Genomic DNA, 57,671 nt, shown 5'->3' with positions numbered 1-57,671 from the left:
AGCAGGTTTATTCAGCACCCATGGAAAAAAGGAGAACGACTTTATCGTACAGGAGACCTAGCTCGATACCGTGGAGATGGAACGATTGAGTTTATCGGTAGAAAGGATTTTCAAGTGAAAATACGGGGTTACCGAATTGAACTCGAAGAGATTGAACGTATTATCCAAGAACTAAGGGGTATTGAAGACGCTGTTGTTCACTGTTGGGGAGAGCGAGAGGAAAAGCAGTTGGTGGCCTATGTCGTAGGGGGATTAGAAGAAGGATGGATTCAGCGGATACGGACAAGCCTTGAGAAAAGGCTACCATCTTATATGGTTCCAAATCGCTTTATCCAGATGGAACAGCTGCCACTTACTTTAAACGGAAAAGTAGACCGGAAGGCTCTACCAGAACCAAGTATGGATAGGCCGGAACTGGTCAATTATGTTGCCCCAAGTACGGATTTAGAGATTCGGATGGCTAAGATTTGGTCCGATATACTGGGAATCGAACGAGTTGGCATTCACGATAACTTCTTTGATTTAGGTGGACATTCGTTAATAGCGACTCAGATAGTAGCGCATATTTTCAATCATTTTCAAATTGAACTGCCCCTGAGGGAAATATTTGAATATCAAACAATTTATGAGTTAGTTGGTCGTATTCAACATAAGGAGCGACTTGAAATTAAGAAAATCACTCCGATGCCAGTGAGGGGACAAGAGCAAGACATTCCGCTTTCCTTCGCTCAACAACGGATGTGGCTACTTCATCGCTTAGACCCAGATAGTGTAGCTTATCATATATGTGGAGCTATCCAACTCAACGGAGCATTAGATCGGGAAGCATTGAAAAAAGGGTTACATTCGATTGTTGAGCGGCATAGTGTTCTACGAACACGTTTCATGTACTCAAATGAAAAGGGGATGCCAGTTCAAGTAATTGATTCTATAAATGGCTTTACGGTAAACGCACTCGAGTTGGAAGAGGAAGAGGTGCAAGCTTTTATCTCAGAAGAGATGAATCGACCGTTTAATTTAGAAGAAGGACCACTTTTCGAACCAACTTTAATCAAACTATCCGATAAGAAGCACATTCTCTTTTTACGAATGCACCATATCGTATCCGATGGATGGTCGATGGGATTATTTAGGAAAGAATTCAAAAAATTATATGAGGGGTACGTACAGGAGACTTCTCCAACTCTTTCTCCTCTTCCAATTCAATACAGTGATTTTTCATACTGGCAAAGAAACCTATATGAAAAAGGAGAACTAGAGGATCAAATTAATTACTGGAAAGAGAAACTTCGGGATGTAACTCCTTTGAATTTTCTAACAGACTATCCAAGACCAAGTCGCCCAACATTTACTGGGAAAATAGAGCAATTCCAGCTAACGGCAAAGGAGACAAAGCAGATTAAAGAGTGGTGTCAGCAACATAACGGTACATTCTATATGTATATGTTGAGCATCATAAAGGTCCTTCTTTATCGCTATACACAGCAAGAGGATTTATGTATAGGGACACCAATCGCTAATCGGAATCAAGCGGAGATTGAAAATCTCATAGGCTTCTTTGTGAATACGTTGGTTCTACGAACCAAGGTTACAGGGGAATATACGTATCAGGAACTATTTGAGCATATTAAGGAAAGTACTTTAGAGGCCTATTCTAACCAGGATATACCTTTTGAAAAAGTAGTAGAATTGGTTAATCCTGAGCGAGATTTAACAAATACGAACCCATTATTCCAAGTTGCGTATAGCCATCAGAACATGTCTTCGGAAGCATTAGAATTCGAAGGATTGACGGTGGAGGAATACCAGTTAGAACATACGATTAGCAAATTTGACTTAATGTTCTTAACGAGTGAAATTGATGGACAATTTCACGTGAATGTTGAATACAGCACAGACCTGTTTAAGGAGACGACCATTCAGCAACTCATGGGTCACCTGCATAAGATTCTGAAAGAAGTGCTTCGAAACCCAGAAGTACAAGTAGGAAAGATTGACCTGTTAACCGAGAAAGAACGTCAGCTTCAACTAGAAGAATGGAACAATACCCAAACGGAATATCCGAGACAAAAGAGTGTGGACCAATTATTTGAAGAGCAGGCTACCCAAACACCGAGTCATATTGCTTTAGAAGAGAAAGGACAGACACTGACTTACCAGGAAGTGAATGAGCGTTCCAATCAGTTGGCGAGATATCTACTTGATCAGGGGATTAAACCTGGAGACCAGATAGGAATATGGATGAACTCTTCTATACCCATGGTGATCTCCATGCTAGGAATATTAAAAGTAGGTGGAATATATATACCTCTAGATCGTTCTCTCCCAGAAGAACGAGTCAAGAATATGGTAGAGGGGATTCACACAGTTCTAACAACAAGGAAGATGGCCAAGAATGCTCCATCTGTATTCTCCAAATTGATTTATTTAGATGAGGCACAAGAGGAGATCAGTAAGTTCAGTCATCAGAATATTCTTTCAGAAGAAACAGGAAGGGATAATGAGAGAGCAGAGGAACCAGCATATATTATGTTTACATCCGGATCAACTGGAAAACCAAAAGGAGTAGTCATACCCCATCGGGGTATTGTTCGTTTGGTTAAGAATGTGGACTATGTACAACTCGACTCAGAACAAACCATCTTACAGATTGCCCCTGTTTCGTTTGACGCTGCAACGTTTGAGATTTGGGGTGCACTTCTTAACGGAGGTAAATTAGTTCTGATGCCAATTGAAAAGCCGTCTCTTTCGGAATTAGGTGAATGGATCCGCAATTCGAAAGCAACGACAGTCTGGTTAACGGCAGGATTATTCCATCAATTAGTCGATCGGCATCTAGAAGACCTTCAAGGTCTGAAACAATTGCTTGCAGGAGGAGACGTCTTGTCTGTGCAGCATTGTAACAAAGTACGCCAGACGTTTCCAGAATGTCGACTCATTAATGGGTACGGACCGACTGAGAATACTACCTTTACGTGTACCTTTACCCTTACCGATTATGAGTACAAAAATACGATCCCTGTTGGAAAGCCAATCAACAATACCCAAGTTTATCTTTTAGATCAAGAATTTCAACCCGTTCCAGTTGGAACCGCAGGTGAACTTTTTATTGGAGGAGATGGTTTAGCTAAGGGGTATTTAAATCAAGAAGAACAAACGAGAAGCAGGTTTATTCAGCACCCATGGAAAAAAGGAGAACGACTTTATCGTACAGGAGACTTAGCTCGATACCGTGGAGATGGAACGATTGAGTTTATCGGTAGAAAGGATTTTCAAGTAAAAATACGGGGTTACCGGATTGAACTCGAAGAGATTGAACGTATTATCCAAGAACTAAGGGGTATTGAAGACGCTGTTGTTCACTGTTGGGGAGAGCGAGAAGAAAAGCAGTTGGTGGCCTACGTCGTAGGGGGATTAGAAGAAGGATGGATTCAGCGGATACGGACAAGCCTTGAGAAAAGGCTACCATCTTATATGGTTCCAAATCGCTTTATCCAGATGGAACAGCTGCCACTTACTCTAAACGGAAAAGTAGACCGGAAGGCTCTACCAGAACCAAGTATGGATAGACCGGAACTGGCCAACTATGTTGCCCCAAGTACGGATATAGAGATTCGGATGGCTGAGATTTGGTCCGATATATTGGGGATCGAACGAGTTGGCATTCACGATAACTTCTTTGATTTAGGTGGACATTCGTTAATAGCGACTCGGATTGTTGCGCATATTTTCAATGAGTTTCAAATTGAACTGCCCCTGAGGGAAATATTTGAATGTCAAACGATTTATGAGTTAGTTGGTCGTATTCAACAAATGGAACCACAAGAAGTTAAAATAATCACTCCGATGCCAGTGAGGGGACAAGAGCAAGACATACCGCTTTCCTTCGCTCAACAACGGATGTGGCTACTTCATCGCTTAGACCCAGATAGTGTAGCTTATCATATATGTGGAGCTATCCAACTCATCGGAGCATTAGATCGAGAAGCATTGAAAAAAGGGTTACATTCGATTGTTGAGCGACATAGTGTTCTACGAACACGTTTCATGTACTCGAATGAAAAGGGTATGCCAGTTCAAGTAATTGATTCTATAAATGGCTTTACGGTAAGCTCACTCGAGTTGGATGAGGAAGAGGTGCAAGCTTTTATCTCAGAAGAGATGAATCGACCGTTTAATTTAGAAGAAGGACCGCTTTTCGAACCAACTTTAATCAAACTATCCGATACGAAGCATATTCTCTTTTTACGAATGCACCATATCGTATCCGATGGATGGTCGATGGGATTATTTAGGAAAGAAATCAAAAAATTATATGAGGGGTACGTACAGGAGACTTCTCCAACTCTTTCTCCTCTTCCAATTCAATACAGTGATTTTTCATATTGGCAAAGAAGCCAATATGAAAAAGGAGAACTAGAGGATCAAATTAACTACTGGAAAGAGAAACTTCGGGATGTAACTCCTTTGAATTTTCCAACAGACTATCCAAGACCAAGTCGCCCAACATTTACTGGGAAAATAGAACAATTCCAGCTAACGGCAAAGGAGACAAAGCAGATTAAAGAGTGGTGTCAGCAACATAACGGTACATTCTATATGTATATGTTGAGCATCCTGAAGGTTCTTCTTTATCGCTATACACAGCAAGAGGATTTATGTATAGGGACACCAATCGCTAATCGGAATCAAGCGGAGATTGAAGATCTCATAGGCTTCTTTGTGAATACGTTGGTTCTACGAACCAAGGTTACAGGGGAATATACGTATCAGGAACTATTTGAGCATATTAAGGAAAGCACTTTAGAGGCCTATTCTAACCAGGATATACCTTTTGAAAAAGTAGTAGAATTGGTCAATCCTGAGCGAGATTTAACAAATACGAACCCATTATTCCAAGTTGCGTATAGCCATCAGAACATGTCTTCGGAAGCATTAGAATTCGAAGGATTGATGGTGGAGGAATATCAGTTAGAGCATACGATTAGCAAATTTGACTTAATGTTCTTAACGAGTGAAATTGATGGACAATTTCACGTGAATGTTGAATACAGCACAGACCTGTTTAAGGAGACGACCATTCAGCAACTTATGGGTCACCTGCATAAGATTCTGAAAGAAGTGCTTCGAAACCCAGAAGTACAAGTAGGAAAGATTGACTTGTTATCCGAGAAAGAACGTCAGCTACAACTAGAAGTATGGAACAACACCCAAACGAAATATCCGAATCAAAAAAGTATAGACCAACTATTTGAAGAACAGGTAGTAAAGACACCAGATGCCACTGCGGTGGTATTTGAAGATCAAAGCATAACATATAGGGCGTTAAATCAACGAGCTAATCAACTCGCAAGGCTAATCCGAAAAAAGGGTGTACAAGCAGATGACCTTGTTGGAATTATGGCAGAAAGATCTATCGAAATGGTTGTCGGAATTTTAGCCATATTAAAATCCGGTGGTGCATATGTTCCAATCGATCCAATCTATCCAATCGATCGAATTCAGTATATGTTGGAGGATAGCGGTGTGAAACTCGTGCTAACACAGCAGCTACTAACTGAACAGTTAGAATCTTACCAAGGAGATATTGTGTTTCTAGATGATCAGGAAAACTATCAAGGAGATACAGAAAATTTAGTAACTATCTCTACTCCTAATAGCTTAGCGTATATTATTTATACATCTGGAACAACAGGAATGCCGAAGGGAGTCATGATAGAGCATCGGAATGTCGTAAGACTTCTCTTTAACGACAAAACGCCATTTGATTTTAACCAAACAGATGTGTGGACAATGTTTCATTCTTTCTGTTTTGACTTTTCCGTATGGGAAATGTACGGTGCCTTATTATATGGTGGCAAGCTAATCGTTATTTCAAAGGAAATAGCTCAAAACCCGAAGGCGTATTTGAACCTATTGAAAGAGGAAAGGGTCACCATATTAAACCAAACACCTACAGCTTTCTATCAGTTAATAGAGGAAGATCTAAAGTCGCAAGAAAAGGATTTGTCGATTCGAAAAGTAATCTTTGGCGGGGAAGCATTGGCACCACGACTAATAGGGAAATGGCAAGAAAAATATGAGGAAATAGACTTGATAAACATGTACGGTATTACAGAAACAACGGTACATGTAACCTACCGACTACTTACGAAAGAAGACATAGAAAACAATAGTCGCACAATTGGTAGTGCCATACCAACTCTAATTGTCTATCTATTAGATAATGATGGCAACCTAGTCCCAGTCGGTGTTCCAGGTGAGATTTATGTAAGTGGAGCTGGAGTGGCGCGAGGTTATCTAAATAAATCAGACCTAACCGCAGAACGCTTTCTTGAAAATCCATTTATACCAGGAGAGCGTATGTATAAAACAGGTGATTTGGGAAGATGGCTGCCAGATGGAACGATGGAATATTTAGGACGCATCGATGATCAAGTCAAAATTCGTGGATATCGCATCGAGCTAGGCGAAGTCGAGTCTCATTTATTGAAATTAGAATCCATACAAGAAGCGATTGTTCTCGTACGTGAGGATAAAAATATCGATAAATATCTATGCGCGTATATTGTTTCAGAACGGGAAGTTAATGGCTCAGAGATACGTCAGAATTTAGCAAAGAACTTACCTGGTTATATGATTCCAGCAAAAATCGTACAGCTTGAGAAAATGCCGCTTACCCTTAATGGGAAAGTAGACCGAAAGTCTCTACCAGAGCCAAGTATGGATAGACCGGAACTGGACAATTATGTAGCCCCTAGTACGAATTTAGAGATTCAAATGGCTGAGATATGGACAGACATATTGGGCATAGAACGAGTGGGAATTCATGATAACTTTTTTGAATTAGGTGGACACTCGTTATTAGCCACTCAAATCGTTGCACATATTCTCAACGAGTTTCATGTTGAACTTCCCCTTAGGGAAATATTTGAAAAGCCAACCATTCATGAGCTTGTGAATTTTATAGAGAATGAAAAAATTACACAAGATGGTAAAAATCAAGCAATGAATCTAGAAGATATACTCAATGAAATACAAAATTTATCGGACGAGGAAGTAAAAAATAGGCTTAAGGCAAAGATATAGACCTTTTGTGCAAGGGAAAGGGGCAGAATGGATTGAAAGATATATATAAACAATTGCATGAATGGCCAAAAGAAAAGGTTGAGCTCCTCAAGCAAATGCTTGAGGAGCAAGGCATAGATATCGAGAGGGAGGTAATCCTTCCTCTCGATCAACAGGTGAAGGAAGTCCCAGTTAGCTTTGCGCAGCAGCGCTTATTTATATTAGATCAATTAAACCCTGGTAACCCAGCCTATAACATGCCAGCAAGGTCACGTGTTAAGGGAAGCTTTAAACCAGAAAACTTTATTCAAAGCCTGAATTTGTTGATTAAAAGGCATGAATCTCTTAGGACGATATTTAGATTTTCCGAACAACGTGAACCGATTCAAATTGTTCTGGATGAACTTCAACTTGATGTTCCAATCATTTCTTTAACCAAGGACCATTTAGAAGAGAAGGAAAATAAAGTAGAAAAGCTACTTTATGAGGATACAAATGAATGTTTCAATCTACAAAAAGGACCGTTGTTACGGTGCAAGATAGTTCATTATGACAAAGAAGAGTATCTGATTCTCTTCAATATTCATCATATAATTAGCGACGCCAGGTCATTGGAGGTTTTATACAAGGAGTTATGGACCATTTATGAATCATTACAAAACAAAAAGGATCATTCATTGCCTAAACTCCCTATTCAGTACTCCGATTATGCGGCATGGCAACATCGTATATCGACAAATGGGAAAATGAAGGAACAAGAACATTACTGGAAAAAGAAGTTAGCTGGTCAACACGAGAAGCTTGAACTTCCAGCTGATCAGCAGCGTCCGAAGGACAATACTTTTAAGGGTGGTTATTATCAAAGTCATTTATCGACCACTCTGAATGATAAGGTAAAATTATTTTGTAGAAGAAAACGGCTTACTCCATACATGTTTTTCATGACTACCTTCTTTGTTTTACTACATAAGCTTACCGGTAAAGATGAAATTGCGATTGGAACACCATTTGCAAACAGAGATCGTGTTGAGACAGAGAATCTAATCGGATTTTTTATTAACACTCTTGTCATGAAAGTGGATATTGAAGAGAGCCTAACATTCGAGGAAGTATTAGAACGTGTAAGGGATGTGTCATTAGAGGCATATGAAAACAAGGATATTCCATTTGAGAAGGTTGTAGAACTCGTTAATCCAGAACGCGATTCAGACCAGATGCCCTTGTTTCAGGTTATGTTTAATTTTGTAAAACTAAATCAATTAAACCATACACAGTCTGGATTGACTATCGAACCGCTAAATGGGAATTATGAAGCTATATATACAAAGTTTGATGTAACTTTGTACACATTTGAAACGGAAACTGGGTTCAAATTGAACATGCTCTATAATGCAGATCTGTATAGTAAAAGTAGAATAATGGAGTATATAAACCAATTTCATCTTATTATTGAACAAGTTATAGAGAACCCTACAATCCTGTTATCTGATATTTCTCTATTAACACAAGAGATGAGAACAAAAGTAGAAAATCCAACAAAGTTATTAAAGCGCGAAGATCAATCAAGTATCATTAGTGGCTTTTTAAATCAGTGTAAACGACAACCAGACTATCCTGCAATTCATTATGGGAACCAGGAAATAAGCTATGATCAGTTAGATAAAATTAGTAATAAAGTGGCAAATTATCTTGCTCAGCAAGGGATTCTCAAAGGTGATCATGTCGTTATTGTATCCCAAAGGTCACCAGAACTGATTTACAGTCTGATAGGGATATTAAAAGTAGGTGCGTCATTTACTATATTAGACTCCATCCATCCAGAGGCTGTTTTAGAAAAGCAGTTACGGTCTATTGAATACCAGGGAATCATTGATTTATCAATGGATTATAAAAGTCAAAAATTTACCGAACAGAAAATACAAGGTAGTCTGAAGGCACAGCTTTTTTCTCTGAATCATGTATTGAATCATTATAGTGATGATTCGTTTCTAGTAAAGATAAGCGGTGATGACCGTGCATACTTTAGTTTAACATCGGGTACAACTGGTGAACCGAAAGTGATCCAAGGTACTCATGGCCCTGTTACCCATTTTATAAAATGGTATATTTCTAAGTACAACATGGCTAACGATGATCGATTTTCTATGCTATCTGGTCTGTCACATGATCCATTACTAAGAGACATTTTTGTTGCGTTATGGGTTGGAGGAACTGTCTGTATACCGCATTTTGATCATAGTAAAGAGCCGGATAAATTGCACGAGTGGATTGAAGAAAAGAAGATACAGGTGATACATTTGACACCAGGCCTATTTAGCATTTTACAGGTAGCAAAAAGTCAAACTTCTCTCGAAAATGTAAGACTTCTTGGGGTTGGAGGGGAGTCTTGGACATTCTCAGAGGCAGAAAAAATGAAAGAGAAGTTTCCGGGTGCGACAATAATCAACTTCTACGGGACAACAGAAACTCCACAAGTCATGGGTATTTATGAACTAGATCATGTTCATCTGGGGAAAAGAGAAGTTGTTCCGATTGAACGCGGTATTGAAGATGTTCAGTTACTTATTCTAACAATGAATGGTAAGCAAGCAGGCTTGGGCGAGATAGGAGAACTGGTAATACGTACCCCATATTTAACGGATGGTTATATCGATCAAGCACTCACTGACCAGAAATATATATCCAATCCTTTTACGAATAATCTAAATGATAGACTGTATCGAACGGGTGACAAGGCAAGATACCATATAGATGGAAAGATTGAGATTATAGGAAGATGGGATGAGCAAGTAAAAATCAGGGGATATCGAGTAGAAATACCTGAAATTGAAAAGGCTCTCATTAGTTTTAACAAAGTACAAAAATCGGCCGTCAAAGTTGCTGAAATAGGTAATTCACATGAGTTATATGCTTATGTTCAAGTAGATGACCCAGAATCGGTAGCAGCATTAGAAATTCAACATCATATAGAAGGTTTATTACCTCATTATGCTGTCCCGCAAAAGATAATAGTTTTAAAACAATTACCACTAAACAGAAACGGAAAAGTGGATAAAAAGTCCCTTCCAGTTTTTGGAGAAATCCAGGATAATGAGCATAGAGAATTCACCCCGCCAAGTACGGATTTGGAAAAACGAATTGCCCAACTATGGCAGGAATTATTAAATGTGAAGAAAGTGGGATTGAACGACCATTTTTTTGCATTAGGTGGACATTCGTTATTAGCGACACAACTAATATTACTAATTAAAGAAACTATAGGTGTCACAATTCCATTAAAAGCGATATTCGAAGGGCCAACTCTACGTCAGCTTATTGAAATTATTGAACAGCAGGAGGAAGGGTCTACTAATAATGGAACTTATTTAAACAAGGACCAGAGTATTAAGAGAGTTGAAGATAATCCTAATGGTTATCCGTTATCTTTTAATCAACAGAGACTATGGTTCTTAAATCAACTTTACCCTGAACAAACATCGTATCATATGTACTCCGCTATAAAATTAACAGGATCATTGAATGAGATGGCTTTAGAGAAAAGTATTTCGGATATCATCATGAGGCATGAAAGCCTAAGAACTAATTTTATTTACTCTAAAAAGGACGATATGCCATTACAGGTTATTCATAGAGAAAGAGAAATTTCCATACAAAAACATTCATTAGTCAACGAGAAAGAAGTTGACCAGGAAAATAAGATTCGGAATATTGCGGAAGATGCAATATTGGCAAATTTTGATTTGGAAAAAGACTCCCTCTTACGTGTGGTGATCATTCAGAAAAGTGAACTTGAACATCTTTTACTTATTGTCATGCACCATATCATTTCGGATGCTTGGTCAGTAGGTGTGTTTAACAAAGAGCTAGTAGAGCTATATAATTTCTATCATGATGGGGTGGAGAGCCCACTTCAGGAATTAAATATACAGTATCGAGATTTTGCCAATTGGCAACAACAGAGTATTAATCGTGATTCTTATCAAAGCGACTTGGCTTATTGGGAAGAAAATTTGTATGGACTCGAGCCTGTAGAGTTGCCAACCGACTATCCAAGGAAAGTATCATTGGAGGATCGAGGGGATCGTGTTTATCTTCGCTTTTCAAAAGAGATGACTGAAAAATTGGTTCAGCTATCTGACGCCAATGAGTCGACGATTTATATGACAATGCTATCCATTTTAAATCTACTAGTCTATCGTTATACAGGTTCTAATGACATTAGTATTGGGTCACCGATAGCGAATAGAACGCTGAAAGAGTTAAATCCACTGATTGGATTTTTTGTCAACACGTTAGTAATGAGGTCTGAAGTGTTGCCTTCCATGACTTTCTCTGACTTATTAAAACAAGTGCGGGGTACCAGTTTAGAGGCGTTTGAACACCAACAAACCCCATTTGAAGCAATTGTGGATCGACTCCAACCAAATCGTCATCTGAACCAGACACCATTATTCCGGATAGGATATGTTCACCAAAATACTCCGATGGAAAAAGTTGAGTTAAGTGGGCTAACGATTCAAGGTGTGGAACTCCCTATTTATTCGGCTAAGTTTGACACCATGTTTATATCTTGGAATAGTAATGATCAGTTGTGCTTAGCAATAGAGTATAACACTTCGTTGTATCGACGTAGTACTATTGAACGAATGTCAAGTCATATCTACCAGTTGATTCATAGTGTAATAGATGCTCCGAATACACCACTGTCGGCCATTCCTATGCTAACAGAAAGTGAGAGGGAAATTCTGTTACATAAATGGAATGATACGGAGGAATTGCTGGACTATAGACGGAGTATTATAGAGTATTTTGAAGAACAAGTAAGAAAAACTCCATTCCATAGGGCTCTGAAATATGAAGGGAAAGCTCTAAAATATGAGGAACTAAATGAGAGAAGTAATCAGTTAGCATACTATTTAATGAAAAAAGGAGTCAAGCCAGGAGATTATGTAGGAATCTCTATGTATCGATCAATTGAAATGATAGTTTCCTTACTCGGAATTCTAAAAACAGGTGCAGCATATGTACCGTTAGACCCGGATTTTCCAAAAGATCGAATCAACCATATGATTAAGGATACGAATATGGAGATAGTACTTGTACATCCTGATACGAAGAAGGTATTTGAAGGTACTGGGATGTCCATAAACTTAGTTGACTTGGTTCAGCAGAAACCAGAGCTGTATCAAATGGAAAAAGTCAATCCAAGTGTTCAATTAGATCAGGAGTCAGTGGCATATGTCTTATACACATCTGGATCAACCGGAAAGCCCAAAGGGGTTGAAGTTAAACATACCGGGGTGAGTAACCGTCTTTTATGGATGCAACGATACTTTCAATTACAGGATTATGATTGTGTGCTTCAAAAGACTCCATACAGCTTTGATGTTTCGGTTTGGGAATTCTTTTGGCCATTAATGACAGGTGCAACATTGGTTATGGCAAAGCGTGATGGTCACAGAGATCCAGAATATTTACAGCGAATCATCATGGAGGAGTCTATAACAACGATCCATTTTGTTCCATCAATGCTAGCACAGTTTTTAGAATTTGGTGATATTAGTCAATGTCATACCTTAGAGAGAATTATTTGTAGTGGCGAGGAACTGACGAATGAACTGCAACAACTATTCTTCCATAAAAGAAGTTCTGAAGGTCAAGAACTGTATAATCTTTACGGTCCAACTGAAGCTTCAATCGATGTAAGTTATTGGAAGTGTTTACCTGGTCAAGAGGCAAACAAGGTACCAATTGGGAAACCAATTTCTAATATCCAACTATATATATTAGATTCAAACAAACAGCTAGTTCCTATTGGGGTACCAGGTGAACTATATATTGGTGGAATAGGACTTGCAAAGGGATATTTGAATCTGCCAATACAAACGCAGGAAAAATTTTTAGAAAACCCATTCAATCCCAATAGTCTCTTATATGCAACAGGGGATTTAGTGAAGTACATGGAAGATGGGAATATAGTCTATTTAGGTAGAATAGACCATCAAGTGAAAGTTAATGGAAATAGGATTGAGCTAGGAGAGATAGAAGCTGTTATTACAAGTCATCTAGATGTAAAACAAACAGTAGTTACAACTATCCCAAGTGATACAGGTGTACGTCTGGTAGGCTATGTAGTTCTTCAAAAGGAAGAAAGAATCATTTCAAATCTTGATGAACTAAAAACATTTGCATTAACGAAACTACCTACTTACATGGTTCCAAACTTATTGATTGAACTAGAAAGCTTGCCGTTATCTTCAAATGGTAAGGTAGACAGAAAACAACTTCCGATACCAGATGTGAAACAACTAATGTCTAAAGAGGACTATATTCAGCCGAGAACAGAAGAAGAAAAGGTAATTGCAAGCATTTGGTCAGAAGTACTGGGTGTCGAAAATGTAGGCGTAAACGATAGCTTTTTTGCCCTTGGTGGTGATTCAATCAAGAGTATTCAAGTTGTTTATAAGATTAGGGATCATGATTACCAAATATCTGTTGAAGATATTTTTCAATATGACTCGTTAGATGAACTCGCTAAGCAATTAAAGAATGTTAAGGTAGTAAATCAAGAAAGCAAAACTTCCGATACATTCAGTCTTATTTCTGATGAGGACTTGAATAAGCTTTTTCAATCATGACACTACTTAAATTGATATGAAATAAGGAGTGAATGAAATGAGTAAAACAGTTACTTACGATAAAACACAAATTGAAGATGCTTACCCACTCACGAATCTTCAAGAAGGTATGCTATTTCATAGCTTATATAATCATCAAAGTGGAGTATATCATGATCTAATGAGCTATCACTTAAAAGGGAAATTTGATGAGGGCCTATTCAACCAAGCTTTGCAAAATATGATGAAAAATCATGCTGTACTAAGAACCTCCTTTGATTTAGTACAGTTCTCACAACCTCTTCAAATCGTCCATAAGTCAGTCATTCCGAATGTGGAATTTATCGATGTTTCCCATATACCACAAGAACAACAGCTTGACAGGATAGAGCAATGGCTTTTGCAGAAGAAAAAGGAGTCGTTTGATTTTAACACCCCCCCACTATTTAGGGTCTATATACACAATAGGGGAGAAGGTTCGTTTCAACTAAGCGTCTTGTTTCACCATGCGATACTAGATGGTTGGAGTGCTTCCTTATTCATTTCAGAGCTTCTTAAAGAATACCACTCCCTATACACCACTGGACAATCTACATCAAAAGGACAATTGGAAGTATCTTTTCGAAACTTTGTTGAAATGGAGAAACAAGCAATTGAATCTAGTGAAAACCGAACATATTGGAAAGAAAAGTTAAAAGACTACCAGGGGAGCTCACTACCTGAGTTTGAGATATTATCGCCGGATGAACAGAACATGGTAGGCTCAAAGATTTCTGAGAAACTTTATAAACAACTAATGGATTTATCCAAAAACTTAAGAGTACCATTTAAAACTATACTATTTGCTGTACATCTTAAAGTAATGGGATTCATAACAGGACAAACAGATGTTATGACTGGTCTAGTAACTAATGGTAGACCAGAAAGTAAAGATGGAGATAGGATACTAGGATTATTTTTAAACACTCTACCAGTTCGATATCAGGTCGGAAATGAATCCTGGGCTGATTTTATCAAAAATATCTTTAATCTTGAAAAGGAGCTTATGCGGTATAGGCGATTCCCTCTTGCTGAGATGAAGAATATGTTTGATGGCTCTATATTATTTGAAACAGCTTTCAACTATACTCATTTTCATCATACGAATGAGGAAGAACTCAAAGAGGGTTCTCTTAAAATTGTCGACCGATATTTTAATGAAGTAACTAACTTCCCATTAATGGTTCATTTCAGGCAGAGTTCTAGTAATCGTGAACTTTACCTTACATTACAATTTGATCCAGAACGAATCCCATTGTCATATGTGGAAAGAGCCCATCAATACTTTATAAAGGCTTTAAAACTGATGGTCCAAAACGAGAATTCACCAATACAACAAAATGACCTGTTAACGGAAGAGGAACTAGACCAAATCAATAATTGGAATAATACAGAAAAGAAATACGATGATTGCCTAGTGCAACAGTATCTAGAAGAAATATCGGCACGCAAACCAGAACAAATTGCCGTTACTTTTAATGGTGAATCCATGACTTATCGAGAGTTAAATCAAAAGGCTAACCAGGTGGCGCATTACTTAAGAAAACAAGGAATCGGACCTGACAAGCTTGTTGGGATATGCATGAATAGGTCAATTGAAATGGTCATTGCTATTTGGGGAATATTAAAATCCGGATCAGGTTATGTCCCTATTGCACCAGAAGATCCAAAAGAACGAACGCAGTTTGTGATTCAAGAAGCGGAGCTACAAACCGTATTGACGGAACAGAGTACGAAGGGAACATTAGTTGACATCACCAATATTAATGAAATTTGTTTGACTGATTGGGCATTACACAGTGAGAGTATTGAAAACCCGCAAGTCACTGTAAAAGGGGAAAATGTAGCTTATGTTATCTATACCTCAGGTTCAACAGGGAAACCAAAAGGAGTTGAGGTTCTTCATCAGGGACTTACGAATCGGTTGGAGTGGATGCAAGACTACTTTAGCTTATCAGATAAGGATGTTGTTCTGCAGAAGACTCCGTATACATTTGATGTATCTGTGTGGGAATTTCTATGGCCCTTGATGGTAGGAGCTAGACTTGTAATTGCGAAGCCAGACGGTCATAAGGATCCACAATATTTAGGCAAACTGATGGAGGACGAAAAAGTTACAACAATGCACTTCGTACCTTCGATGCTAAGAGCCTTTCTTGATTTTAATCACACTCATACACACAAGCATTTAAAAAGGGTGATTTGTAGTGGAGAGGAGCTTACGAAGGAAATTCAAGACAAGTTTTACAAACACTATCGGGATAAATCTCTTTTCAACTTATACGGACCGACTGAGGCATCGATTGATGTCACGTATTACGAGTGTGAAAAGGATTCTCCGTATTCTAAAATCCCGATTGGGAAACCAATTGCCAATACAAAGATTTATATTTTAGATCATCACTTAAACCCTGTACCTATTGGTGTACCAGGTGAATTGTATATCGGAGGTGTGGGCTTAGCAAAAGGGTATCTCAAAAGAAAAGAGCAAACCTTAGCTAGCTTCATAACGCATCCAAATACACAAGAAAGACTTTATAAGAGTGGCGATTTAGCTCGCTATAGATTAGATGGAAATATCGAATATCTAGGGAGAATCGATCATCAAGTTAAACTGAGAGGGAACCGGATTGAACTTGGAGAAATTGAGTCTGTATTAAGACAAATAGAAGATGTAAAGGATTCTGTGGTTCATGTTTTTACCCATTCAGATGGTGAGCAGGCTTTAGTCGCTTATCTAGTTGCATCAAATGAGCTGGATTTCTCTGTCATTAGGAGTGAGTTAAAAGATAAGATACCTTCCTATATGCTTCCTTCACATTATATGACAATCAAAGAAATCCCTAGGACTTCGAGTGGAAAAGTAAATAGAAAAGGACTGCCAAAACTTGAAACCAATCGCTCAAGTCTATCAACTAAATTAATACCAGCCAGAGATGACATTGAAAAGAAACTTGTAGAAATGTGGCAGGAAGGATTAAACGTTAATCCAATAGGAATTACCGATGACTTCTTTGAACTTGGCGGGCAATCCTTACTTGCTTTAAGGGTAATGATGAAAATTAACAATGAATTTGATAAAGAATTACCATTATCCGTCTTTTTTGAAAGGGGAAGAACCATTGAAGGTATGGCTACCCTGTTACGTTCCAAAGAAGATGTGCATTCCCCAACGATCATTCCTTTAAATAATGTGACAGGAGATCTAAACATGTTCATGGTGCATCCACATGGAGGGCATGTATTCAGCTATGAGCGACTAGCACATTATTTAGAAAAACATAAGATTGGGCTATACGGTGTACGTGCAAAAGGGTTACAAATTGGAGAAGAACCTTTTCAAGATATTCAAGAAATGGCAAAATTCTACATTTCAAAGATGAAAGAAGTAAAACCTATGGGTCCATACCATATTGGCGGTTGGTGCATGGGAGGGCTAATCTCGTTTGAGATGGCTAGACAACTGTTAAGGGACGGGGAGGAAGTTTTTGTCTCAATCATCAGTTCAAGTATCGTTCAAGGAATTCGTCAAGATCTAGTTGAAGATGATTTAGCACTGATGAATTATGCGATCTCACAAGGGAGAATAGAATTGTCCAGGGATGAACTTCGGGATCTAAGTCCTGAGGATCAGTTAAAAGCGATGTTAGAAGTGGGAGTAGAACAAAACGTTATCCGCAATGATATCAGTAATTTGGAACAAGCAAAAACGTTGTACAAGCTATACAAATATCATCGAACAGCAGTACTAAATTACCAAGCACAACAGATTGATAATAATCTATCAATCTATAAGGCATTGGAAAACCATTTGGCGGATTCGGCACAAGGAGATTTGGGATGGGGACAAGTAACTAAGAAAAACGTTTATGTTACAGAGATTCCTGGGACTCACTATACCATGCTAGCTGAACCTAATGCGAGAGTTGTAGCTGAGAAACTAGCGGAGAAATTGAGTAGAACAACGGAATTTTCTAATAGCAGGTGAATGCATTGATGAATGAAAGAGGAAATAAGTGGAGGAAAGTTATAAGTCCATCTACATCAAAAAAATTAACTTTGTTTTGTTTTCCATACGCTGGTGGAAGTGGACATATATTTTATAATTGGCACCATTTTTGTACGACTGACCTTGAAATACAAAGTATACAGCTGCCCGGGAGAGGGATACGAATCAGTGAATTACCTATTAATAATATTGAAGAGTTAATCAAGGATCTTTATGCTGGAATAGATTTTGATTGGTCACAACCATATGCATTCTTTGGACATAGTATGGGTGCGCTAATCAGTTATGAGTTAGCCGCGTTTCTATATGAGCAAGAAAAGGAATTACCTCAAGGGCTCTTCCTATCTGCTAGAGTACCACCACATCTAACAGACAGGGGAAAGCATGTCCATTTACTGTCAGAACAAGAATTTATTCAAGAATTAAGACGTCTTGATGGCACCCCGGAAGAAGTTTTGCATAATGAAGAACTTTTACAACTTATGCTCCCAACAATACGGGCAGATTTTGCGATATGTGAAACGTATCAATATACGAAGAGAAACCCTTTACCAATACCTATCACGGTGTTTGGGGGGAAGGGTGATATGGAAGTTTCACCGAACCAGCTTACAGAATGGAAGCAGTATACTTCAAAAAACTTTCAACAGTTTACCTATGATGGAGGACACTTCTTCCTCCATCAACATAAAGGTGACATCGTTCAAACCATTGAAAAACAGCTATCAAATCATAGAAAGTGAAGTGATTCCGAATGCAAGGTGTAAAGATAACGTCAATAGGAACCTACCATCCTGAAAGAAAGCTTACAAATGCTGATCTCGAAAAAATGGTTGATACCTCTGATGAATGGATAGTAACTAGAACAGGAATAAAAGAACGATATATTGCGTCTGAAGAAGAGTGTACTTCATCAATGGCTTTATCAGCAGCTAAGAGAGCGCTAGGAAATAGGGGGATGTCAGCTGAAGAGATAGATTTGATTATAGTTACTACACTTATGCCTGATCAACCAACAATTTCGGTTGCATGTACAGTTCAGCATCTTTTAGGTGCAAAGAAAGCCTGTGCATTTGATATCTCAGTTGCTTGCTCTGGGTTTATATATGCAATTGAAACAGCAGCTCAATTTATTAAGAATGGTGTTTTCAGTAACGCGCTTATTATCGGATCTGAGCTAATTTCCAAAATAACAGACTGGGAAGATCGAAGTACATGTGTTCTTTTCGGTGATGCAGCAGGAGCGGTCATCTTAGAAGCAAGTGAAGTTGATTACTTTCATGGTAGTACAATGAAAGCAGATGGATCTGGGGCAGATATTCTCAATATTCCAGCAGGAGGAACAAAACAGCCTCCATCAGTAGAAACAGTAGAAAATAGACAGCATTATATTAAAATGCAAGGAATGCAACTCTTTGAAACGGTCGTTCCTCTTGTTACTGATATTATTAAAGAAACCTGTAAGAAAACGAATATATCACTTGATGAGATTGAAGTAATCATTCCTCACCAAGCAAATATACACTTTATCAACGAATTTGCATTCAATTTAGATGTATCGACGGACAAGTTTATGTCAAATATTCATAAATTTGGGAATACATCTTCAGCCTCTATTCCCCTAGCTCTGTATGATGCTTTGAAAGAAGGGAGAATACAAGGCGATTGCTACATCATGCTAGTTGGATTTGGAGGAGGATTGGCATGTGCCGCAAATATCATAAGAGTTGATGAAGCGTTAATAAATTCGGTTTCTAGCGAGGCGGTGTAGAATGAGTACCAAAACGGGCATTATTCGCTTAGTAAAAACATATTTAGTACCACATTGGATGTTAATATGTGTATTATTTATCTCGGTTATTGTCACAATTGGCCTACAATTAATTGGCCCACAAATTATTCGTGAGTTTATTGATAGTGCAACTTTAGGGAGTACAATGGATCATTTAACCTTCCTCGCAATTGTGTTCTTAGGAATAGCGTTGATAAGGCAATTGATTACCATTGGCTCCTCGTATCTCAGTGAAGTCATTGGCTGGAACGCTTCAAACGAATTAAGAAATGACTTAGCGCTTCACTGTCTGAAACTAGATATGAGCTTTCATAATAAAACAACTTCTGGGGGCATGATTGAACGGATAGATGGGGATGTCACGGAACTAGCAAACTTCTTTTCAAGATTTTGGGTTGTTTCAGTAAGTAACTTTATCCTTCTACTTGGAATTTTAGTGCTATTAACGGTAGAGGACTGGAGAGTTGGAGTTATTTTTACGCTCTTTTCCTTAGTTTCTATGCTAACAATTAACAAGATTAGAAGATTAGCAATTCCACATTGGGGTTCGATGAGACAAGCAAGTGCTAGCTTATTCGGTTTTATTGAAGAAAGAGTTGCTGGTGCAAAGGATATTAAAGCTACCGGTGGAAGTAATTTTATGATGAATAAATTGTATCAGCTAATGAGAGATAAATTTATAAAGGAGAGAAAGGCTTCCATTATCGGTGGACTTACCTGGAACTTTACGATTGCATTCTTTACGATTGCAACAGCACTCGGACTAGGAATAGGTGTATATCTTTACTTTAGGAACGAGGCTACTATAGGAACTGTATTTATGATCTACGCTTATGTTCAAATGCTGAGAGTTCCTATCGAGCAATTAATTATTCAAATGCAGAACTTTCAAAGGGCAAGTGCAAGTATCTTACGTACACAGGAATTATTTGAAACTAAAAGTGAGATTATCAGCGGACCTATTGAATTTCCAACCAATAAAGCGGTATCCATTACGTTCGATAACGTGACGTTCCAGTATGAAAAAGAAAAAGAACAAGTGCTAAATCAAGTAAATCTGCAGCTAGAGGCAGGAAAAAAGCTAGGAGTTATCGGTAGAACAGGTAGTGGGAAAACCACGATAATACGGTTGCTTTTACGGTTATATCAACCGTCTAGTGGAAATATTCTTATTGACGGTCTAGAAATAAAAAATTATCAAATTGAAAGTTTACGCAAGCATATCGCAATTGTTACCCAAGATGTTCAATTATTTGACGGGACATTAAGAGATAATGTCACCTTCTTTGATGATTCGATATCTGACAACCAAATAATTCGTGCATTAGAAGAGTTAGGATTATTGGATTGGTTACATTCTCTACCTGATGGATTAGATACAAGAATTGGAAAAGACAGCATTACTTTTTCGGCTGGAGAAGCTCAGCTGTTTGCGTTAACGAGAGTACTAATAAAGAATCCGGCTATTGTTATTCTAGATGAAGCGACTGCTAGAATTGACCCTTCTACAGAGAAACTAATGTATCGAGCTCTTGACCGCCTACTGGAGAATCGCACAGGCATAATCATCGCTCACCGATTAAAAACACTTCAGAAGGTGGATGAAATATTGGTTTTAGATAAAGGCCAAGTTGTAGAGCATGGGGCAAGAGAAATACTTGAAGAAGATATTTCGTCGAAATACTATGATCTTCTCCAAGGGCAGAAGGAGGATCAATCGGCATGAAGACATCACAATTTCTATGGAAACTAATTATGTTTAGACCAGGGTTATACACACTTGATGCTTTACTTGTGATATCCTCATGGCTCATTTTCATTATCCCAGGTTATGTAGCGAGAGAATTTTTTGATGCTCTTCAAGTAGGAGAGGACAACTGGTGGATATGGGCGGTTATTGCACTATTAGTGGTTGGTCAATTTTCAAGAGTGATTTTAATTTTGTTCAATATTATTATTGACGTGACCTTCCGTAATATGACAACAGCGTTATTAAGAAAGAACATGATAAAAAAGGTTGTTGGACATCCAGCATCAAGTAAACTTCCTAAATCATCAAGTGAGTCTATTAGTCGATTCAGAGAGGATGTCGACGAGACAGCGGATTTCCTGAGCTGGACTTCGTTATTAGATGTGGTCGGAGCAGCTGTATTTGCCCTGGTCGCACTAGTAATCATGGTTAGAATTGATGTACTCATTACCTTAGTTGTGTTCTTACCAATGGTAGCAGTAGTGGCTGTTGCACACATTGTCAGAAATAGGGTAGAAAAGAACCGTATAGAAGCGAGAGAAACGACAGGCAATCTGACCGAGTTAATCGGTGAACTTTTTGGTTCTGTGCAAGCAATTAAAGTAATGAGCGCGGAGGAGAATGTTAGCAAGAAGTTTCGTGAAGTCAATCAATTAAGAGGAAAAGCTGCTATAAAGGAACGCCTCTTTACAAATATTCTCAACGCTACGTTTACAAATATTGCAGAAATCGGTACGGGAATTATTCTACTACTAGCAGCGAGCGCGATGCGAGATGGTTCATTTACAGTCGGTGATTTTGCGTTATTTACGTATTATTTAACTTGGGTGACACAACTTACGGGGCGATTCGGTATGCTAACGGCAAGATACAAGCAAACTCAAGTTTCACACAAGCGTATGAGGGAAATCCTTCCGACTGAAATGGAAGCGGAACTGGCAGAACATAGCGATATTTATATGAAGGGAGATTATCCAGAAATTAAAGAAGTTAGGAAGAAACAGGAGGATTTCCTTAACCTATTTGAAATTAAAGGTCTCCGAGCGTCATATAATGGCACCGATAAAGGAATTGAAGATATTGATTTGTCGATTGAAAAAGGGACACTAACAGTAGTAACTGGAGAGATCGGTTCTGGGAAATCAACGTTACTCAGCGCCATTCTCGGGCTTGTTCCTATACAATCCGGTGAAATATTTTGGAATCAAAGCAAGGTAGAAGATGTAGAAGCTTTCTTTGAACCTCCGAGAGCATCCTATGTATCGCAAGTTCCACAGCTTTTTAGTGATTCGTTTTATGATAACATCGCAACAGGGGAAAAGAGCAAAGAGAACATATATGAAGCCATTAGGCTTGCACAATTGGAGCAGGATCTTGAACAATTAGAAGATGGATTAGATACCGTTATTGGAACTAGAGGGCGAACATTATCAGGAGGGCAAATGCAACGTACAGCATTAGCGCGTGCCCTGGCAAAAGATCCGGAACTATTGGTTTTAGATGATATCTCCAGTGCGCTCGATTCACGAACAGAAGAAAAGCTATTTAATGAATTGCTAGAGAAAAATAAATTTACATGTGTTGTGTCCTCCTACCGTCCTTTTGTTTTGCAAAAAGCTGATCAAATTGTTGTGATGAAAGATGGAAGGATAGAAGCAGTCGGAAAAATCGATCAACTGTTAGAAATTTCTCCAACCATGAGGAAATTGTGGGAAAAAGAGGTAGAACAAGTCGGGTAGAAGTATGATGTTCATCTATTCTAGAATAGAAAAGGGAGAATAATGATGGAATTTTCTATTACTGTCGACTCATTAAGAAACGGGGCTTATATACCTGTGAAGTTTTTTTTCTATGATTATGAGAATGTGACGGAACAAGACTATTTAAATGCTAAAAATACCTTGGGCCAAGAAGAGGTATTGGAGTATTCGTCCTATCAAGTAGAAAAAAGGAAATCAGAATTTCTTTTCGGCCGTTATGCAGGGAAACGTGCTTCAGCAGATTTAATAGGAGAGCCCGATTTGAAAAAAATTCAAATCACAAGAGGGGTTTTCCACCAACCCGTCCTAATGTACGAGAAAAATAAGGATAACATTCAAGTGAGTATTACGCATACAGAAAGGATTGCAGCAGCAATCTCCTTTCCAGAAAGACATCCTTTTAGTGTTGATCTGGAGTATATTAAGGAATCAAATGCAGAGTTCCTTTCATCATTTATAAAGGATGCTGAAACCAACCTGTTCCATGACTTTAATGAATCAAAGATACAAACGTATACTCTAATCTGGAGTGCAAAAGAAGCGCTATCCAAGATATTGAAAACGGGTTTAACAGTCTCTGCTTTTATATACGACTTACAACGTGTTAGAGAGCATGATGGTATCTACACGAGTGAATTTCAGCATTTTTCTCAATACAAAGTAATCGGATTTAGAATTGGAAATTATATCTGCTCGATCTGTCTACCTAAAAATACAGTAATAAAAATAGACCAAATATCAAAGAAGAAACTAGAAGATTATTTGCTATTGAAGAAGCAGACGACTATATAGATTATAGAAAAATTAAAATCTATTATGTATAAGAAGACACCTCTCTAATGAACGATATGAAACGTTTATTTGAGAGGTGTTTAATTTTACTTAGCGCGGAAACGAAATGACCTATTAGGTAGGTTTATTTGTATTGGGTAGTACTCTATTGCCAATATACAATGAATATCTCGCCCTAAACTATAGAGATATGACTTCAGAGGTTCCATGTAAAAATGAATATTTGAAAGTAGAATTCCCCGTAATTAGTTCATTGTTATCTTTAGGATAAATATTTACTTCCCCTAAACGAGCCACATTCTCTTGAAACCTCTTCTGAAATTCCTACAACAATGTATAGAATCCCCCTTTTACGTACTTAAATAGGAAACTACTATCTTGGTAAAGTATCGATAACTCTTTTCGAGGTTGGATGTTTTTCCCATTCACAATCTATCATGTATTACGTCATTCAATCATATACTCTTAGAAAACGAATGTAAGGGGACATGTTATGAAACTCTATTTATCTGTTGATATGGAAGGGATTACGGGGCTCCCGGATTATACATATGTTTCTGCATCCATGCATAATTATGAACGCGCTCGTAAGATCATGACAGATGAAACGAATTATGTCGTAGGTGCTGCATTTAATTCGGGCTGTTCAGAGGTCCTTGTGAATGATAGTCACATGAAAATGAATAATATCATGATTGATCAGCTTCACCCTGATGCACATCTCATTACTGGTGATGTGAAGACGTACTCCATGGTACATGGATTGGATAGCAGTTTCTCAGGGGCAATGTTCATAGGCTATCATACCCGTGCTGGCATGCCAGGAGTGATGTCACATTCTATGATTCATATGGTGCGTAATTTCTATGTGAATGATTGGCAAGTTGGAGAGCTAGGGATAAATGCGATGGTTGCGGGATACTATGGTGTTCCAGTGCTATTGGTTTCGGGAGATGATGAAACCGCTAAAGAAGCGGAACAGCTAATACCGAATGTGACGACTGCTATTGTGAAGCAAGCTATTTCTAGATCAGCTACTAAAAGCTTGACACCAAAGAAGGCAGGCGAACTTTTAACGGAAAAAGTATCGCATGCAATCAAAAATGCTGATAACGTTCGACCGTTAATTCCACCTAATGAACCGACATTAAAAGTAGAATTTGTAAACTATGGGGCGGCAGAATGGGCAAGTTTAATGCCAGGGACGGAGATTATTCCAAATACAACGATTGTACAGTATCAAGCAAAGGATATTTTAGAAGCGTATCGTGCTTTACTTGTCATGATTGAGCTAGCATATAACACAAAATACACGTAATAGGAGGGATAGTCATGATAGAGCTTACCGATCGAATCGAGGAAATCACAAACGAAGCTGGTGGAACATGGGGAATAGCTTTATACGATATGGATACAGGGATTAGCTGGGAGAAAAATAGTCATGACACCTTTTATGCGGCAAGTGTGATCAAGGTGCCAATCATGATTGCAGCATTTGCTGCTAGTCAAAAGGGAGAACTATCACTTAGTGAGCAACTTGAATTAAAACGTGAGGATATCGTTGGAGGTTCTGGGGTCCTCCAACATCTAACTCCAGGATATTCGTTTAGTATCTATGATTTGATTACATTAATGATTATTCAGAGTGACAATACGGCAACCAACATGCTTATCAATTATATTGGAGTTGCAGAAATTCAACAGTCCATGCGAGAAATTGGAATGGAGAAGAGTAGGTTTTGCCATCGGTTGATGACGCTTGAAGTCGATCGGGAGGGGCAAAATGAGATAAATGCCTATGAAATGACAGAAATGCTAGTAAAGCTGGCATCAGGTAAAATTATTTCGGCACATGCTAGTGAACAAATGATTACTATCATGAAAAAACAGCAAATTAGAAATGCATTACCTAGTAATATTCCTACACAGAATGACAAGTTTATCGGAATGATAAAGAAGTGGGAATTCGCCAATAAAACTGGAAATATTCCTGGTATCTCACATGATATAGGTATGTTGTATGTTGGAAATAGAATATTTATTGCTTCCGTCCTTTCCAAGGGGGTAGAAGACATAGAAGCACCAAAGATAATAGGAAATATTGGTTTAGAAATCTATCAATATCTCATAAAAAATCGAAACGCATCATAGCTTATTTACAAAGAGCTTTTCTATAGGAATTACGCCGATGTGCGTAAGGATATTAGGAGTTGGGGCTATGCTCAAATATATAGTAAAGAAGCTTTTCATCATGGTTATAACCCTATGGATTATCATTACCCTTACCTTTGTTCTCATGGTATCAGTACCTGGTTCCCCTTTTAACAGTGAAACGAATTCAAATGAGATTGTCCAAGAAAACTTAGAGAAACATTACAATCTTGATAAGCCGTATCACATTCAATATCTCCTCTATTTAAAATCAATCATAACATTAGACTTTGGCCCATCTATTAAACAACCAAACCAGACAGTAAATGATTTACTAGGAAGGGGTTTCCCGATTTCGTTTGAATTGGGAATTGTAACCATTATTGTGGCAGTCATCTCTGGGATTATTTTAGGGATATTAGCGGCACTACGACATAATGGGATAATTGATTATTTGGCTATGGGAATTGCTGTATTAGGAATATCGATACCGAATTTTATTCTTGCAACCTTACTCATCCAAAAGTTGGCGGTAGACTGGGAAATATTCCCGGTGGCGACATGGTCCAGTCCACTGCATATGGTACTACCTGTTTTAGCGTTAGCAACAGGACCGATGGCCATTATTGCTCGTCTTACTAGGTCTACCATGCTAGAGGTGCTAACACAAGACTACATAAAAATGGCACGTGCAAAAGGGTTAACACCTTGGAAAATTATAGTGAAGCATGCACTAAGAAACGCTCTAATGCCTGTTATTACGATCATGGGAACACTATTAGCTGGAATCTTAACCGGTTCCTTTGTTATTGAACAGATATTTGCCATACCGGGCATGGGGAAATATTTCGTGGAAAGTATTAACCACCGAGACTATCCAGTTATCATGGGAACGACGGTTTTTTATAGTGCCTTTTTGATTATCATGCTTTTCCTCGTCGATATTGCATATGGACTATTAGACCCAAGAATGAAAGTAAATAAAAAGGAAGGGGAGTAATATGAAGTCAAATCAAAATCCCCAACAACTCCAAAACAAAGTACCAGATGAATGGTTTACCTGGCGTGGAAAAAATCGTCATGAACAAGAGCTTGTATCTAGACCATCCTTATCATACTGGAAGGATGCATGGCGCCGATTACGAAAAAACTTCCTGGCGATGTCTGGGTTGATTTTCTTAATCCTACTAGTTTTGATGGCTATTTTTGGTCCAATATTCTCCCCTTATGATGTAAACACAACCGATTATCCGAATCAGTATCAGCCGCCATCCAGTGAGCATTGGTTTGGCACGGATTCCCATGGAAGAGACGTCTTTACCCGAACATGGTATGGTGCTAGAATCTCTCTATTTGTTGGGTTTATGGCTGCCTTAATCGATGTCACTATTGGAATTATCTGGGGCGGATTTTCCGGATATAAGGGCGGTCGCACAGACAACATCATGATGCGTATTATTGAGATTCTGTATGGCTTACCATATTTGTTAGTCGTCATATTGCTTTTAGTTGTATTAGGACCAAGTTTATCCACTATTATTATCGCTTTAACGGTCACTGGATGGGTGGGCATGGCCAGGATTGTGCGGGGACAGGTCATGCAAATTAAGAATTATGAATATGTCCTCGCGTCTAAATCTTTCGGAACGAAAACACCACGGATCATTAGGAGAAACTTACTCCCAAATACAATGGGACCAATTATCGTACAGATGACCCTCACGGTACCGTCTGCAATCTTTGCAGAAGCGTTTCTCAGTTTCATTGGACTTGGGATTCAAGCACCATATGCTAGCTGGGGCGTTATGGCCAATGATTCCCTTGGTGCCATTCTTTCAGGAAATTGGTGGACTCTATTCTTCCCAGCATTTTTTATCTCTTTTACCATGTTTGCCTTTAATGTCTTGGGAGATGGATTACAGGATGCACTAGATCCGAAATTAAGGAAGTAGGTGAAGTGAATGGAAAAAATTCTCGAAGTTAAGGATTTGCATGTGACCTTCACGACCTATGGGGGTACCGTACAGGCTGTTCGTGGTGTAGACTTCCATTTAAATAAAGGAGAAACCCTAGCCATAGTAGGAGAGTCGGGCTGTGGGAAAAGCGTTTCCTCCAATGCCATCATGCGATTAATTCCTAGTCCACCAGGAAAAATCTCAAAAGGGAACATCTTGTTTAAAGGTCATGACTTAACGAAGCTTTCAGAAAAAAGAATGCGTTCTATCCGAGGCGTGGATATCTCGATGATTTTTCAGGACCCAATGACAGCGTTAAATCCTACTTTAACAATTGGTACACAATTAAAGGAAGGCTTGAAGCAGCACAGAAGTGTTACGGACCAAGAAGCAACTCGACGTGCTCTAGAAATGATGGAGCTAGTAGGAATACCAAATCCAGAGGAACGGATGAAGCAGTACCCACATCAATTTAGTGGCGGGATGCGCCAACGAATTGTTATCGCAATAGCATTAATTTGTGAGCCGGAATTATTAATAGCGGATGAACCAACAACTGCTCTCGATGTAACGATTCAAGCACAGATCCTAGAGCTATTTGGAAAAATACAGGAAGTAACAGGTGTGTCCATCATCCTCATTACACATGACTTGGGAGTGGTGGCAAAAATCGCTGACCGGATTGCGGTTATGTATGCTGGCAAAATCATTGAAACTGGAACGAAGCGGGAAATTTTCTATGATCCACAGCATCCTTACACAAAAGGATTATTAAATTCTGTTCCAAGGTTGGATGTAAAAGAAAAATTAAAGCCGATTGAAGGAACACCTCCAGATTTATTCTCACCTCCAGAGGGCTGTCCATTTACACCACGCTGTCCCTTTGCAATGGAGGTGTGTAATAAAGTTTACCCGGATTCCAGCATCTTAAGTGATTCCCATTCAGTGAATTGCTGGTTACAGGATGACCGGGCAAAACAGTTATTGACCACGATGGTCACCAATTAGAGGATAAGGGGGAAAAGGTATGAAAAGGCTTCTCTTTTTTATGGCGGCAGTACTCTCTATATTTGTCTTAGTAGCATGTACTGCCAATGAAGATGCAGGAAAAGACCCTGATGAGAAGGATAAAGTTGAAGAGCCAGCTGGTGATGATGGTGAATCAACCGATGAAGGAACATCAGGAGAAAAAGTACTAAAGCTGAATAATGCAACAGAGCCAACATCATTAGACCCATCCATCGGATTTGATGCAGTATCATGGGATCCGCTGAATAATTTAATGGAAGGGTTAACACGACTAGATGAAAACCATCAAGCAGGCCCAGGGGTGGCAGAAGATTGGGATATTTCTGAGGATGGTAAGACCTATACGTTCCATTTACGTGAAAATGCGAAATGGTCAAATGGAGATCCAGTAGTAGCGGAGGATTTTGAGTTTGCATGGAAATACATGCTAAACCCTGAAACAGCATCTGCTGCAGCCTTTTTAGGTTACTTTATTGAAGGGGCAGAAGCATATAATAGTGGAGAAGGCTCAGCAGATGATGTGAAGGTCACTGCGGTTGACGAAAAAACATTGGAAGTTGTCCTAGCACAACCAACTGGATTTTTCTTAGATGTTCTAACAAACCCAGCATTTTTCCCAATTCATCATAAAATAGCGGAAGAAAATCCGAATTGGCATGCTGAAGCAGAAACTTTTGTAGGGAATGGTCCATTTAAATTGGAATCATGGGAACATAATGTGGAAATGGTTTTCTCGAAAAATGAGCATTACTGGGATGCCGGTGTCGTGAAATTGGATAAAGTCCATTTTGCGATGGTAAATGATACGAATACACAATATCAAATGTTTGAAAGCGGCGATTTAGATACTGCAAGCATTCCACCAGAGCTTTCAGATGAATTAATTGAAGATGACAATGTCTTTATTGGCCCTTATGGAGGACTGGAATTCTACCGATTTAACACAACGATAGAACCCTTCCAAAATAAGAAGATACGTCAGGCATTTGCGTACGCTGTAAATCGTGAAGATATCGCTACTTATGTGGTGAAAAATGGTGTAGAGCCAGCATATGGCTTTATTAATCCAGGATATACTAGCCCAACAGGTTCAGACTTCCGTGATGCGAATGGCGATTTAGTAACCTTTGACCCAGAAAAGGCGAAGCAATTACTGGAGGAAGGAATGGCAGAGGAAGGGTATGATGAATTACCACCAATCACGCTAACCTATAATACAAGTGATACGAATAAAGCAGTCGCAGAAGCACTGCAAAGCATGTATCAGGAGAATTTGGGTATTGAAGTAAAGCTTGAGAATCAAGAATGGAACGTGTTTTCTGATGCACAAAAAGCGCTAGAACTACAATTCTCACGCAGTTCGTTCATCAACGACTATAATGATCCTGTTAACTTCCTAGAAAGTTTTATTACGGATTCTTATATGAACCGAACAGGCTTCTCTAACCCAGAGTATGATGAACTAATCACAAAAGGCAAAACCGAAACAGATGAAGAAAAGCGCTGGGAGTACCTATATGAAGCTGAAAAATTACTAGCGGAAGAAATGGTTGCTATGCCGATCCGATATTACAATACTGTTGTATTAGAAGCGGAAGGGGTAGAAGGAATTTTACGCCATCCAGTAGGATATTTTGATTTGAAATTTGCGGATAAGAAATAAGGTAATTATAGGGGCGCGCAGGGGGATAGAAGAGTAACGCGGTAGTCCCAGGTGTCACGCAGAAACATAGAAATCAAGCGAGTCGCCACAATAGTCACGCGAGAATTCTGAAGTTCAAGCGAGTCACCACAAAACTGACGTGAAAAGCCGAAAAAGTCACGCTAGGTTCACAATGTTGCGTGAAAAACTATCCGAGTGGCGCTAGAACTCAGAAAGCTGCGGAGGAAGGTACTGTCCTCGCGCGAGAGAATAAGTTTCCCGCGTAGAAATAAACCATTTTCTAGCTCCGCAAATTTAACGTCCGGCGTCATGAATAAACTAAAAACCTCCCATTAACTCATAACAAGATGGCTCATCACATAAGCAGATGAGCCTCTCTTTTTCAGAAGAACATTACAGATAGAAAGAAGGTTAATCAATGCTGTTACCAAAAGCCTTACAAGAAGGAGATACAGTTGGTATTATCGCTCCGGCAAGTCCTCCAGAGATGAAATGTCTACAGGATGCATTACCCTTTTTCAAAAATCTTGGTCTAAATGTTAAATTAGGCAAGCACATTAGAGAAGTCTATGGTTATCTGGCTGGGACGGATGAAAAACGATTGGAAGATTTTCATGACATGATGGTAGATGAAAGCATAAAGGCTATCATATTTGCCAGAGGGGGATATGGTACTGGTCGAATAGTGGCTGATATTAATTATGACCTGGTTAGAAACAACCCGAAGATTATTTGGGGATATAGTGATATTACCTATTTACATACAGCCATTAGGCAAAAGACTGGACTCGTAACATTTCATGGACCAATGGTAGCCTCAGATATAGCAGATCCAGATTTTGATGTTTTAACTGCATCTTCTTTCCAGCAATTATTTTCCCCAACAACCCTCCAATATAATGGCGATGCCTCATGTCTCCATGTGTTAGTAGAGGGAGAAAGTGCGGGAACTCTTGTTGGCGGAAATCTTTCATTATTGGTGAATACATTAGGAACAGAATTCGAAATCAACACAGAAGGAAAGATCCTTCTTATTGAAGATATTGACGAACCTCCATACCGAGTAGATGCCCTGTTAAATCAATTAAAGCTGGCTGGAAAACTAGCATCTACAGCAGGTATCGTTGTGGGGGATTTTGCAAATGCCAAACCTAAGAAGGAACCATCCTTGACCTTGGATGAGATTTTTAATCATTATTTGGGGGATTTAACTTGTCCTGTGATGTCGGGTTTTAAGATCGGGCACTGTTTTCCACATTTTGCTGTACCATTGGGTGTTCGTGCTATTTTAAATACCAAAGAGAAGACTTTTACTGTAATGCCTGGGGTGCAAGCGAAATGAGAATTCAACAAATGGAAACATTTCAGGCAGCGATTCCCTTAAAGAAAGCTTTTAAAACAGCACTTAGAACCGTGACTGTAGCTGAAACAATTGTAGTAAAGATAACATGTGATAACGGAATTACCGGTTGGGGAGAGGCACCTCCAACTCATGTCATTACAGGGGATACCTTGGCAAGCATCTCTTATGCGATAAATCATGTGCTAAAGCCAAACCTAATTGGTAAAGATCTCCGAGACCGAGAGTGTATATGGGAAGTAATAAATCAATTGATTGTAGGAAATACAAGTGCAAAAGCAGCGGTGGATATGGCGCTCTATGATTGTCTATCCAACTATGCAAACACAAGCCTTAGCCATTTCCTTGGCGGCTATCATTCTACGATTGAAACGGACTATACGGTTAGTGTAAATGGTGCGGATGAGATGGCGGATGATGCGGAGGGGTATGTTCAAAATGGATTTTCCATATTAAAAGTAAAAGTAGGAAAGGATCTTATCGAAACAGATATCGAACGAATTCGGGCAATTCGAGAGAGGGTTGGACCTGAGGTGATCATCCGGCTTGATGCGAATCAAGGCTGGAAACCAAAAGAGGCTGTTCGTGCAATAGGGAAGATGGAAGTGCTGGGACTAAATATCGAATTTATTGAGCAGCCAGTCCTTGCACATGATATAGAGGGTTTAAAGTATGTAACCGAAAACACACAGATACCAATTATGGCTGATGAAAGTATTTTTTCTGCTAAGGATGCTAAAAGAGTTCTAGAAATCAATGCAGCAGATTTACTCAATATTAAATTAATGAAGGCTGGTGGCATTCATGAAGCACTTAAGATTGCCAATCTAGCAGCAGTCTATGATGTGAAATGTATGGTTGGTAGTATGATTGAAACCAAGATTGGGATTACTGCTGCTGCACATTTTGCGGCAAGCCAACCGAATGTTACATTCTATGATTTCGACGCACCTTTAATGTTGGCTGGGGATCTTATTCAAGGTGGGATTACATACGAGAAGAGCAAAATTAAGCTTGGTGAAAGACCAGGTCTAGGTATAAGCAGATTAAATGAGGAATTTATTCAGCGTGTAATGTAACTTTGTTGATCGATTTGCAGAAATATCACCACCAGAAATGATAAAGGAGAGATAAGCTGTGTTCCAACATACTTTTTCATCATTACCAATGGAATTTCATGTAGCAGCAGTTCAAGTAGCAACAGTTTGGACTAATCCAGAGTCTGCTAGAGAAATAGATAATCTTGGTACGAACAATCCGACCGATATCGATGGTTGGCTATCTTCCTTAAGTTATCAGGAAAAATTAGCCTTTTGTGATGAAAATCGAATACAAACACAACTTTTATATGGTGAATCGGTATTGGTAACAGAAGTTAAAGGAGGTTGGGCAAAGGTTCTCATACCAAGCCAACCTTCTAAGAAAAATAAAGAAGGCTACCCTGGCTGGATTCCGCTCAAGCAACTGAAAAAAGTCAGCCGGGAAGAGTGGTTTCAAGCTGTATTTGCAGCTGTGAAAGAGAAGCATGCATGGATAGAGAATGAAGCCGGTGAAAAGTTTGTGGAGATAAGCTATATGACTTGTTTACCCGTCCTAAATCATGAGGGGGATCGTGTATTGGTGAAAACACCCGAGGGATCTGGTTATCTTCATCGAGAAGCGGTAGAGCTTTTTCAGGTAGAATTAGGGGCAGAAAAAGGGAATGGTACTCAAATAATAGAAGCAGGAAAACAATTTCTTGATCTCGATTATATATGGGGAGGAATGAGTTCATTCGGGTATGATTGTTCTGGTTTCGCGTATGCCATGCACAAGGCAAATGGTTATCAGATTCCTAGAGATGCAACAGATCAAGCGGATTATGGAGTAGAGATACCAGAAGACCAGTTACTGCCAGGTGATTTGCTATTCTTTGCTTATCAAGAGGGCAAAGGAAAGCTTCATCATGTTGGCCTTTACTATGGGGACGGAAAAATGCTTCATTCACCACAGACCGGAAAAGGAATCGAAATAACAGTGATCAAAGGCACAAAGTACGAGAGAGAGCTTTGTATCGCTAGACGATACTGGGAAAGGAGTTAAGATCCATGAAAGATGAAAATATCTTAGAAGTCCAACAGTTAAAGAAACATTTTCATCTAGGGAAAAACCGGATATTACAGGCTGTGAATAACGTCACATTTCAGGTGCGAAGAGGGGAGACGTTTGGGCTAGTAGGTGAATCAGGGTGCGGAAAATCAACCATTGGAAGGACCATTATGGGACTTTATGATAGAACAGAAGGAAACGTCATTTTTGATGGGCAAAACGTTCACGAACGGAATGAAAAAGAAATGTTTATGCTCCGACAAAGAATGCAAATGATTTTTCAAGACCCATACGCGTCACTCAATCCTCGTTCCACTGTGCGTGAGGTGATATCAGAGCCGATGGAGGTTCATAAACTCTATAAAAATAAAAAAGAGCAAAATGAGCGAGTATTTGAATTGCTAGAAGAAGTAGGTTTAAATCGAGATCATGCTAATCGTTACCCACATGAGTTTAGTGGGGGACAGCGTCAGCGGATAGGAATTGCAAGGGCTCTAGCACTCAATCCAGATTTTATCATCGCGGATGAACCAATCTCAGCATTAGATGTTTCGGTTCAAGCGCAGGTTGTGAATCTATTAAAACAGCTCCAAGAAGAAAAGGGACTCACGTTCTTGTTTATCGCGCATGACTTATCGATGGTAAAGCAAATATCCGATCGCATCGGCGTGATGTATCTTGGTAACATGGTAGAGTTAACAGAAAGTGATAGTTTATATGAGAAACCACTACATCCATACACCCAGGCACTACTCTCTGCGATACCTATTCCAGACCCAGATATTGAGGAAGCTAGAGAACGTATTATTTTACAAGGGGAACTTCCAAGCCCAATCAATCCACCAAGTGGCTGTGTTTTCCGAACTCGTTGTCCGTTTGCAATGGAGATTTGTAGTCAGAAAAAGCCGGCTTGGCAGGAAGTGGATGACAATCATTTTGTCGCATGTCATTTATATCTGGAAGATCGGAAACAGAAACAACATACAGAACCAGTAGTAAAAATACGATAATAAAGAAGGAGGCGGGTTCCATTTGAAGAAGAGTACACTATAATTCACATACCATTTCGCATAGTAATTCAAAACCGAATTGCGGATTTTTTATTATGGAAGTCCTCATTACCTTTTATGGTAGAAATAACACTTCGGGTATCATATGGAAATAAATGTTGTAGTTCGTATGAATTTTAAATTAAAGAAGTTGTGATTAAGTAAAGATTCTATTAAAAAGTTAAATACATCAGAATATTATGATAGAATTTAAGTGGATATTTTGATGGTGGTCTAACCAGGGCAATTCAATATGGAAATTGAACCTCAAATTGTCGTTATTGTGCAATGGAAGAGGTGGGTTCGAAATGATAAAAAAGAAGAGTTTATTTAGAGCAGGAATTGTTATGGTGATATTTCTAATAGTCATGGTAATTACTAATCCTAGTAAAGCTGAATTTAATAGATGGATATTAAGGGAGAATGGGATTGTATGTAAAGATGAGGGTCAGAACGAAAAGTGTATGAGAAATGATCAGGAAATGGTAATAAAGAATAGTTCCTATCATCTTAGAAATATAGGCATATTTTCATCTTTTGAAGGGGATTTTGAGTTTGTAAAAGGTGAACAAATAGAAGTTAAAATTTTAGGCATTTTCGGTAACGTTTATCCAATGGAAGATGGGTTGCTTTGGGAGATAGTAAATTAAAGCCGCAAATAGTTATCAATATTCCCCTCTAAAATGCTGATGGAGGTCCTTATGAAATCTTGTAGTATGAACAAACACTTTAAAACACTTGAAATGCAACGCAGCAGGATCCTTCCGATTCTTGAGTCTTTATCACTCGATGAACTATGGGAAAGACCACAGGAAAATAAATGGTCTATTGGGGAAACGATGTATCACTTATATTTGATAACAAGAATGTTGCGTGTAGCAGCAAAAATAACGATTCCTTCTACCATTCTAATCGCTCGAATGAGAAAAAATAAACCATTTGAAACGGAGATACATGATATTTATAAGGAATATAAGGAGAAGAAAATGAAGGGTATGAAGGCTCCGTTCATTTTAGACCCGCCGAAAAGTGTCTATTGTAAGTTGAATTTTAAAGAATTAAATCAGTTGCTTTATAAGGAAACATGGACAATATCAAAAATGGTAAAAGACATAGATGAAGAAATAGCTGGACATATTGTTTTCATCGACCCGGTAGCACATCATCCCAACCTTATTCAAGCGGTTCAACTACTGGCTATTCATGAAGCACATCATTTTCGTATCATGGAAAACCAGCTTGAGAAAAAAGTGTTGGTCGAGTAAAGAACCTAATCATCTATTTAAAAATGATAAATACGCAAATTAAATAATATCTGTACATGAAAATAGTCAATAAAGTAGGATCTTGTTCAAATTAGAAGGAGGAAAAATGGTGAATGTTAAAGAACTTTTATTAGCGCAGTTAGATGCCTGCCTCGAAAATACTTGGTTTGTATCGTTAATAAATTCAATTGATGGACTTACTGAAGAACAAGCAAATTGGAAACCGAATGAAACAACTAACTCTATTTTTGAAATTGTAAACCACTTAATCTTCTATAATCATCGTTCTTTAAATCGCTTTAAAGATATACCAAACGACAAGAAAGTGGATGACAATACGTTTAAGAACAGGGAAGAATTAAATTGGAATGCCACAGTGAAATGGATAAATGAGATTATGTCTGAATGGAAGGATGTCGTTAAGAAAGCTGATACCGATAAACTGGATGACATGGCTAATGAACTTGCCCATCTTACGATTCATACAACATATCATACTGGGCAGATTATTTATATTAGGAAGTTACAAGGAATATGGAACCCGAAAAACGGTGTAAAGGGTTAGTGAAGGAAGGATAGTTGCCTAAAAATAAAGGAGCTTGTTAAATCAAGCTCCTTTTCTTGTGAATAATTTTTTGCGTGGTTTTTTTTACTTTCCAATTGTTATGTAGCTTGTCGCTCCTCATGGTGTCATCCTTAGGCGACCTCTTTTCATAAAAAAGTGCTCACTAATCAAGCGGCTTGTCCTACTAAAAACCTCTCACTAGTTTTGCAAATTCTAGTTCTATTATTTTCCCCAACTGTATAAGTTTAATAGTAGGAATGCTAGAGACGAAATATGTAAAGGAGGGTGCCTTTTGAAAAAACGTAAATATACCAGTAAACAAATCCATAAGTTAAAAAAGAAGAAATCTGCAACCAAGACCCAATCGATACAAGCAAAACTTTCAGCAATTTCTACACCAAAAAAACCTTCATATCATAAAGGGCGCTTTAAATGGAAGTTGCCGGCAGTTGTTGTGTTTAGTCTGGCATTTATCATTCTGGCTGTTCCAACTTTGGTTGTCATCCCGTTTATTTCGAAAACGGAAGTGCAATCACAGTCCTTTAATCAGGAGCCTGAACATGAGGAGGTCTTACAGGAGGATTCTGCAGTCGAGGTTGCTGTAATGCGTACTCAGACAGAACAGATTGAAAATGTTCCCCTTGAAACCTATGTATCTGGCGTTGTAGCCTCTGAAATGCCGATTGAATTTGAGCCTGAAGCATTAAAGGCACAAGCACTAGCAGCAAGAACATATATCGTAAATAAAATGATTTATAATACAGAGGAAGTTTCTTCGGATGTTACGGACTCTATTCAAGATCAGGTATATAAAAGCGATGCAGAGCTCCGTACGAAATGGGGTAAAGATTACACGAAAAATATGGAGAAAATAACAGAAGCGGTTTTGGCAACTAAAGGAGAAATTATCACATACAATGACAAACCAATTGACCCACAGTTTTTCTCGACAAGTAACGGGTATACGGAGAACTCGGAAGACTACTATGTAACAGAGATACCCTATCTACGAAGTGTCCCTAGTCCATGGGACGAAGCTTCCCCATACTACTTAGATCAAGAGACATTTTCCATCGAACAAATTGAAGCAGCACTCGGAATCGACTTACCTAGTAATCAACAATTAAGTATTAAAGCAACCCGTACAAAAAGTAATCGGGTAGAAGAACTAGACCTAGCAGGAAACATCCTTTCAGGTAGAAAGGTAAGAGAAAAACTAGAATTACGATCCAATGACTTCACGATAGAGCAAAAGAACAATTTCTTAATCTTCACGACAAAGGGTAATGGTCACGGAGTAGGAATGAGTCAATACGGAGCAAACGGAATGGCTAAAGAAGGAAAAACCTACAAAGAAATTGTCCAATATTATTACAAAGATGTGAAAATAAGTAGCGTTGATGAAGCTGCACCAACCCTAGTCATGCAATAAACTAATGAAAATGCCTCCAGATTGTTCTGGGGACATTTTTTGTTGTGGAGGGGAGAGTTAATGCCGCACGAGGAGCTGGAAGAGCCGAGGGAAGTTGTCCGTAGTCGCGCGAGAAGGTGGGAAGAGCCGAGGGGAGTTGTCCGTAGTCGCGCGAGAAGTAGAAAAGTACCGCGGAAATAGTTGTAGGTCACGCCAGTCCGAGAAAACTCGCGCCAATAACAGAGAATGTCGCGCAGCTATGATGTGTTCGCGCGAGAATCAAGTTAGCTCTCGCGGTTTAGTGCCATACTCGCGTCAGTTATTGACATGGTCGCGTGATAAACATCGCTTGTCGCGCGACCCTAGCCTTTAGCCCAAGCTCAGCTTCTCATCTCAAGCCAATCCCCCGGCCCCACGCTCAACAAAAACCTACCAATCATTCTACCAAAACCAACTAAACATCCCATACCAACAGGTCCGAAAAACTTAATATCCCCAATTCTAAATAAAAAATGCATAAAAATATAAAAAAAGATTGGATGAATGTATAGTTTTTTCGTTTTCTGTTCAGAATGGTTGGTGAGGTGATGAATAAATGAAAGAGGAAAACAAAGCGCCAAAAAAAGGTTGGCAAGGTATTTTCCGTAAAAAGTGGTTTTTCCCTGCTGTATACTTAACGATTGCAGCTTTATTATTGGCAGCAGTGGTTTGGTATCAAAATTTGGATAATCAATTACCAGAGGCTGGGGATGACCAGGAGTTAGGTGAAAACTATAAACCAAATCCACATGATCAAGATGCTGCACCTGTAATAGACTCACAGGAAGTTATTAAAATGCCTGTAGCGGAACAGGAACAAGCAGAAATCGTAACGAAATTTTATGATTACGAAGCATCTCAGGAAGATCAAGAAAGTGCACTGATTCTTCATAACAACCGCTATTACCAAAGCACAGGCGTTGACATCGTCTACCCAAACGGTGAAGCATTCGATGTTCTAGCATCTTTAAGTGGTTCTGTTATGGAGGTAAAGGAAGACCCATTACTAGGAAATGTTGTCATTCTATCACATGAAAATGATGTGACAACGTATTATGCTAGTCTTGGAGAAGTAAGTGTTAAAGCTGGAGACGAAGTGAAACAAGGTGATGTGATTGGTACTGCCGGACAAAACATCTTCGGTCAAAACCATGGTACACATCTACACTTTGAAATCAGAAAAGCTGACACTGTATTTAACCCGGAAGAATTTTTTAATCAGCCTGTAAGCAAGCTAGAAGATAGTAAATCAGAAGATGTTTCTGAAGAGCAAGATACTAGCAGTATTAATTCTGAAGAAGTAGATTCTGAGAATGCTGAAAATGAGAATGTGGAAGAGGAAAAAACTACTGATTCCGATAAGGAAACAGAAGAAAAAGAATCTGGGGATGAAGCAAAAGAAGACACGTCAGGCGATTCATCTACCGATCAAGATTCAGCTGAATAATCTAAAAAGAAGTCCTAGCAAATCAATGCTAGGTTCTTTTTTTTTTTGTTTTACCTTGCCATCATTTACCAATCACCAAAATACGTCAAAAATCCTGTCTTTTCAAGGAGTTTAGCCGAAATATGTCGAACGATTATCCTTGTTTTAAGAAGGTAATGTGATACTATTAAAATATTGAAATAGTTACTAGAGATACTAGTGTTATTTTTAGTAACCAGACTGACTTATAAAATGACAATTCTAGCATGAAACGCTAACTTTGTAGGAGTTTGAAAGGACGGAACCCTCAAAAATGAACTATGGAAATATTAACCTACTGCCAGAACATATGACTTCTATTACGGAAAATGCTGAATTAACGATCGGGCAAGTTATATTATTACTTTCCCAAGAGCACAACGAACAAAATGTATTAGATTTAACACGCAAATTCTGTCTACAATCATCTTCATCTGAAATTCAGAAAAAAGGTATGGAATTTCTATACATGAACGGTTTTTACGAGGATTTAGACATCCTAATTGCTAAAAACCAAATTTCTCCAAATGAATCCAATCGACTATGGGCAGAGGTTTATCAAATCATGTTAGACCGCCGTGCTAAAAAATATCCTGTTGGCCAAATGCGCTTGCGTTTAAGAGAGATGAATACAACTGATCCAGAATTAAAATGCTTAATTGAACTTGTCATCGTGGATACATATTTTAATCAATTAGATTTTGGGAAAATCGGGAATTTACTAGACAAACAACAAGAATTATTCAGTCCGGTACAGGATAATTTTATGCTTTCTAGTTTTAATTTACGCCTTTATCAAAAATTATTTTTCTACTATTGGAAACGAAATGAATTGATTATGGCCCGTAAGTATGCGTTTCGAGCATTAAATCAAACCAATAGTCCAACTACAAAAGTGAATATGCATATGAACTTAGGCCTTACTTATACATTCGATACATATTATCAAGGTATGTATCATCTAAAGGAAGCACTGAAAATTGCAAACCAATATAAATTAGAGGGGCATGTGAAGAAGATTAGGTATCATTCCATCCCATTCTTAGCTGCACAATTTGGCAAAACAGAGGGTATTGAAACACCTGATATTATAGAAACGGCACATCTTGAGATTGCTAGAGGAAATTCGGAAAGAGCAATTGAGTTACTAGAGAAAAATAATATTTCTAGCCCATTCGAATTGTATTATTTGGGACTTGCTAAACGAGATAAGAACTTACTATCTGAATCACTTAATATGTTTGTATCTAGAAGTGATTACTTCTTTAGTAGATTACCAATGAATGCAATAAAAGAGTTAAAATCGTGATCCTTGTTATGTAGGATTCAACTTCAAGCCAAAAGTATAATGGAGGGAGGAGGTATAATATGGAAAAAATCAAAACTTTTACTTTCGCAATGTTCTTAGGTTTTGTTGTACTTTTCACATTGATTCAACCTGCTAGCTCATTATTAGCTGACCCTGAGTATGGAGATGTAGATTGATTTATTTTATAAAAAAATCTAGAAGTTGAGTCCATCATATAAAACCAAGAGTTCTATACAGTTGTGTATAGAACTCTTGGTTTTATTATTTTGCATTAAAAAACTCGCATTTTCCAGGAGGAGGAAGTACGAGTTTATTTTAGGTTAAAAAGGTAAAAGTGAGTAAAAATTCAAAATAAAATTAAAAAACACTTTGTCCCATCACCATTCAGCTGATTTTTAATCATAATCCCGTCTCTCGAATAATAAAATGTTACAAACCAAGCATTCAGTAAGTCTGAGGTGAGAGCTAATGTGGCTCTTTATGAACACATCGTAATTGCTTGATTACATATTTTTATAGCAACGATTTTTTATCTCATATCCTTCACTCATGAACTGTCCACTATTACTTACACTCCTTTCATAATAACAGTAAAAATAATGTAAATATGTAACTCAACATCTGTAGAAACAAAAACATCATAGCCACGGATTTTCCGCCTTTCGGTACGCAAGGGGATTTATGAAAAATGGTAAAACTCATTTTTCCTATCACCTTATTTCGTGTCTGACACCTCAGAAATATTCAACACAGGGAGGCGAACGGTGTGCACGATTACATCAAAGAAAGGACTATCAGGATTGGTGAACATATCGTCGAAACGAGGAAAACCGTCCGAGTGATAGCTAAAGAGTTTGGTGTTTCTAAAAGCACAGTCCATAAAGATTTAACCGAAAGATTGCCAGAAATCAACCCAGAATTAGCACAAAAGGTAAAAGAAATACTCGAATATCACAAATCCATCCGACACCTTCGAGGTGGAGAAGCAACCCGAAAGAAATATAAAACCACAGAAGAAACAAAAGCCACAACAGTAAGGTAAGCAAGTAGTATCATCATCCCTATTAAAGGAGGTGAATGGTAAGCGTACTTATGTTGAAAGGCTAGCTTACAACGAATTAGTGAGGAGTGGTAGCAACCATATTGTTTGAGTGTGAACGCACCCGGAAGTGAGGGTGCGTTTTAATTATGATGTGGGAGTAAACAGGAGCATAATTTGGAGCACCTTATAAGCCCTTTGATGTTGAAATATAGTCCCTGACCCTAACAACATAGTCCCACTACACACAAATATAGTCCCACCATCAAGCAAAATTCCTCCCAATTTTGCCAAATTAAATTTATCAGTCTTTTTTCCTAAATTAAGAAGTTTTATGTAGAAATTTGTGGTATTATATTGTATAAGTAGCATTGTGTTTTCGGACAGGTGCGGAAAGTTTTATACGAGGAGGATTTTGATGTTTTCTAGGGATATTGGGATTGACCTTGGAACTGCCAATGTGTTGATTCATGTAAAAGGAAAAGGAATTGTTTTAGATGAACCATCAGTTGTTGCGATGGATCGTAACACAGGCAGAGTTCTAGAGGTTGGAGAAGCTGCCCGACGCATGGTAGGACGGACACCAGGAAATATCGAGGCAATTCGTCCACTAAAAGATGGCGTTATTGCAGATTTCGATGTAACGGAAGCAATGTTAAAATACTTTATAAATAAAATTAATGTGAAAGGATTTCTTTCGAAGCCAAGAATGCTGATTTGCTGCCCAACAAATATTACAAAGGTTGAGCAAAAGGCTATTAAAGAGGCTGCCGAGAAATCCGGTGGAAAAAAGGTCTACTTAGAAGAAGAGCCTAAAGTGGCTGCCATTGGAGCTGGTATGGAGATTTATCAGCCAAGTGGAAATATGGTCGTGGATATTGGTGGAGGAACAACAGATGTTGCGGTTCTTTCCATGGGGGATATCGTTACATCTGAGTCCATCAAAATGGCTGGAGATAAATTCGACCAAGAAATTCTTCATTATATAAAACGTAAATATAAATTGTTAATCGGTGAGCGTACTGCAGAAGACATTAAGATTAATGTTGCAACAGTATTCAATGGAGGACGTAAAGAAGAAATGGATATCCGTGGTCGTGACATGGTATCTGGACTTCCACAGACAATTACTGTACGTTCTGCAGAAATTGAAGAAGCACTACGCGAATCAGTTTATATGATTGTACAAGGTGCAAAAACGGTATTAGAACGTACACCTCCTGAATTATCAGCCGATATTATAGATAGAGGCGTCATTTTAACTGGTGGTGGTGCTTTAATTCACGGCATCGACCAGCTTTTAGCTGAAGAGCTTAAAGTGCCTGTATTCATGGCTGAAGAGCCAATGCACTGTGTTGCAAAGGGTACAGGAATTATGCTGGAAAATATTGATAAAGTCGAGCGTAGAAATATCGTTTAAAATAACTGAAGGAGGCGTATTGTGATGCTAAGAGGTTTTTATACAGCAGCTAGCGGGATGTTATCGATGCAACGACAACAAGAAGCGTTAGCGAACAATATTGCAAATGCAAATACCCCTGGGTACAAGGCGGATCAAGCGACATTACGAGCGTTTCCTGAGATGCTTATACACCAAATGGGTTCACAAACTGTACCAACAAAACAACCAAAAAATTTCCCAGTTCAAAATCCAATTGGGTCAATCAATACGGGTGTTTATGTACAGGAATATGTTCCAAGTTATGTTCAAGGTTCATTAAAAGAAACTGGGGTTTCCACTGACCTTGCACTAATTGACGGAGTTTTTCCAGATGAAACAGGAAGTATTTTCTTCACCGTCCAAAACGAAAATGGTGAAGCTCGATATACAAGAAATGGTAACTTTACGGTTGATGGACAAGGTTTTCTAACAACAACACAAGGGTACTATGTTCTTGACCAAGCAGGTAATCCAATCCAAACTGGTGGAATGGAATTTACCGTTACACCAGATGCCCAACTTCAAGTTGGTGGTATGACTATTCCACTTGGTATTGCCTATGCTCCTGATGCAAATCAGTTAGAAAAAGAGGGTAATGGCTTATTTAATGGAGAAGCAGGACCAGTACCAGCTGGTGCGATGTTCACTGTTCAACAAGGATTCTTAGAACAATCCAATGTGGATGCAGTTCAAACCATGACACAAATGATGGAATCGTATCGTTCATTTGAAATGAATCAGCGTGTTCTAAAGGCTTATGATGAAAGCTTAGGAAAAGCGGTTAGTGAGATTGGACGAATTGGATAAGGTAAACATTAGAAGGGAGGGGACGTCATGTCTAGAACAATGATACAAGCAGCCGTTACCATGAATCAACTACAACAGAAGATAGATTTGATTGGTAATAACTTAGCAAATAGCCAAACTACTGGCTACAAGGCAAGAAATGCAGATTTTGCATCATTATTATTCCAACAAATAGATAACATGACAGACCCTGCAAATGCTCAAGGTAGATTAACACCAGACGGCGTTCGAGTTGGCTCTGGTGCAAGATTAGGATCTGTTAATATTGATTTATCACTTGGTTCTTTAAAAGAGACTGGACGTGCATTAGATGTTGCGCTTTTACAGCCTAATCATTTATTCCAAGTACAAGTAACAGAAAATGGTGTACAAGAAACTCGTTTTACTCGTGATGGAGCGTTTTACTTAAGCCCGATTAATAATGAAGTCATGTTAACAACAAAAGACGGTGATCCTGTTATTGGTACTAACGGACAACCTATTAGATTCGCAGATGGTTTTAATGACATCCAAATCGATGAAGATGGGTTCATCAACGTGAAATACGGTGCTTATTCCGCAACTGTTGGACAATTGTCTGTAGTAGAAGCGGTTCGTCCGAGATTGTTAGAAGCTACGGGAAATAATAATTTCAGACTACCTGATTTGGCAGCACTTGGATTTAACGAAGCAGAAATCATTCAAGCAGTACCAGCTTCCTTAAAGAGTGGCACACTTGAAATGTCTAACGTAAACATGGGGAAAGAATTAACAGACTTAATTACTACACAACGTGCCTACCAATTTAATGCTCGTACCATTTCAATGGGTGATCAAATGTCAGGATTAATTAACCAATTACGTTCATAAGATTAAAAGATGATTGACGCAACTATGACAATCACTTATAGTTAAAACAGAATGTTAGTATGGAATAGGTGAACCAAGTTATGTCCACAACAAACCAAACTGAAGAAATTAGGAAAGATACTGCTACGAAAAAAAAGCGGTTAGAAGTTAAAGCCGAACGAAAACAGCAGTCAACCAGACGAAAAGCAGAAACCGAACCGAAGTCTGTCTTGCCTAACGAAGACAAGAAAGCTTCTTTAAGAGAAGAGATACGTAGAAGGTCTGCAAATGCTGAACTGGAACAGACTGAAACGCTCAAACAAACTCGTAGACAACAAAAGAAAAAGCAAAAAGAAGAAAAGCGCAAGAATAGAAAACCTAGATTGCGAATTTTTCCTATTTGGGCTAGAATCATTGTTGTGAGTGTCTTGTCAGTAATTGCATTAGCTGTTGGTTTAATGATTGGCTATGGTGGACTAGGCGATGGTGAACCGAGAGATGCGCTAAAATGGGAGACCTGGCAGCACATCATTGATATTGTTAAAAAAGAAGAATAATCGAAGCCTGTATCCGCTCTTGGGTACAGGTTTTTTTGGTAGTTAGGAAAGTATAAAATTTTTTGCCGATATAAGAAAAACGAACACATACGCTAAGGGACAAGCAAATACGAGTTTTTCTGATTATGTCTTTAAGTTTCGTTCCATATTGAAAGGATATTACCCATCGATATTCCAATTGATAAGGATTAGAAAAGAGGTCTAGACATGTTTTTTCTTCAAATGTCGGGATTCCCAGGTTCCGGTAAATCAACCCTTGCAAAAGAAATAGCAAGGCAAAAGAATGCAGTTTTAATTGATCATGATGTGGTAAAATCAGCTTTGCTGGACAATTCGATGAATATGGATTCAACCTTGGTTGGTAGTATTTCCTATCACATCGAATGGGCTCTAATTGAATCCAATCTTGCTGTTGGTAATAGTGTTATACTCGATAGTCCATGTCTATATGAGACAATGATAGAAAAGGGAGAATGCTTGGTAGACAAATACCATTGCAAGTATAAGTATATTGAGTGCCTGTTAAATGACTTCGATGAAATAAATAATCGGCTTAAACAACGAGATAAAATGCCAAGTCAAATTCGTGAAGTTAATTCTGAAGAGAATTTTCAAGCGACTTTAGCTAATAGTAAAAAGCCAAAGCATCACCAAATTCTAACAATTAATACGGCAATGCCTTTTGAAACGTACATAAAAGAAGTAATGGAATATATGAGCAGATAAAAATTATCTATTCTTACATAAAGATTAGCGAATGCCAGTTATTCTAATAATGTTAATTTCAACAAGTTCTCTGATATAATAAGAAAAAATACATAAAAGGAGCGTTCTATTTTGGATATTAATGAAATAAAACAAATTATTCCCCACCGCTACCCATTCTTATTAGTGGACAAGGTATTAGAAATGGAAGAGGGTAAGCGTGTTGTAGGACTTAAAAATGTAAGCGTAAATGAACCATTTTTCCAAGGTCATTTTCCTGACTACCCAGTTATGCCAGGTGTTCTGATTGTGGAAGCATTAGCACAGGTAGGAGCTGTTGCAATGCTAGGAAAAGAAGAAAACCGAGGTAAATTAGGGTTCTTAGCGGGAGTAGATAAATGTCGATTTAAACGTCAAGTGAAGCCTGGAGACCAGTTGAAACTAGAAGTTGAGATTGTTCGAGTGAAGGGGCCAATTGGAAAAGGAAAAGGAATTGCAACAGTTGATGGTGAACTTGCTTGTGAAGCAGAAATCACATTTGCAATTAAATAGGGGAAAAGATGCTGCCAAAATGATTGGTAGCATCTTTTTTTTAGTCCTTTAGGATGATTTATGAGGAAACAGATGGAATATAGTTTGGCAAATTACGTCATTTTTCTACAAAATCGGTATCAACTATGCTGAAATTGGGTAAGCTAATGCCGACAAAGTTATTACAACAAGGAGGAAAATGTCATGAACAAAAAATGGCTAGTTAAGTTAGGTGCACCTGTATTAGCATTATCACTAATGGCAGCATGTGGTAACGACGATACGGAAGATCCTATCGAAGATCCTGTAGAGGACGAAGCTCCGTTAAACCAAGAAGATGATAACGGAACTGATAATAATCTTGAAAATGGTGGTACTGACGGCGGTGACGACGGTATGCTAGATCAAAATGGTACTGATGATGGCAACGACCTGAATGACGACGGTCAAAATGATGGCGATGCAGGTACTGGCAATGGCGATCAAGGTACTGGTACTGGAACTGAAAACGGTGAAGATGACGAAAACCGATAAAAGAACTTATAACTCCTGATTCGTATCCATTAAAATCTGGGGTTCGTTCTTATCTTATGAAATAATAATCCCCTTCCAAGGGGATTATTTTATTATTTCCAGTAAAATAAAAAACATTTGCCATAAGGGGCAAATGTTTAGAACACACGGATTATAATTTGATATCTACACTTTTTCCAAGCGTTGGATGTGGAGCATTTGCAACCGATTGACTTAACATTTCAGTCAATTGGTTTCCTTGTTGTTGCATAAGATTTTTTACATTAGCCATGATAGCCAAACTAGCATCGGAACGTACTTTACTGTTTGACATAACAACTGACATTGCTGCGATATCCATTTGAAAACCCCCTAGTATCATTAGTCCTATTGTAGCATATAGGTAAACCTAAGGTACATATTTTTTCATTTATAATTCTAGTATAAGAACGCATGATGTAGTTAAAATTAGACTGAATGGCCTATTTATGATTTAATTTTTATTGTAATTTAAATTTTGAAAAGGTATGGTGATGGAATTTTGGACGTCCCACTGATTTCTATCAGTATTGTTCTCATTTTAATAGTGGCTAATGGTATATTTGCCATGACAGAAATTGCAATTGTAACCTCTCGTAAGGCTAGACTAGAAAGAATCGCAGAAGATGGTGACAAACGTGCGACCTATGCACTTAAGCTAGCGGAAGAACCGAATCAGTTGTTATCTACCATTCAAATTGGGATAACATTAATTGGAGTCGTAACTGGTGCGTTTGGTGGAGCCGCAATTGCAAGCAAATTAGCTCCTGTTATTGGGAAGATCGATGTTCTTGCGGAGTTTAGTTCCCAGATTAGTATGTTCATCGTTATTGCAATTACTACTTATTTATCGTTAATTATCGGTGAATTGGTACCAAAACGTATCGGGATGAACAATCCTGAGAAAGTAGCGTTATCGATTGCAAAACCGATGTACTATTTCTCAAAAGTAGGTAAACCACTTATTTGGGTACTCAGTAAGTCAACCGAATTTGTTCTGAAAATATTCGGTATTAAACAAAATAAAGAACCTGACGTGACGGAAGAAGAGATTACACAGCTTATTGAACAAGGTGTTTTTAGCGGTGTAGTAGAGGAAATAGAACACGAAATGGTGGAGCAAATATTTTTCATGGGAGATCAACGTGTTGGTGATATTTTAACGCCAAGGACCTACCTAGAATGGATTGACCTCGAAGATTCACTTGAAGAAAATTTGAAAATCATGAGTACTAGCAACCATTCCTCTTTTCCAGTTGGTGAAGGAAGTCTTGATAATTTAAAAGGAATTATTCATACAAAAAATGTATTTACCCAATTAATTAAAAGAGAAGATTTTAATTTAGAAAATTGTGTCGAAAAAGCCCTAGTACTACCTGAGGCAATGATGGCATTCCAAGCACTAGAAAAAATTAAAGATTCCGGAATGCATCAAGCTGTTGTTATTGATGAGTATGGTGGTATCGAGGGAATGGTTACTCTGCACGATTTTATTGAAAATATAGTAGGTGCAATGCCAGGATTAAACGACGTGGACCCACAAATCATTCAACGTGACGAAAATTCATGGCTAGCAGACGGATTAATCTCACTAGAAACTTTTAAACGTTATTTTGATATAGATGAATTAGAAGAATTGCGAAGTGAATCACACACACTAGGTGGTTATATCACCACATACTTGGGAGACATTCCAAAGGTTAGTGACACCATTCAAGTAGAGGATTTAGTGCTTGAAGTAGTAGACATGGACCATGTGCGAGTAGACAAGGTCATGATAACTCGAATTGAAGAGGAATTTATTGAGGAAGAATAGAGGGGAATGCCATCGAGAATGGCTTTCCCTTTTTTGGTTTGTTTAGGAAGGCTTAGTTCAAAGGCATAGTCCCTTGAGTGGTTGGTATAGTCCTGGTATGGAAAAACATAGTCCCACCCAAGGTAGATATAGACGGCATGGAAAAACATAGTCTCTCCCAAAACAACATCCCACATTCAAACAAAAAACACAATTGTAGCAACAACTACAATTGTGTTCGACTTTTCTTCCCAGCGGTTTTCAGGATAATTTGATTAATTACCTCTGAAAACATCAGCCCCATGGCTATGCCGCCAGCTAAAAGCATGACTTTTACAGAGTATTCAAAAGCCTGCATATAGTCGTTTTCGACAAAACTGCGCATGGCATTATAAGCCATGCCTCCTGGTACAAGTGGGATAATGCCGGATACATTGAATATGATGATTGGTGTTTTATACATCTTAGAGAACAATCGGCTAATGATAGCAACGAGTATTGCCGCTAGAATGGTTGCTGGTACAGGGTCCATTCCTCTTTCAACAAGGACATAATAGACAATCCATCCTAACATTCCATTCAAACCACATTGTATTAATACTTTTTAGGTGCATTAAATAAAATACCAAAACCTGCAGATGCGATAAAGCTTGTAATAAGTTGGGCAACAATTCCCATTCTGTCAGACCTCCGATCGATACATTAATCTATTCTAAACGAAAACGGCTACTAACTGCAATCTCTCCATACTTTCTTTATCCAAAATTAACAGGAATACACTGGGGAAAATGCAGAACTTTGTAAGAAAATAACACGTTTTGTGTTTGAAAAAGTATAAATGTGAAAGATTCACTAGAAAACTGTTTGAATTAGAAGACCTTTATACTATAATTTAAGGTAATAATAGTTTGGAAACTAGTTCAATAGTTACACGAATTATGTTATTAAATCACAAACACCTACTTATTCTGAGGTAAGTGATTCCAAAAGAACAAATGCAAATTTTCTATTCTGACTTTTTAAAGGAGAGCTATCATGACTACGAACAATTCGACAGAATCAGATATGTTACGTTTGTTATTTCAAGAAAATTCCAACAACCATATTAGTCAAGACGCTCTTTCTAAAGTAATCAGCTATTATGCGTCCCTGGGGAATAACACGGCGGACTTTATTATGGTGTTCTCCGCAAATGGAGAGTTGCGTTCAATAAATAAAAATCAGAATGATAACTTGATACATATAGAAAATATAGGCGATTTTAAGCGTATTCTTTTAAAAAGGTCCTATGTAGAGCTTGAAAAAGCATTTGAAAATGCACGGAGTGGAAATACAGAACACCTAGAGATCCAGGTGAAACGAAAAAGAATTTTCTACAGTATGATGCTGATTCCATTACATAGCCAATCTGATAAAGTGGATGGTATCGGGATTGTTATCCAAGATATTACCGTACATAAGCAGGAACTTGCAGGATTACAAAATGAAAACAAAAGCTATAAGCTTATTTTTGACCATCTCCATATTGGTGTTTGGGTTTTAGAATATAGCACTGGGAAACTGACATTTGCTTCCAAAGGCTTGGCCGATTTATATCAATATCCATTGAAGGTTTTTTATCGAGAAAAACTGAATATTTACGATGTGATTGAAGCGGTAGTCCACCCGGATGATAGGGGTTATATGCGAGATGAAGCAAGGAAGATTCTTACTAGCGGGGAATCGATTCTAATACGTTATCGTATCCGGTGTTTAGATGGTACTGAGAAGTGGCTCACATGTCATACAGCACCATATTACGACGAGAATGGGAAAATTACGCATATTTTTGGGGTACAGACGGATATTACAGATGATGTAAGACTTCAAGAACAACTGAAATATTCAGCCAATCATGATTTGCTGACTACCCTACCAAACCAAAGAAGTTTAGATGAAAAGCTAGATAGCCTATTCCAAGCAAAGAAACCATTCGCACTGTTGTTTTTTAATTTAGACCGTTTCTCTGTGATTAACGGATCATTAGGGTATCAAATTGGTGATGAAGTTTTGATTTCAATTGGAACAAGACTGAATAAATTATTGCCAAAAAACAGCTTTGTGGCACGCTTAAAAAGCAATGATTTTATTATTCTTTATGAGGATTACGAGACGAAAGATAGTGTCATGAAGTTTACCGAGGAACTCATTCAAGATATTCGCAAGCCACTAACTATTGGGGAGTACGAGATTAATATGACCTCTAGTGTTGGCGTTAGTCTGTATCCAGAGGATGGCGAGACAAAGGAAAGTCTCATGGACAAAGCCCATTCTGCACTAAGTCATGCTAAAAAGACGGGGCGAAACACATATAGACTCTACTCCTATTCAAAGGATACGGCATTTCAGCGTAAGCTTATGATCGAAAAAGATATGGTGGAAGCACTGGAAAAAGAAGATTTCGAATTATATTATCAGCCTTTAGTAGAAACTCAAACAGGTAGAATAGAAGGGGCAGAGGCATTAATTCGTTGGAATCATAAGAAGTGGGGATTAATTTCACCAGGAGAGTTTATTCCGATTGCAGAGGAAAACCACCTCATTAGTGATATCAGTGACTGGGTAATTAAAGAAGCATGCTCCCAAATGAAACAGTGGCGAGATAAGGGATTAAAATTAATCCCAATATCCGTTAATATATCGCCAATTCGACTGATGAAAAAGGGCCTCACAGATTATGTGAGAGACCAGCTAGAAGCATATCATATACCAGCTGAATATTTAGGTGTTGAAATAACGGAGGGCTCACTATTAAAAAGTGAAAAAGGCGTTATTACCACACTTGCAGAGTTGAAAGAATTAGGAGTCAGAGTTGCCATTGATGATTTTGGTACTGGCTTCGCTTCGTTAAATTACCTGCGTGAATACCAAGCAGATACATTGAAAATTGATCAGGTGTTCATCCAGAGTAAAGATGGCCAGGTAGAACGGGATAATATCATTGTAGGTTCTGTTATGGAAATGGCAAGAGGGCTTAACATGAGAATTATTGCGGAGGGCGTTGAGGAATATGGTCAATATCGTTTCCTGAAAAATCGTCACTGTGATTTAATTCAAGGTTATCTATTTTCTCGTCCAGTTCCGGTGTTGGATTTTGAAAGATTATTAGTAAAAGGCGTATTAGAACCAGATCCAGAAAAAATAGAAAAGGATCGGATCCGGCGAATGAATGTGAAATAATAAGGGGGAAGGGTCTGTAACCAATCTTGGTCAGACCCTTTCATCGTAAATTGAAAAAGTATAGAATTGTTCCCCATTTATAGTAGTAGCACGAGCGAATCTAATCGTGTTTTTCAATTTCATTTTATCTAAACAAAAGCTAAAACTACAGCAATCCCTGCACCAATTGCAAAGGCGGTTAGCATCGCTTCTGCCCCTTTGGAAAGACCAGCAATTAAATGACCTGCTAAAAGGTCACGTACTGCGTTCGTAATATGGAGACCTGGTACGAGAGGCATAACAGCTCCAATAATAATCTTCTCGAGTTCATCCCCGAGTCCAGTACTTACAAACCCTACGGCGATTAATCCGATAATAAACGAAGCCACGAATTCCGAAATAAATCGAATTTCCACCAATTTATCAAACCACAAAAACACGAGAAATCCAATCCCGCCTGTTACGAGGGATGGAAGGAAGTCAGCCCAAATTCCTCCAAACATGATTGTAAAACAGCCACTAGCTATGGCGGCAATAAGAATCATTATTTTACTAGAATAGGTAAATGGTCGCTTTTCTAGTATTATTAACGCCTCGAGTGCTTCATCTAAATTAATATCTCCAGCTGCAATCTGTCGTGAGATATGATTCACTTGAGCAATTTTATTCAAGTCCGTTGTTCTTCTTTCAATTCGCATCATATTTGCAGTCCCAGCCTGGTCTACTGAAAAGTTGATTCCGGTAGGTGTAGCATAGCTTTGCGAACTTTCAATACCAGCTGCTCGAGCAATCCGATTCATCGTATCCTCCACCCGGTATGTTTCCGCACTACTCTCTAGCATAATCTTGCCAGCAAGCATGCATATTTTCGTTACTTGTTCATTTTTTTCCAAGATGTCATCAACCCCGAACTGTAATTTCATTACCTTATTATAGTCTGGATTTCGTTGAGATGAAAGGGAGAGGGATTCGAGAGAAGGAAAAAATACTTGGTGCATAATTCGAACCAAGAAAAGGACCTCCAATTCGGGAGGTCCTTATGTCTTGTAATTAGGGCATCATCATGAACAAACCTACTAACGAAACTATCGGAATAGCATTAATCAACATAAGTACAAGCATGGAAAAGTGGGTAACTTTTTGTTTGGATTCTTCTGGAACACCAACGGAACGCTGTAGAAAAATAAAGAACGCGGCAAAAATCATAGAAAAGATAACGATTGCACCAGGTATGTATAGGTCTTCCATAGAAGAAGCGGGTGAAGCATTCATTAATCCAAACACGATTAGGATGAGCGGGATTGTCTCCGCAATAGCTACGCCAATAAAGAACTTGGTTTGAATGTTACCATACTCCTCAGGGTTTTCCTTCAGTTTATCCACATTTTTCTTAAATACTAATAATATCGAAATAACAGCTAAAATGGCAGCAAACGCAAAATAGTAAGCATTATCCAATTTTAAGCACTCCTTTCTGAAAATTAAAATTCATTGGTATCATAGCACAAGAATTTAGACTCGACAATGATAAAAGCATATCTGTAAAGCGGATTCACTTCATTAAGGGAGCTATTAAAATGCTACTAAAAATAAAAAATTCGTGAAAGTCGGAATCATCAATAAATATATTGACCCATGACTTTAGTACCTTGTCTAATAATTAAGAAAAATCTATCATTAGTAATACTAAGTTAATAGATTACTAGCCTAAAGTGTTGGTACGAATTACTTAGATTAGGAAGTTAAACTTTAATAGAGGAGGAAGGAAATGCTTAAGAGGATTTCGGTATTATTCGTAATTTTTCTATTAGCGTTCAGTTCTGTTTCCTTTGCTGCACCTGGAAACATTGTCGTTAATAGCAATCTTCAGAAGGGAAGTCTTTCTGATGAATTAGTAGAAACAATCGATCCAAACCAAGTCGTTCGTGTCACTGTCGAGATGGATGGTGAAGCACCGATTGAACAGGCTACCAAAAAAGGAGTTAAGTTTGGTGACTTAAGCGTAGCTGAGAAGAAGAAGCTTCTAAACGAGGCGAAAGCAAAGAAAAACTCAGCAAAAAAAGCAATGAAGGATAAAAAGATTGATGCAAAATACCTCCAGGAATTTGATGCTGTTGTGAATGGCTTTAGTGCTGAGGTAAAAGCAGGCGATATTGAAGCAATTAAAGAACTTCCTAATGTAAAAAATGTTGTTATTTCTACTTTATATGAAAAGCCAATTGTAAAACCAGATATGGCTTATAGTAAAGAGTTAGTTCAAGCGCAACAAGCTTGGAATGACTATGGCTATAAAGGGGAAGGCATGGTAATCGGGGTAATCGACTCTGGTGTTGACCATGACCACCAAGATTTAGTGCTACCAGCAGATACGGAGGCAGCATTAAGTGAACAAGAAGTGAATCAGGTAATTACAGAAGAAGGTTTACCTGGACGTTATTATACAGAAAAAGTACCTTATGGTTATAACTACTATGATAAAAACCATGAATACACTGACTTTAATGGTAGCTCAGGTGCACATGGTATGCACGTAGCTGGTACAGTTGGTGCAAATGGTGATGAAGATAATGGCGGTATTGTTGGTATCGCGCCAGAAGCACAAATACTAAACTTAAAGGTATTCAGTAATGATCCTGCTATTGGTGGAACATATAGTGATATTTATATCGCTGCAATTGATGATGCAATCAAATTAGGAGCGGATGTACTAAATATGAGTTTAGGTGCCCCAGCTGGATTTGTAACACATGATTCTCCAGATCAACAGGCTGTTTCTCGTGCGGTTGACAATGGAATTATGATGGCAATTTCTGCAGGGAACTCTAATCTTTATGGAGATGGTTTCTTCTATCCATATGCATCGAATCCGGATTATGGTGTCAATGGGTCACCAGGGGTTTCGTATGATTCCTTACAAGTTGCTTCATTTGAAAACAGCTTCACTTCTGTTGATGAACTAACTTATGCAATCAATGGCGGTGAGCAAATAGCTGCAGGATTTATGTCAGCAGGAGCAGTTGCTCCAACTGTTGGCACTACAGTGGAATTAGTAGAAGCTGGACTTGGACATCCTGCAGATTTTGAAGGGAAAGACGTAGAAGGCAAATTTGCTTTAGTACAGCGTGGCGAATTAGACTTTGTTACAAAAGCACTTAACGCACAAGCTGCAGGTGCAGCCGGGGTTATCGTCTATAACAATACAGATGGCATGATTAATATGGCTACTGATCCTGCAATTGTGATTCCACAATTATTCCTAGCAAAAGTCGATGGGGATGCACTTGCTGAAGCATTGAGAAATGGTCAAACTGCAACAGTAACATTTTCAGGTGGTAAAACAGCAGTTCCAAACACAGAAGCAGGGAAGATGAGCGCATTCACGTCTTGGGGGTTAACACCTAACCTTGATTTCAAACCGGAAATCACTGCTCCTGGTGGACAAATTTACTCCACAATCAACAATGGAGAGTATGGTATTAAGAGTGGTACATCCATGGCTGCTCCACACGTATCTGGTGGTAGTGCGCTAGTAATGCAACGTGTTGATGAGGAGTTCGGTTATGAAGGAAGAGATCGTGTAGAGCTTGCTAAGAAACTATTAATGAATACTTCTGTTCCAGTAGAATTAGAGGGAGTAGATGTTTCACCACGTCGTCAAGGTGCTGGACTTATGCAATTGCATGCAGCATTAAGTACTCCTGTTGTTGTAACAGAGTCCAATACGGACGAATCAAAGGTAGCATTAAAAGAGATTACTAAGAATACAGTTTCCTTTAATTTAACAGCGAAAAACTTCTCTGATGAAGCAGCTAGCTATGAAGTAAGTGCTAATGCACTTTCGGATGTCCCTGTTAATGCAGGAAATGTCTATGTAACGGTACCAAATGATTTCGGATCACTTGACCTAGGCCAAGTTGCAACAGTAAATGGACAAGCAGTCAGCACAGTCGAAGTTCCTGCAAATGGATCTGTTTCATTTAAAGTAACAATCGATGTGAGCGATTGGGATGCTGACTTGAAGTCATATTTTGAAAATGGTTACTGGTTAGAAGGATTTGTTACATTAGTTGACCCTACTGATAAAAATCCAACTCTTACGGTACCATACGCTGGCTTCAAAGGTGAGTGGGATGCTGCTCCAATCTTTGACCTGCCTATGTGGGATGATCTATCATTTTACGGTGTAACAGGTGTTGTAACTTCTCTTGGTGGAGGAGACTTCGGACACTTAGGATATGATGCCGCAACTGATTCCTATGACCCTGCAAAAATAGCATTCTCACCAAATGGTGATGGATATCTAGATGACGCTGGATTAGCTCTATCGCTCTTGCGTAATGCAGAAGAAGTTACATTTAATGTGTTAGATTCAAAAGGAAAAGTTGTTGATACCATTGCAACAGAATCCTTCTTAAGAAAAGATTATTATGATAGTGGCCGCGGTAGTCATTACAAGATTTCCTCCAACTGGATGTGGGATGGAAAAGATAAGCGTGGTAAAAAGGTTAAAGATGGTTTGTATTACTTACAAGCCGTAGGTGAAATCGATTGGGATGGAGCTAAGAAAGACTCTATTAAACTCCCAGTTTTACTAGACACAGATGAGCCTGATGTGAAAGCTGACATAAAACGTGGAAAACGCGAGCTAACAGTAGCTGTTTCCGATAATAAAGGTAGTGGAGTAGCAGCTTGGCAGATTTTCGTTAATGGAAAAGATGTCACTGGTGTTATGACAGATGTGGAACAATATAAGCTTAAAAATATCCACCCAAGCTCAGTTGTTACCGTTTATGTAGAAGATAATGCTGGAAACTTTGCAGAAGAGAATGTGCTAGGACCTAAAGGCAAAGGAAAAGGGAAGCATAAAAACTTAAAAGATAAGCATAAAGAAAAACATAAAGGTAAGAGATAAGGAATTTAGAAGAGAGGGCAGACTCCTGTGAGGAGCTGCCCTTTTTTGGTCCTTCTCATCTTCAATAGACAAACTCACTCAATTGGAGCTTATCATCGTGTTCTTGAGAGGGGGTGGAGTAAGTGGGTTC

The 57,671-nt window shown here is 38.5% G+C and carries 38 protein-coding genes and 1 pseudogene (1 of these 39 running past the window's edge); 35 read left to right on the top strand and 4 right to left on the bottom strand.

Going from position 1 to position 57,671, the window contains the following annotated elements; all coding sequences use genetic code 11:
- The 32 genes from G5W_RS21745 to G5W_RS0119360 all read left to right on the top strand — a co-directional run.
- Window positions 1-7,089, top strand: the 3' portion of a protein-coding gene (locus G5W_RS21745) for a non-ribosomal peptide synthetase (RefSeq protein ID WP_010099280.1). It extends 2,745 nt beyond the left edge of the window; the window shows 7,089 of its 9,834 coding nt (coding positions 2,746-9,834); the start codon falls outside the window, past its left edge; the stop codon is at window positions 7,087-7,089.
- Window positions 7,090-7,121: 32 nt separating this feature from the next.
- Complete coding sequence (locus G5W_RS0119520; RefSeq protein WP_010099279.1) at window positions 7,122-13,706, top strand: non-ribosomal peptide synthetase; 6,585 nt, start codon at window positions 7,122-7,124, stop codon at window positions 13,704-13,706.
- A 37-nt stretch (window positions 13,707-13,743) separates the two neighbouring features.
- Entirely contained in the window at window positions 13,744-17,712 is a 3,969-nt protein-coding gene (locus tag G5W_RS0119515) for a non-ribosomal peptide synthetase (RefSeq protein ID WP_010099277.1), read from the top strand.
- An 8-nt stretch (window positions 17,713-17,720) separates the two neighbouring features.
- A complete protein-coding gene (locus tag G5W_RS21740; protein WP_010099276.1) occupies window positions 17,721-18,476 on the top strand; it encodes a thioesterase II family protein in 756 nt (251 codons plus the stop codon).
- A gap of 11 nt (window positions 18,477-18,487) precedes the next feature.
- Window positions 18,488-19,504 (top strand): beta-ketoacyl-ACP synthase III, encoded by a 1,017-nt coding sequence (locus tag G5W_RS0119505; RefSeq protein WP_010099275.1) that lies wholly within the window; start codon window positions 18,488-18,490, stop codon window positions 19,502-19,504.
- 1 nt (window position 19,505) lies between these two features.
- Window positions 19,506-21,251 carry an ABC transporter ATP-binding protein gene (locus tag G5W_RS0119500; RefSeq protein ID WP_010099274.1) on the top strand — a complete coding sequence of 582 codons (1,746 nt, stop codon included), beginning with the start codon at window positions 19,506-19,508 and terminating at the stop codon, window positions 21,249-21,251.
- Window positions 21,248-23,014, top strand: coding sequence for an ABC transporter ATP-binding protein (locus G5W_RS0119495; RefSeq protein WP_010099273.1), 1,767 nt, complete (start codon window positions 21,248-21,250; stop codon window positions 23,012-23,014). The genes G5W_RS0119500 and G5W_RS0119495 overlap by 4 nt, the downstream gene beginning before the upstream one ends.
- 45 nt (window positions 23,015-23,059) lie before the next feature.
- On the top strand, window positions 23,060-23,827 hold the full coding sequence (locus G5W_RS23035) for a 4'-phosphopantetheinyl transferase superfamily protein (RefSeq protein WP_010099271.1): 768 nt from the start codon (window positions 23,060-23,062) through the stop codon (window positions 23,825-23,827).
- Window positions 23,828-24,320: 493 nt separating this feature from the next.
- The gene (locus G5W_RS0119485) at window positions 24,321-25,145 is read left to right on the top strand and encodes a M55 family metallopeptidase (RefSeq protein ID WP_010099269.1); all 825 of its coding nucleotides are present in this window, start codon (window positions 24,321-24,323) and stop codon (window positions 25,143-25,145) included.
- A 14-nt stretch (window positions 25,146-25,159) separates the two neighbouring features.
- The gene (locus G5W_RS0119480; RefSeq protein ID WP_010099268.1) at window positions 25,160-25,978 is read left to right on the top strand and encodes a serine hydrolase; all 819 of its coding nucleotides are present in this window, start codon (window positions 25,160-25,162) and stop codon (window positions 25,976-25,978) included.
- Between the two features lie 67 nt (window positions 25,979-26,045).
- Entirely contained in the window at window positions 26,046-26,978 is a 933-nt protein-coding gene (locus tag G5W_RS0119475) for an ABC transporter permease (protein ID WP_010099267.1), read from the top strand.
- A 1-nt stretch (window position 26,979) separates the two neighbouring features.
- Window positions 26,980-27,930 (top strand): ABC transporter permease, encoded by a 951-nt coding sequence (locus tag G5W_RS0119470; protein ID WP_010099266.1) that lies wholly within the window; start codon window positions 26,980-26,982, stop codon window positions 27,928-27,930.
- A gap of 9 nt (window positions 27,931-27,939) precedes the next feature.
- Window positions 27,940-28,941: an ABC transporter ATP-binding protein gene (locus G5W_RS0119465; protein ID WP_010099265.1), complete on the top strand. Its 1,002-nt coding sequence runs from the start codon at window positions 27,940-27,942 to the stop codon at window positions 28,939-28,941.
- Window positions 28,942-28,960: 19 nt separating this feature from the next.
- Window positions 28,961-30,625: a peptide ABC transporter substrate-binding protein gene (locus G5W_RS0119460; RefSeq protein ID WP_010099264.1), complete on the top strand. Its 1,665-nt coding sequence runs from the start codon at window positions 28,961-28,963 to the stop codon at window positions 30,623-30,625.
- A 418-nt stretch (window positions 30,626-31,043) separates the two neighbouring features.
- Window positions 31,044-31,967 (top strand): S66 peptidase family protein, encoded by a 924-nt coding sequence (locus G5W_RS0119455; RefSeq protein ID WP_010099261.1) that lies wholly within the window; start codon window positions 31,044-31,046, stop codon window positions 31,965-31,967.
- The gene (locus tag G5W_RS0119450; protein WP_010099260.1) at window positions 31,964-33,064 is read left to right on the top strand and encodes a mandelate racemase/muconate lactonizing enzyme family protein; all 1,101 of its coding nucleotides are present in this window, start codon (window positions 31,964-31,966) and stop codon (window positions 33,062-33,064) included. The genes G5W_RS0119455 and G5W_RS0119450 overlap by 4 nt, the downstream gene beginning before the upstream one ends.
- Before the next feature lie 58 nt (window positions 33,065-33,122).
- Complete coding sequence (locus G5W_RS0119445) at window positions 33,123-34,067, top strand: NlpC/P60 family protein (protein WP_010099259.1); 945 nt, start codon at window positions 33,123-33,125, stop codon at window positions 34,065-34,067.
- 5 nt (window positions 34,068-34,072) lie between these two features.
- Window positions 34,073-35,083 carry an ABC transporter ATP-binding protein gene (locus G5W_RS0119440; protein ID WP_010099258.1) on the top strand — a complete coding sequence of 337 codons (1,011 nt, stop codon included), beginning with the start codon at window positions 34,073-34,075 and terminating at the stop codon, window positions 35,081-35,083.
- A gap of 347 nt (window positions 35,084-35,430) precedes the next feature.
- Window positions 35,431-35,772 carry a hypothetical protein gene (locus G5W_RS0119435; protein WP_010099257.1) on the top strand — a complete coding sequence of 114 codons (342 nt, stop codon included), beginning with the start codon at window positions 35,431-35,433 and terminating at the stop codon, window positions 35,770-35,772.
- Between the two features lie 51 nt (window positions 35,773-35,823).
- Complete coding sequence (locus tag G5W_RS0119430) at window positions 35,824-36,387, top strand: DinB family protein (protein ID WP_010099256.1); 564 nt, start codon at window positions 35,824-35,826, stop codon at window positions 36,385-36,387.
- Window positions 36,388-36,496: 109 nt separating this feature from the next.
- Complete coding sequence (locus tag G5W_RS0119425) at window positions 36,497-36,952, top strand: DinB family protein (protein WP_010099255.1); 456 nt, start codon at window positions 36,497-36,499, stop codon at window positions 36,950-36,952.
- 292 nt (window positions 36,953-37,244) lie between these two features.
- Complete coding sequence (gene spoIID / locus G5W_RS0119420; protein WP_010099253.1) at window positions 37,245-38,384, top strand: stage II sporulation protein D; 1,140 nt, start codon at window positions 37,245-37,247, stop codon at window positions 38,382-38,384.
- A gap of 574 nt (window positions 38,385-38,958) precedes the next feature.
- Complete coding sequence (locus G5W_RS0119410) at window positions 38,959-39,849, top strand: stage II sporulation protein SpoIIQ (RefSeq protein WP_010099250.1); 891 nt, start codon at window positions 38,959-38,961, stop codon at window positions 39,847-39,849.
- Between the two features lie 292 nt (window positions 39,850-40,141).
- Window positions 40,142-41,176, top strand: a complete 1,035-nt coding sequence (locus tag G5W_RS0119405; protein ID WP_010099249.1) for an AimR family lysis-lysogeny pheromone receptor — start codon at window positions 40,142-40,144, stop codon at window positions 41,174-41,176.
- A 766-nt stretch (window positions 41,177-41,942) separates the two neighbouring features.
- Window positions 41,943-42,218, top strand: a complete 276-nt coding sequence (gene spoIIID, locus G5W_RS0119395; RefSeq protein WP_010099247.1) for a sporulation transcriptional regulator SpoIIID — start codon at window positions 41,943-41,945, stop codon at window positions 42,216-42,218.
- A 415-nt stretch (window positions 42,219-42,633) separates the two neighbouring features.
- On the top strand, window positions 42,634-43,635 hold the full coding sequence (gene mreB / locus G5W_RS0119390; protein WP_010099246.1) for a rod shape-determining protein: 1,002 nt from the start codon (window positions 42,634-42,636) through the stop codon (window positions 43,633-43,635).
- Window positions 43,636-43,659: 24 nt separating this feature from the next.
- Complete coding sequence (locus G5W_RS0119385) at window positions 43,660-44,463, top strand: flagellar hook-basal body protein (protein WP_010099244.1); 804 nt, start codon at window positions 43,660-43,662, stop codon at window positions 44,461-44,463.
- 27 nt (window positions 44,464-44,490) lie between these two features.
- Complete coding sequence (locus G5W_RS0119380; RefSeq protein ID WP_010099242.1) at window positions 44,491-45,312, top strand: flagellar hook-basal body protein; 822 nt, start codon at window positions 44,491-44,493, stop codon at window positions 45,310-45,312.
- Between the two features lie 80 nt (window positions 45,313-45,392).
- Complete coding sequence (locus G5W_RS24760) at window positions 45,393-45,848, top strand: DNA-directed RNA polymerase subunit beta (protein WP_010099240.1); 456 nt, start codon at window positions 45,393-45,395, stop codon at window positions 45,846-45,848.
- A gap of 207 nt (window positions 45,849-46,055) precedes the next feature.
- On the top strand, window positions 46,056-46,574 hold the full coding sequence (locus tag G5W_RS0119370) for a P-loop nucleotide/nucleoside kinase family protein (RefSeq protein ID WP_010099238.1): 519 nt from the start codon (window positions 46,056-46,058) through the stop codon (window positions 46,572-46,574).
- A gap of 108 nt (window positions 46,575-46,682) precedes the next feature.
- Window positions 46,683-47,105, top strand: coding sequence for a 3-hydroxyacyl-ACP dehydratase FabZ (gene fabZ / locus G5W_RS0119365; protein WP_029191203.1), 423 nt, complete (start codon window positions 46,683-46,685; stop codon window positions 47,103-47,105).
- Between the two features lie 183 nt (window positions 47,106-47,288).
- Complete coding sequence (locus G5W_RS0119360) at window positions 47,289-47,618, top strand: hypothetical protein (RefSeq protein WP_010099233.1); 330 nt, start codon at window positions 47,289-47,291, stop codon at window positions 47,616-47,618.
- Between the two features lie 151 nt (window positions 47,619-47,769).
- Here the strand turns inward: G5W_RS0119360 and G5W_RS0119355 are convergent, their stop codons facing one another.
- The gene (locus G5W_RS0119355) at window positions 47,770-47,958 is read right to left on the bottom strand and encodes a YjfB family protein (protein ID WP_010099231.1); all 189 of its coding nucleotides are present in this window, start codon (window positions 47,956-47,958) and stop codon (window positions 47,770-47,772) included.
- A 180-nt stretch (window positions 47,959-48,138) separates the two neighbouring features.
- On the opposite strand from G5W_RS0119355, the gene G5W_RS0119350 reads away from it, so the two are divergent.
- Window positions 48,139-49,452, top strand: a complete 1,314-nt coding sequence (locus tag G5W_RS0119350) for a hemolysin family protein (RefSeq protein WP_010099229.1) — start codon at window positions 48,139-48,141, stop codon at window positions 49,450-49,452.
- A gap of 205 nt (window positions 49,453-49,657) precedes the next feature.
- On the opposite strand, the pseudogene G5W_RS22590 reads toward G5W_RS0119350, so the two are convergent.
- Window positions 49,658-50,109: pseudogene (locus G5W_RS22590) on the bottom strand (threonine/serine exporter family protein).
- 357 nt (window positions 50,110-50,466) lie between these two features.
- Between G5W_RS22590 and G5W_RS21725 the strand changes: the two are divergent.
- Window positions 50,467-52,650 carry a sensor domain-containing protein gene (locus G5W_RS21725; protein WP_010099226.1) on the top strand — a complete coding sequence of 728 codons (2,184 nt, stop codon included), beginning with the start codon at window positions 50,467-50,469 and terminating at the stop codon, window positions 52,648-52,650.
- Between the two features lie 128 nt (window positions 52,651-52,778).
- On the opposite strand, the gene G5W_RS0119335 is transcribed toward G5W_RS21725, so the two are convergent.
- The gene (locus G5W_RS0119335; protein WP_010099225.1) at window positions 52,779-53,639 is read right to left on the bottom strand and encodes a threonine/serine exporter family protein; all 861 of its coding nucleotides are present in this window, start codon (window positions 53,637-53,639) and stop codon (window positions 52,779-52,781) included.
- 40 nt (window positions 53,640-53,679) lie between these two features.
- Window positions 53,680-54,087 carry a hypothetical protein gene (locus G5W_RS0119330; RefSeq protein ID WP_010099224.1) on the bottom strand — a complete coding sequence of 136 codons (408 nt, stop codon included), beginning with the start codon at window positions 54,085-54,087 and terminating at the stop codon, window positions 53,680-53,682.
- Window positions 54,088-54,397: 310 nt separating this feature from the next.
- Between G5W_RS0119330 and G5W_RS21720 the strand changes: the two genes are divergently transcribed.
- Window positions 54,398-57,541: a S8 family serine peptidase gene (locus tag G5W_RS21720; protein ID WP_010099223.1), complete on the top strand. Its 3,144-nt coding sequence runs from the start codon at window positions 54,398-54,400 to the stop codon at window positions 57,539-57,541.
- Window positions 57,542-57,671: the final 130 nt, after the last annotated feature.

The organism is Ornithinibacillus scapharcae TW25, assembly GCF_000190475.1.
GTDB lineage: Bacteria > Bacillota > Bacilli > Bacillales > Amphibacillaceae > Ornithinibacillus > Ornithinibacillus scapharcae.
This window is presented reverse-complemented; position numbering and strand designations above follow the sequence as displayed.

What these genes read in the sequence shown, in the direction of transcription:
- G5W_RS0119515 (WP_010099277.1), top strand. Translation starts at nt 13,744, where the DNA reads ATGAGTAAAACAGTTACTTACGATAAAACACAAATTGAAGATGCTTAC.
- G5W_RS21740 (WP_010099276.1), top strand. Translation starts at nt 17,721, where the DNA reads ATGAATGAAAGAGGAAATAAGTGGAGGAAAGTTATAAGTCCATCTACA.
- G5W_RS0119505 (WP_010099275.1), top strand. Translation starts at nt 18,488, where the DNA reads ATGCAAGGTGTAAAGATAACGTCAATAGGAACCTACCATCCTGAAAGA.
- G5W_RS0119500 (WP_010099274.1), top strand. Translation starts at nt 19,506, where the DNA reads ATGAGTACCAAAACGGGCATTATTCGCTTAGTAAAAACATATTTAGTA.
- G5W_RS0119495 (WP_010099273.1), top strand. Translation starts at nt 21,248, where the DNA reads ATGAAGACATCACAATTTCTATGGAAACTAATTATGTTTAGACCAGGG.
- G5W_RS23035 (WP_010099271.1), top strand. Translation starts at nt 23,060, where the DNA reads ATGGAATTTTCTATTACTGTCGACTCATTAAGAAACGGGGCTTATATA.
- G5W_RS0119485 (WP_010099269.1), top strand. Translation starts at nt 24,321, where the DNA reads ATGAAACTCTATTTATCTGTTGATATGGAAGGGATTACGGGGCTCCCG.
- G5W_RS0119480 (WP_010099268.1), top strand. Translation starts at nt 25,160, where the DNA reads ATGATAGAGCTTACCGATCGAATCGAGGAAATCACAAACGAAGCTGGT.
- G5W_RS0119475 (WP_010099267.1), top strand. Translation starts at nt 26,046, where the DNA reads ATGCTCAAATATATAGTAAAGAAGCTTTTCATCATGGTTATAACCCTA.
- G5W_RS0119470 (WP_010099266.1), top strand. Translation starts at nt 26,980, where the DNA reads ATGAAGTCAAATCAAAATCCCCAACAACTCCAAAACAAAGTACCAGAT.
- G5W_RS0119465 (WP_010099265.1), top strand. Translation starts at nt 27,940, where the DNA reads ATGGAAAAAATTCTCGAAGTTAAGGATTTGCATGTGACCTTCACGACC.
- G5W_RS0119460 (WP_010099264.1), top strand. Translation starts at nt 28,961, where the DNA reads ATGAAAAGGCTTCTCTTTTTTATGGCGGCAGTACTCTCTATATTTGTC.
- G5W_RS0119455 (WP_010099261.1), top strand. Translation starts at nt 31,044, where the DNA reads ATGCTGTTACCAAAAGCCTTACAAGAAGGAGATACAGTTGGTATTATC.
- G5W_RS0119450 (WP_010099260.1), top strand. Translation starts at nt 31,964, where the DNA reads ATGAGAATTCAACAAATGGAAACATTTCAGGCAGCGATTCCCTTAAAG.
- G5W_RS0119440 (WP_010099258.1), top strand. Translation starts at nt 34,073, where the DNA reads ATGAAAGATGAAAATATCTTAGAAGTCCAACAGTTAAAGAAACATTTT.
- G5W_RS0119435 (WP_010099257.1), top strand. Translation starts at nt 35,431, where the DNA reads ATGATAAAAAAGAAGAGTTTATTTAGAGCAGGAATTGTTATGGTGATA.
- G5W_RS0119430 (WP_010099256.1), top strand. Translation starts at nt 35,824, where the DNA reads ATGAAATCTTGTAGTATGAACAAACACTTTAAAACACTTGAAATGCAA.
- G5W_RS0119410 (WP_010099250.1), top strand. Translation starts at nt 38,959, where the DNA reads ATGAAAGAGGAAAACAAAGCGCCAAAAAAAGGTTGGCAAGGTATTTTC.
- G5W_RS0119405 (WP_010099249.1), top strand. Translation starts at nt 40,142, where the DNA reads ATGAACTATGGAAATATTAACCTACTGCCAGAACATATGACTTCTATT.
- mreB (WP_010099246.1), top strand. Translation starts at nt 42,634, where the DNA reads ATGTTTTCTAGGGATATTGGGATTGACCTTGGAACTGCCAATGTGTTG.
- G5W_RS0119385 (WP_010099244.1), top strand. Translation starts at nt 43,660, where the DNA reads ATGCTAAGAGGTTTTTATACAGCAGCTAGCGGGATGTTATCGATGCAA.
- G5W_RS0119380 (WP_010099242.1), top strand. Translation starts at nt 44,491, where the DNA reads ATGTCTAGAACAATGATACAAGCAGCCGTTACCATGAATCAACTACAA.
- G5W_RS24760 (WP_010099240.1), top strand. Translation starts at nt 45,393, where the DNA reads ATGTCCACAACAAACCAAACTGAAGAAATTAGGAAAGATACTGCTACG.
- G5W_RS0119370 (WP_010099238.1), top strand. Translation starts at nt 46,056, where the DNA reads ATGTTTTTTCTTCAAATGTCGGGATTCCCAGGTTCCGGTAAATCAACC.
- G5W_RS0119360 (WP_010099233.1), top strand. Translation starts at nt 47,289, where the DNA reads ATGAACAAAAAATGGCTAGTTAAGTTAGGTGCACCTGTATTAGCATTA.
- G5W_RS0119355 (WP_010099231.1), bottom strand. Translation starts at nt 47,958, where the DNA reads ATGGATATCGCAGCAATGTCAGTTGTTATGTCAAACAGTAAAGTACGT.
- G5W_RS21725 (WP_010099226.1), top strand. Translation starts at nt 50,467, where the DNA reads ATGACTACGAACAATTCGACAGAATCAGATATGTTACGTTTGTTATTT.
- G5W_RS21720 (WP_010099223.1), top strand. Translation starts at nt 54,398, where the DNA reads ATGCTTAAGAGGATTTCGGTATTATTCGTAATTTTTCTATTAGCGTTC.